General features: G+C 33.3%; 47 protein-coding genes, 2 tRNA genes and 1 riboswitch (1 of these 50 running past the window's edge). Of the genes, 38 read left to right on the top strand and 11 right to left on the bottom strand.

Annotation, left to right across the window (positions count from 1 at the left end; genetic code table 11):
• The 18 genes from DW114_RS15935 to DW114_RS15850 form a co-directional block, all read left to right on the top strand.
• A protein-coding gene (locus DW114_RS15935; protein WP_117454730.1) for a VirB4-like conjugal transfer ATPase, CD1110 family crosses the window boundary here: on the top strand, nucleotides 1-204 show its 3' end. The gene continues 2,139 nt to the left of window position 1, outside the view; only the last 204 of its 2,343 coding nucleotides appear in the window; its start codon lies off the left edge, out of view; it ends in the stop codon at nucleotides 202-204.
• Between the two features lie 3 nt (nucleotides 205-207).
• A complete protein-coding gene (locus DW114_RS15930; protein WP_054322365.1) occupies nucleotides 208-975 on the top strand; it encodes a DUF6674 family protein in 768 nt (255 codons plus the stop codon).
• A 38-nt stretch (nucleotides 976-1,013) separates the two neighbouring features.
• Nucleotides 1,014-1,403, top strand: coding sequence for a DUF6075 family protein (locus DW114_RS15925; protein ID WP_207732764.1), 390 nt, complete (start codon nucleotides 1,014-1,016; stop codon nucleotides 1,401-1,403).
• Between the two features lie 2 nt (nucleotides 1,404-1,405).
• On the top strand, nucleotides 1,406-3,076 hold the full coding sequence (locus tag DW114_RS15920) for a lysozyme family protein (RefSeq protein WP_117454729.1): 1,671 nt from the start codon (nucleotides 1,406-1,408) through the stop codon (nucleotides 3,074-3,076).
• A gap of 256 nt (nucleotides 3,077-3,332) precedes the next feature.
• On the top strand, nucleotides 3,333-3,944 hold the full coding sequence (locus DW114_RS15915; RefSeq protein WP_117454728.1) for a recombinase family protein: 612 nt from the start codon (nucleotides 3,333-3,335) through the stop codon (nucleotides 3,942-3,944).
• 221 nt (nucleotides 3,945-4,165) lie between these two features.
• Complete coding sequence (locus DW114_RS15910) at nucleotides 4,166-4,567, top strand: RrF2 family transcriptional regulator (RefSeq protein WP_054322364.1); 402 nt, start codon at nucleotides 4,166-4,168, stop codon at nucleotides 4,565-4,567.
• Between the two features lie 23 nt (nucleotides 4,568-4,590).
• Entirely contained in the window at nucleotides 4,591-12,342 is a 7,752-nt protein-coding gene (locus DW114_RS15905) for a Cna B-type domain-containing protein (RefSeq protein ID WP_117454727.1), read from the top strand.
• Nucleotides 12,335-13,786 (top strand): SpaH/EbpB family LPXTG-anchored major pilin, encoded by a 1,452-nt coding sequence (locus tag DW114_RS15900; RefSeq protein WP_207732765.1) that lies wholly within the window; start codon nucleotides 12,335-12,337, stop codon nucleotides 13,784-13,786. Before DW114_RS15905 ends, DW114_RS15900 begins: the two co-directional genes overlap by 8 nt.
• A 9-nt stretch (nucleotides 13,787-13,795) precedes the next feature.
• Complete coding sequence (locus tag DW114_RS15895) at nucleotides 13,796-14,644, top strand: class C sortase (protein ID WP_117454726.1); 849 nt, start codon at nucleotides 13,796-13,798, stop codon at nucleotides 14,642-14,644.
• Nucleotides 14,625-15,284 carry a pilin N-terminal domain-containing protein gene (locus DW114_RS15890; protein WP_117454725.1) on the top strand — a complete coding sequence of 220 codons (660 nt, stop codon included), beginning with the start codon at nucleotides 14,625-14,627 and terminating at the stop codon, nucleotides 15,282-15,284. Before DW114_RS15895 ends, DW114_RS15890 begins: the two co-directional genes overlap by 20 nt.
• A 311-nt stretch (nucleotides 15,285-15,595) precedes the next feature.
• Nucleotides 15,596-16,069, top strand: coding sequence for a hypothetical protein (locus DW114_RS15885; protein WP_117454724.1), 474 nt, complete (start codon nucleotides 15,596-15,598; stop codon nucleotides 16,067-16,069).
• Between the two features lie 45 nt (nucleotides 16,070-16,114).
• A complete protein-coding gene (locus DW114_RS15880) occupies nucleotides 16,115-16,438 on the top strand; it encodes a hypothetical protein (RefSeq protein ID WP_117454723.1) in 324 nt (107 codons plus the stop codon).
• A gap of 73 nt (nucleotides 16,439-16,511) precedes the next feature.
• Nucleotides 16,512-16,931 carry a helix-turn-helix domain-containing protein gene (locus tag DW114_RS15875; protein WP_158550359.1) on the top strand — a complete coding sequence of 140 codons (420 nt, stop codon included), beginning with the start codon at nucleotides 16,512-16,514 and terminating at the stop codon, nucleotides 16,929-16,931.
• 396 nt (nucleotides 16,932-17,327) lie between these two features.
• On the top strand, nucleotides 17,328-17,693 hold the full coding sequence (locus tag DW114_RS15870) for a type II toxin-antitoxin system PemK/MazF family toxin (protein ID WP_178695074.1): 366 nt from the start codon (nucleotides 17,328-17,330) through the stop codon (nucleotides 17,691-17,693).
• A gap of 89 nt (nucleotides 17,694-17,782) precedes the next feature.
• Nucleotides 17,783-17,965, top strand: coding sequence for a helix-turn-helix domain-containing protein (locus DW114_RS15865; protein ID WP_054322354.1), 183 nt, complete (start codon nucleotides 17,783-17,785; stop codon nucleotides 17,963-17,965).
• 18 nt (nucleotides 17,966-17,983) lie between these two features.
• A complete protein-coding gene (locus DW114_RS15860; protein WP_054322353.1) occupies nucleotides 17,984-19,306 on the top strand; it encodes a hypothetical protein in 1,323 nt (440 codons plus the stop codon).
• A gap of 95 nt (nucleotides 19,307-19,401) precedes the next feature.
• Nucleotides 19,402-20,766, top strand: coding sequence for a site-specific integrase (locus DW114_RS15855; protein ID WP_117454721.1), 1,365 nt, complete (start codon nucleotides 19,402-19,404; stop codon nucleotides 20,764-20,766).
• 69 nt (nucleotides 20,767-20,835) lie between these two features.
• A tRNA-Arg gene (locus tag DW114_RS15850) sits at nucleotides 20,836-20,912 on the top strand.
• Between the two features lie 277 nt (nucleotides 20,913-21,189).
• On the opposite strand, the gene DW114_RS15845 is transcribed toward DW114_RS15850, so the two are convergent.
• Nucleotides 21,190-21,265: transfer RNA gene (locus tag DW114_RS15845), tRNA-Arg, on the bottom strand.
• Between the two features lie 289 nt (nucleotides 21,266-21,554).
• Between DW114_RS15845 and DW114_RS15840 the strand changes: the two genes are divergently transcribed.
• The 5 genes from DW114_RS15840 to DW114_RS15820 all read left to right on the top strand — a co-directional run bounded on the left by DW114_RS15840 (nucleotide 21,555) and on the right by DW114_RS15820 (nucleotide 28,161).
• Complete coding sequence (locus DW114_RS15840; RefSeq protein ID WP_117454720.1) at nucleotides 21,555-21,980, top strand: PaaI family thioesterase; 426 nt, start codon at nucleotides 21,555-21,557, stop codon at nucleotides 21,978-21,980.
• 70 nt (nucleotides 21,981-22,050) lie between these two features.
• Nucleotides 22,051-24,042, top strand: coding sequence for a sensor domain-containing diguanylate cyclase (locus DW114_RS15835; protein ID WP_158552308.1), 1,992 nt, complete (start codon nucleotides 22,051-22,053; stop codon nucleotides 24,040-24,042).
• Between the two features lie 39 nt (nucleotides 24,043-24,081).
• Nucleotides 24,082-24,160: riboswitch (ZMP/ZTP riboswitch) on the top strand.
• Nucleotides 24,161-24,275: 115 nt separating this feature from the next.
• Nucleotides 24,276-26,531, top strand: a complete 2,256-nt coding sequence (gene pflB, locus DW114_RS15830; RefSeq protein WP_117454718.1) for a formate C-acetyltransferase — start codon at nucleotides 24,276-24,278, stop codon at nucleotides 26,529-26,531.
• A gap of 52 nt (nucleotides 26,532-26,583) precedes the next feature.
• A complete protein-coding gene (pflA, locus tag DW114_RS15825; protein ID WP_117454717.1) occupies nucleotides 26,584-27,330 on the top strand; it encodes a pyruvate formate-lyase-activating protein in 747 nt (248 codons plus the stop codon).
• Nucleotides 27,331-27,501: 171 nt separating this feature from the next.
• The gene (locus DW114_RS15820) at nucleotides 27,502-28,161 is read left to right on the top strand and encodes a hypothetical protein (protein WP_117454716.1); all 660 of its coding nucleotides are present in this window, start codon (nucleotides 27,502-27,504) and stop codon (nucleotides 28,159-28,161) included.
• A 110-nt stretch (nucleotides 28,162-28,271) separates the two neighbouring features.
• Here DW114_RS15820 and DW114_RS15815 read toward each other — a convergent pair whose 3' ends face one another.
• The 3 genes from DW114_RS15815 to DW114_RS15805 all read right to left on the bottom strand — a co-directional run bounded on the left by DW114_RS15815 (nucleotide 28,272) and on the right by DW114_RS15805 (nucleotide 31,469).
• Nucleotides 28,272-30,257 (bottom strand): alpha/beta hydrolase family protein, encoded by a 1,986-nt coding sequence (locus tag DW114_RS15815; protein ID WP_117454715.1) that lies wholly within the window; start codon nucleotides 30,255-30,257, stop codon nucleotides 28,272-28,274.
• A 75-nt stretch (nucleotides 30,258-30,332) separates the two neighbouring features.
• Nucleotides 30,333-30,767, bottom strand: a complete 435-nt coding sequence (locus DW114_RS15810) for a gamma-glutamylcyclotransferase family protein (protein WP_117454714.1) — start codon at nucleotides 30,765-30,767, stop codon at nucleotides 30,333-30,335.
• A 78-nt stretch (nucleotides 30,768-30,845) separates the two neighbouring features.
• The gene (locus DW114_RS15805; RefSeq protein WP_117454713.1) at nucleotides 30,846-31,469 is read right to left on the bottom strand and encodes a DUF4230 domain-containing protein; all 624 of its coding nucleotides are present in this window, start codon (nucleotides 31,467-31,469) and stop codon (nucleotides 30,846-30,848) included.
• 155 nt (nucleotides 31,470-31,624) lie between these two features.
• Here DW114_RS15805 and DW114_RS15800 point away from each other — a divergent pair, with 155 nt between their 5' ends.
• The 6 genes from DW114_RS15800 (at nucleotide 31,625) to DW114_RS15775 (ending at nucleotide 38,917) form a co-directional block, all read left to right on the top strand.
• On the top strand, nucleotides 31,625-32,758 hold the full coding sequence (locus tag DW114_RS15800; protein ID WP_117454712.1) for a GGDEF domain-containing protein: 1,134 nt from the start codon (nucleotides 31,625-31,627) through the stop codon (nucleotides 32,756-32,758).
• 98 nt (nucleotides 32,759-32,856) lie between these two features.
• Nucleotides 32,857-33,393: a DUF308 domain-containing protein gene (locus DW114_RS15795; protein WP_117454711.1), complete on the top strand. Its 537-nt coding sequence runs from the start codon at nucleotides 32,857-32,859 to the stop codon at nucleotides 33,391-33,393.
• Between the two features lie 137 nt (nucleotides 33,394-33,530).
• On the top strand, nucleotides 33,531-33,836 hold the full coding sequence (locus DW114_RS15790) for a PTS sugar transporter subunit IIB (RefSeq protein ID WP_158552307.1): 306 nt from the start codon (nucleotides 33,531-33,533) through the stop codon (nucleotides 33,834-33,836).
• Complete coding sequence (locus DW114_RS15785) at nucleotides 33,836-34,819, top strand: AraC family transcriptional regulator (protein WP_117454734.1); 984 nt, start codon at nucleotides 33,836-33,838, stop codon at nucleotides 34,817-34,819. Before DW114_RS15790 ends, DW114_RS15785 begins: the two co-directional genes overlap by 1 nt.
• Before the next feature lie 165 nt (nucleotides 34,820-34,984).
• Nucleotides 34,985-36,352 carry a PTS transporter subunit EIIC gene (locus DW114_RS15780; protein WP_117454709.1) on the top strand — a complete coding sequence of 456 codons (1,368 nt, stop codon included), beginning with the start codon at nucleotides 34,985-34,987 and terminating at the stop codon, nucleotides 36,350-36,352.
• 60 nt (nucleotides 36,353-36,412) lie between these two features.
• A complete protein-coding gene (locus tag DW114_RS15775; protein WP_117454708.1) occupies nucleotides 36,413-38,917 on the top strand; it encodes a glycoside hydrolase family 2 in 2,505 nt (834 codons plus the stop codon).
• 47 nt (nucleotides 38,918-38,964) lie between these two features.
• Here the strand turns inward: DW114_RS15775 and DW114_RS15770 are convergent, their stop codons facing one another.
• Nucleotides 38,965-39,948: an ankyrin repeat domain-containing protein gene (locus DW114_RS15770; RefSeq protein ID WP_117454707.1), complete on the bottom strand. Its 984-nt coding sequence runs from the start codon at nucleotides 39,946-39,948 to the stop codon at nucleotides 38,965-38,967.
• Between the two features lie 325 nt (nucleotides 39,949-40,273).
• Here DW114_RS15770 and rhaB point away from each other — a divergent pair, with 325 nt between their 5' ends.
• From rhaB to DW114_RS15745, 5 genes are all read left to right on the top strand, one after another.
• Nucleotides 40,274-41,596, top strand: coding sequence for a rhamnulokinase (gene rhaB / locus DW114_RS15765; protein ID WP_117454706.1), 1,323 nt, complete (start codon nucleotides 40,274-40,276; stop codon nucleotides 41,594-41,596).
• Nucleotide 41,597: 1 nt separating this feature from the next.
• A complete protein-coding gene (locus DW114_RS15760) occupies nucleotides 41,598-42,842 on the top strand; it encodes an L-rhamnose isomerase (protein ID WP_117454705.1) in 1,245 nt (414 codons plus the stop codon).
• Nucleotide 42,843: 1 nt separating this feature from the next.
• The gene (gene rhaD, locus DW114_RS15755; RefSeq protein WP_117454704.1) at nucleotides 42,844-43,671 is read left to right on the top strand and encodes a rhamnulose-1-phosphate aldolase; all 828 of its coding nucleotides are present in this window, start codon (nucleotides 42,844-42,846) and stop codon (nucleotides 43,669-43,671) included.
• 85 nt (nucleotides 43,672-43,756) lie between these two features.
• Nucleotides 43,757-45,181: a 6-phospho-beta-glucosidase gene (locus tag DW114_RS15750; protein WP_117454703.1), complete on the top strand. Its 1,425-nt coding sequence runs from the start codon at nucleotides 43,757-43,759 to the stop codon at nucleotides 45,179-45,181.
• A 208-nt stretch (nucleotides 45,182-45,389) separates the two neighbouring features.
• Nucleotides 45,390-45,992, top strand: coding sequence for a hypothetical protein (locus DW114_RS15745; protein ID WP_117454702.1), 603 nt, complete (start codon nucleotides 45,390-45,392; stop codon nucleotides 45,990-45,992).
• Between the two features lie 46 nt (nucleotides 45,993-46,038).
• Here DW114_RS15745 and DW114_RS15740 read toward each other — a convergent pair whose 3' ends face one another.
• Nucleotides 46,039-46,734: a TVP38/TMEM64 family protein gene (locus DW114_RS15740; RefSeq protein WP_117454701.1), complete on the bottom strand. Its 696-nt coding sequence runs from the start codon at nucleotides 46,732-46,734 to the stop codon at nucleotides 46,039-46,041.
• A 169-nt stretch (nucleotides 46,735-46,903) separates the two neighbouring features.
• Here DW114_RS15740 and DW114_RS15735 point away from each other — a divergent pair, with 169 nt between their 5' ends.
• The 4 genes from DW114_RS15735 to DW114_RS15720 are packed head-to-tail and all read left to right on the top strand — an operon-like array spanning nucleotide 46,904 to nucleotide 52,540.
• Complete coding sequence (locus DW114_RS15735) at nucleotides 46,904-47,485, top strand: histidine phosphatase family protein (RefSeq protein ID WP_117454700.1); 582 nt, start codon at nucleotides 46,904-46,906, stop codon at nucleotides 47,483-47,485.
• A 5-nt stretch (nucleotides 47,486-47,490) separates the two neighbouring features.
• Complete coding sequence (locus DW114_RS15730) at nucleotides 47,491-49,869, top strand: DUF2207 family protein (protein ID WP_147322646.1); 2,379 nt, start codon at nucleotides 47,491-47,493, stop codon at nucleotides 49,867-49,869.
• Nucleotides 49,859-52,225 carry a DUF2207 family protein gene (locus DW114_RS15725; protein ID WP_158552306.1) on the top strand — a complete coding sequence of 789 codons (2,367 nt, stop codon included), beginning with the start codon at nucleotides 49,859-49,861 and terminating at the stop codon, nucleotides 52,223-52,225. Before DW114_RS15730 ends, DW114_RS15725 begins: the two co-directional genes overlap by 11 nt.
• Before the next feature lie 18 nt (nucleotides 52,226-52,243).
• Nucleotides 52,244-52,540, top strand: a complete 297-nt coding sequence (locus DW114_RS15720; protein WP_117454697.1) for a hypothetical protein — start codon at nucleotides 52,244-52,246, stop codon at nucleotides 52,538-52,540.
• Nucleotides 52,541-52,580: 40 nt separating this feature from the next.
• Here DW114_RS15720 and DW114_RS15715 read toward each other — a convergent pair whose 3' ends face one another.
• The 5 genes from DW114_RS15715 to DW114_RS15695 form a co-directional block, all read right to left on the bottom strand.
• Entirely contained in the window at nucleotides 52,581-53,078 is a 498-nt protein-coding gene (locus DW114_RS15715; RefSeq protein WP_117454696.1) for a CarD family transcriptional regulator, read from the bottom strand.
• A gap of 112 nt (nucleotides 53,079-53,190) precedes the next feature.
• Nucleotides 53,191-53,910 carry a collagen-like triple helix repeat-containing protein gene (locus tag DW114_RS22110; protein WP_147322645.1) on the bottom strand — a complete coding sequence of 240 codons (720 nt, stop codon included), beginning with the start codon at nucleotides 53,908-53,910 and terminating at the stop codon, nucleotides 53,191-53,193.
• 57 nt (nucleotides 53,911-53,967) lie between these two features.
• Nucleotides 53,968-55,251 (bottom strand): O-acetylhomoserine aminocarboxypropyltransferase/cysteine synthase family protein, encoded by a 1,284-nt coding sequence (locus DW114_RS15705; RefSeq protein WP_117454695.1) that lies wholly within the window; start codon nucleotides 55,249-55,251, stop codon nucleotides 53,968-53,970.
• A 128-nt stretch (nucleotides 55,252-55,379) separates the two neighbouring features.
• Nucleotides 55,380-55,841, bottom strand: coding sequence for an RrF2 family transcriptional regulator (locus tag DW114_RS15700; protein ID WP_117454694.1), 462 nt, complete (start codon nucleotides 55,839-55,841; stop codon nucleotides 55,380-55,382).
• A gap of 35 nt (nucleotides 55,842-55,876) precedes the next feature.
• Nucleotides 55,877-57,484, bottom strand: a complete 1,608-nt coding sequence (locus DW114_RS15695) for a diguanylate cyclase domain-containing protein (protein ID WP_117454693.1) — start codon at nucleotides 57,482-57,484, stop codon at nucleotides 55,877-55,879.
• Between the last annotated feature and the right edge of the window lie 187 nt (nucleotides 57,485-57,671).

The following is a 57,671-nucleotide window of genomic DNA, read 5'->3' as shown; positions in this document are numbered from 1 at the left end:
GACCGTCAAAAACTTGCGAAACTGTTAAATATATCTGATGAGCAGATGTCGTATATTACCAATGCCGATGCAGGTTGTGGACTGATTAAGTACGGAAGCTCATTAGTCCCATTTATCAATCGTTTCCCTAAAGATACGCTACTCTATCAGTTAATGACAACCAAGCCAACAGATACCCATCATCAAAACAAAGGAGTGAAATAATCTATGGAAAATAAATCATTAGCCGAATATGAAAATATCAAGGAGTTCTTAGAACTTCTTGATTATCATGGCATGAACAATGAAAAGAAGCAGTTAGAATTTATTATTGAATATGTGGACAGTGCTGAAAGACAATTCAATGAAGTTTTACAAGAATTAAAAGATGTTAGAAATGAACTCAATACGATTCAAAGTAAAACGATCAAGGCAACTGCAATACGAGCAGTGGACAATATAACCGATAAAGTTAAGTCGGCTAAAAATACATTGCTTGATATGAAACACCAAATTAAAAATACCATTGATAAAGGACTAAAAGAATTTAAAGAAAAAGGCAAAGACGCTCTCACTTCAACAATGAAAAAGTTAAATATCAAAGGTATGCTGCAAACGATGAAAAACAGTTTTGATCATATCAATCAACAGGCAGATAAAGAAATCGATCATCTTACAAAGTTGGGTGATGAAATTCATGCGGTCAATCATCATTTTAAAAATATTGGTCATGTGATTATGGGAAAACAAGTTCCTAGTGTAAATCCTAGAGATAGCAACAAAGGTATGATCAGTCATGTTCAAAATGCTTTGTTTCATGTCATGGATAAAATGACAACCCTATCTCAAAAAACACAACATGGAATTGAAAAGATAGAAAAACGAGAAACAGAGTTCAAAGAAAAATATTCAGTGAAACAATCCTTGCATGAAATCAAGAAAAATATGACATCTGCCAAATCATCATACAAAGAAATCAATCATGAACGAGGGTAGAGCTTATGCTCTCCCCTATTTTTTAGGAGGAATACAACATGAAAATACAGTTTAAATCAAAAGAACATAAAATGTTTTATGAAAACATGATGAAGCAATGTTCAAAAAACGATTCTTATCATCGTTCTTTATTCTATACACTGGGTATTAGTCAAGATTGTCGAAAACATATACAAGATTTATATGATGTTCATAATGATAAGATTGTACTTGATGGACTTCATCAAGATTGGCAAACATCAGGTTCTATGCGTACCACACTGCTTGCTTTTAATCTTTGGAATGGTTTTACATTAGAAAATACGGTAGAAAGTACACCTTATGATTTGTTTCAATCAGAGGATTGTACTTTTTATTTTGAGGCAGTCAAAGTAAGGTATCCTGAGTATTGTCGTGAACATCAAAATCAATTAAGAGAAGAACGATAATTATGTCAAAAGATATCAAGACAAGAACAGTTTTTAAAGATGTCAAAACGATCGATAAAGCAAAAATAGCATCTGAACATATTCATCATGCAACAATAAAATCAAAAGAACAGTATGAAGAACATACTTCGCAAAAAGAACATACACCGCACGATTATGCAGTGAATAAAACGAGTGAAAAAGTGCCACGATATACAAAAAATATCGTTATCAATGCGAGGGTTAATGAAAAATGCTATCGAAATCACAAAAAAGAAAAGAATACGATAAAAGCACTACAAAAAGAATATCAAAACAGTGTTTCACCTGTTATGCAACAAGATAAGCAAATCAAAAACAAAGCACATAAAACACAATCTGTTTTTACAAAGAATCGTATTATCAAAACTAGACGAATAAATAAAAAAGATATTAAGACAACAGATAGCAAAGGAATTAAGCAATTTATCAAAGCACCAAAAAAAGATAGAAAAGTATCGGTAAAGATACCCTCTCAAAATAAAAATGTAGCCAAACAATATGCAATACAGTCTATGAAGAAATCAAAAGAATCTGCTTCTGCTATGAAACAGGTTGCCATGAAATCATCAAATTATGCAAAGAAGATAAGCAAAGCAACAACTTCAGCATTAAAGAAGATGATAGAAAGTGCTAAAGAAGTATATCTATTTTTATCGGCTATTGGCAGCGTTGCCTGTTTGTTTATCTTAGTGATTGCACTTATCGGTGGGATTTTTATGAGTAGAGGAAATTCATCTTCTGGTAATGCTCAATTATCACAAGAAGTCATTGCCTATACACCTCTTATTCAAAAGTATGCAGATGAATTTGAAATTCCTTTATATGTCAATGCCATTCAAGCTATCATGATGCAAGAATCTGGTGGTAAAGGAAATGATCCTATGCAGTCATCGGAATGTGCATTTAATAAAAAATATCCAAATACACCAAACGGAATTACTGATCCGGAATATTCAATCAAGGTTGGAATCGAAAATTTTGCGGACTGTATAAAACGAGCAAAGTGTAAAGATCCATTTGATATAGAAAATCTTTCTTTAGCATGGCAGGGATATAATTATGGCAATGGCTATATCGAATGGGCAGTTAAAAACTTTGGTGGGTATTCGCAAGCCAACGCACAAGTATTCTCTGAAGAACAAGCCGCAAAACATGGTTGGAGCAGTTATGGTGATCCTGAATATGTTCCTCATGTCATGCGTTATTATCAGTTCGCACAACTTGGAACGGGAAATAGTCAGTTAGTCAATATTGCTTTAACACAGTTAGGTAATAAAGGTGGTATTCCTTATTGGTCTTGGTGGGGTTATTCATCACGAGTAGAATGGTGTGCGATCTTTGTGAGTTGGTGTTCTGAACAATGTGGAATGCTTCAAGATGGTTCGATGCCTAAGTTTGAAAATGTTACTGTTGGTATGAACTGGTTTAAAGAAAGAAATCAATGGTTACCACGAGGAACTGTACCAAATGAAGGAATGATTATTTTCTTTGATTGGAACAATGATAATCATTGTGATCATGTAGGTATGGTCGAAAAAGCAGAAAATGGTATTGTTTATACTGTGGAAGGCAACTCTAATGATGAAGTAAGAAGAAACACTTATTCAGTTAATAGCAATGTCATTATGGGCTATGGAACCATAAAAAAATAGTTCTAGGAATGTGCCTAGAATTATTACATAGTATCAGGTTTGGTATTATAAAGTTTGAAAGAACAAAACAGTAAATAGTAAAGCCTGTCGAAAGTTTTCTTTAAAATAGTATGTATAAAAAGAGGATTTAACATCAAATTGTAAAGTGTCTACTCTATTGTGTAGAAATATTTTCGTTTTATGATATTTGTAGTCTTATATAGTACAAGTGAATTTATAATTTCTCCTATAAAATTAACATTTAGGAGGAATTGTTATGACAAATAAATATGCATATATTCGAGTTTCAAGTAAGGATCAAAATATTGATAGACAAGTAGAAGCAATGCGTAATATAGGGATTTTAGAGAAAAACATGTATATTGATAGACAATCAGGTAAAAATTTTAATCGCAAGAAATATCAATCGTTATTAAAAAAATTAAATTCAAATGATGAACTGTATATTAAATCGATAGACCGATTAGGAAGAGATTATGATGAGATACAGGAACAATGGCGATACCTTACAAAAGTAAAAAATATCGATATCATTGTTTTAGATTTACCATTGTTAGATACGAGAAATCAAGTGAATGGAATAACGGGTAAATTTATTGCGGATTTAGTGTTGCAAATTCTCTCTTATGTAGCACAAGTAGAGCGTGAAAATATAAAACAACGACAAGCAGAAGGAATACGAATAGCAAAAGAAAAAGGCGTTCAGCTTGGTCGACCACCGCTTCCTATTCCAAAAGAATTTGATGAAATTTATCAGTTATGGAAAAATAATAAAATCAGTAAACGTGAAGGTGCAAGACTGTTACATACAAATCATAATACTTTAACTAAGTGGATAAAAAAACATGAAAAAAATTATAAATTATAACATTTTTTGTAAATAAAAGTACACAATTTTTACCAAATTATTGTTTTTTGGAAAATTATGTATTATCATATTAAATGACTTAATAAGCCATATATTTAAGCTTAGAAGATACTGGTAAAAAATGTGTACATTATGAACCATTAAATAAAAGGTTGAGAAATCTTTTTATTTTTAAATTTAAACACACCTTACCTTATCAGGTTATATAAAGGGGGAAGTCAATGCAATTAAACATTACAACAGACTATGCAATTAGAATTATTTTATATCTATCTACAAAACAAAAAAAGATTACATCAAAAGAATTATCAGAAAATCTATGTATCCCTCAACACTATATATTAAAAATAACAAAGAAATTAGAAAATGCTCAATTAATTCATACATATAATGGAAAAAATGGAGGTTTTTCTATTGCTAAGGATAAATCTGAAATTAGTTTATTGGATATTATAGGTACGATGGAACCTACTACTAAAATTAATCGGTGTTTAGAGCCGGATAAATATTGTAGTCAACGCGCAACAGATTATTGTCCTGTTAGAAAGACTTATTGTTTTCTACAAAGAATGATGGAAGAAAGATTATCTTCAATTACTGTTAAAGAAATATTGGATCAATAGTGCATTATAAGGAGTATTAAAAAATGAAAAAGACAAGAGCGACGAGATTATTATTGGTGGTGCTAAGTTTAGTAGTAACTTTCTCTTCATTTACTGTATATGGAATTTCAGATAAAAAAATATATGCTGAAGTAAATGAAAATGAAAACTATGTAATTCCGGTTGAAATATCAGAGAACTATTCCCATATATATAAGGAAGAAACAATTCACATTTATAATCTTGAACAATTAAAAGCAATTGGTACTAATCAAAAAGTTAAAGATTTAGACGAAACAAAAGAAAGTTTTGGTTTAGGAAAAGATGTTGTAGTAGATGATGAAACTATTACTTATTCTTTAGATGCTAATTATGTTTTAGAAAACGATATTGCATTAAATGGAGAAAAATGGAATTTACCAGAAAGATTTACAGGTTCGTTTATTAACAAGCAAGAAAGTGAGTCTTCTCCATTGTATGATAAAGATACAGATACGATTTATGTTTATAATTCATATCAGTTAGATTTAATGCAAAGTGATAAATCTTCACTAGAGCCTGTATTAACACTAGATTATGATGTCACTCAATTTGGACAAGGACAACTTATCTACCCAAATGAATCACAAGACTATTTAACTTATAGTAATGAACATCATTATGTACTATCTAAAAGTTTTACAGCAGAGCGTCCAGTGACAGAAGCAATAAAAGTACAAAAAGTACAAGAAGCAAAGAAACAAGAAATAGAAGCTTTAGCAGATTCTAAATGGGAAAATGCAGAGTTATCTGGTAGAGACTACATAGGACAAGTTTATAAAGAATTAGATGGTGTTAAATATATTTTAATAGGGAACAAACAACAGTTGGCTGCTATTGGTCGTAAAGATAAAGATGGTAATCTAATGCAGGTGACACCAACATTAGTTCTCCACAAAAAACCAGGGCTTTTAAATCCTACGAACAAATATACACCTCTTTATCCAGGAGATGCAGATTTCAAAACGGATATAGCATTAACTTTAGATAAATCTGACAGTAAAAATTTTAAATATTTCGAACAAAGTACAACTGAATTGATGAATGTAAATTTTTCAAAAGGTTTACTAGGAAGTGTTAATGATATTTTAGGAAATATATTAGGTAGCTTATTAACAGGAAATTATGAGATTTTAGGATATGATAGTCAAAGTGGAACTTATATTTCAGAATCTGATTTAAAAACCGAATATTCAAATTTAAAATATTCAAGTGATGCGAATTATATTATTTTTAGAGATATTGATTTAAGTAATGTTGATTGGAAACCACTGATGTTTAGTGGAACAATGTTGGGAGCTGTTTCTAATGAAGGAAATAGTTTATGGAATGATAATGGAATTGATAATAACACTACTCGACCTGTTATTTCTAATGTTACAGTTAATCAAACCGCTCCAATCGATACCAAAGAACAATCCGGAGTAGGATTCTTTGGAAGTATTATGTCAAAATCTACTAAGAATTTAGGAACTGTAGACCAACAAGTTGCTGTAAAGAACATAAAACTTCAAAATGTTTCAGTAACGAATTCAACTAGTGAAATTAAAGATAATACTGGATTGATTCAAGGTCTATTAGATCTTTTAAAACCAATTTTAGGGGGCTTATTAGGAAATCTTGGAGAGGTATTGGGAGATTTATTGAATCCTAATGGTGAAGGAGATCCAAGTGTCTTCGCGACAGGAGCATTTGCTGGAAGAATTAGTGGAGATGTTACTGTTGAGGATTGTGTTGTTGAAAATGTAACAAAAATTAGTAATGTAAATGATTTAACTGGTGGTTTTGTTGGTCATGTAGAAGGTGTAACTGAATATGGTGGTCTACAAGATGCGTTAGGTAATCTTACAACCATCTTGGAAAATGTTTTAAATATTATTCCTTTTGTAGATTTAGGAACATTAATAGAAGTGCTTTTAGACGGGAATATTATCGATTTAAATAAACTTATTCCAACCGGCTATAAAAGTCCAACAATTTCTAATAGTCTTGTAGACAATACAGGATCTGATTTATCTATTGAAAATGAAACACATAATTTTCAAGGTGGATTTGCTGGAAAAGCAGTGGGAACACTGATAAAAAACAGTACAGTAAAAGCAAATAACTTGAATGTAACTGCTAAAAATATGGCAGGTGGATTTACAGGATATAGTGCGAATGCTGAGTTAGTTGGTGTGTTAAGTGGTTTAGGTATTGAATTGTTTAATGCATTTCAACTTAATACATTTTTATTGAATTGTGAAGTAGAAACAACAAGTTTAAACGTTCAAGCAATAGAAAAATATAGTGGTGGAATGAGCGGTGCACTTGCAAACAGTTTTATCGTTGATTCTAGTATATCTGGTACAACAAATATTACAGCTGATTCTTATGCTGGTGGAATGAGTGGAATTGCAGCCTTAGGGCAATCTATCTCTTTAAAAGATTTTTATGATGGTAGAAAAGACTTAACAGGATTATTAGGAAGTTTATTAAGTGGAGTTTTATCGCAAGACCAAGAAAATGTCTTACTATCTTTAACTGGTATTAGTCCAAGTGTCCTTGCCGGAAATGAAATAACAGGTTCCTTAACTGTTACAGTTAAGGATAAGTATGCCGGAGGTATGATAGGTCAAGGAGATGGAGTCAAAATAATTTCTTCATCTGATTTAGAATCAAAATCTTATGTTTGGAAAAATGTAATTGGAAAACTAAATTATGCAATATTAGGAAGAAAAAATACAATCTCTAATTTAAAAGAAATTTCCGGTCAATCTCACATTGGAGGTGTGATTGGAGAAGTTAAAACAGCAAGTGCTGCTGGAATATTGAATAAAACTTTAGGAATTGGAAATTTCTTAGGGTTTGAAATTGCAAATACATCAGTATCAAGTATTGATACACCGGGAATTATTCACGCAACCCAAGATTATGCCGGAGGTTTTGCTGGTAAGGCAATGGGTGGTACTGTTTCAAATGTACATATTAGTGAACTTCAAAAAGTAGACGCAAACAATTATGCAGGTGGTTTCGTAGGTTATGGTGGAACTGGAAGTTTAGCTGAAACCGAAGCACTAGATATACTTGGATTAAATTTAGTTAAAATATCAAACTTGCTTAACCTAGCACAAGGACTTGTCTTGGATATGAGTGAATGTGATGTACAAGGAACAACAAGTGGATTTACAGTAAAAGCATTCGGAACACAATCGACTGATGTTGATGTAACAAAATATTATGCTGGTGGGTTTATTGGAAAATCAACAAGCGTACACATTCGTAATTCTCAAGTAAAAAGAATAAAAGATGTTACAGCCGATGAAACAAGTGGCTATGCAGGTGGATTTGCAGGTGCAACTGAAACTGGTGGTTTAGCCGATGCAGCGAATGGAGATACAGATGCATTAGAACTTTTAGGAATTAATGGATTGTTGAATGCTGTTCCGTATTTAGTTTCTGACTTTAAAAATACGACAGTTGATTATCAACCAGAATCTGCCGATGTTTCTCAAGTTAGTGCAGCATATGCAGGTGGTTTCATTGGAGAAATGCAAAGTGGATATATTAATAATAAGGAATTAGATAATCCATATGCAGTATCTAATATATTAAATGTAAAAGGATCGTATTATGCCGGTGGTTTTGCAGGTAAGATTTATTCTGGTGGTTTAGCAACTGCTGGTGATTTATCCATTTTAAATGGACTATTAAATATTAGTGCAAGTGATTTATTAAGTGTTTTAAATGTCTATATCCCAGTTATTAATTCAGCAGGGGTTTCTTCAAAAGGACTTATTGTTGAAGTTACTTCAACAAATAAGGATGATAGTAATTCTGGTAGTGCTGGAGGATATGTCGGATATGGTAGTGGATTAAAAATCAGCAATTCACATGTTGATAAATTAAGGCATACAACAGTCAAAGCACCAAGTGATTTAAGCAGTAATGATGGTTCTTCTTATTTTGGAAATGAATCTAATTATGCTGTAAAAGGATTACGATATGCTGGGGGATATGTTGGTAAGTTGGATATTGGAAGTTCTGCTTCATTAGGTTCAGGTTTAGGTGTTTTAGGAGATATTATTGGATTAAATGATGTAACACAAGCATTAGATGTCGTTGCTTCAGAAATTGAAAATTCAGATGTTACTGGTGCAGTAGGTGGATATTCTGTACTTGCTAATTACAAAGATGGTAGTGATTTACAAGGTCATGCAGGTGGATATGCAGGAACGATTGATGGTTCAGCACTTCAAAACTGTAATGCTTACAATTTTGAGTACATTATTGGACAAGAAAGTGCTGGTGGATATGTTGGTAGAATGCAACCTGGTAATGTTGCAAGTGTTGTAGGAAATGCTGATGTATTAGGCGGATTATTGAATGTTGAAGGAAACTTGTTATCTGTTCTTCAATCATTTATCCCAATGATATATAATTCAGAAACGACATCTGTTCCTTGTGGTGGTGCAGTTCGTGCTGATGCAGCAAGTGATGCAACAAGAGAAAGAGGATTAGCTGGTGGTTATGTAGGTCATAACATTGGTGGAAGAATAGAAGGAAAATCAGAAAGAGAATGGAATAACGAGCCCCCTACAGTTTTAAAAGAAAATGCAGCAGTGCGTATTCGAAATGTTTATGGATATGAATTTGCAGGTGGATTTAGTGGTAGAACAGAAAATGCAAATGTTGCAGATACAGGAAACTTAAATATCTTATTTGATGTCATTACGATAAGTAATCCATTATCTGCTCTTGGAGCTGTTTATTCAACAGAAACGAATACAGCAGTATATGGACCATTAAGAAAATTAACAGTTGATGTATGGAATTCTTGGGTTGGCGCAGTTGGTATCAATGGTGCTTATGGTCAACAACTACAAGAATTAGGAAAAGTAGAAACACAAGAACAACTGAATGAAATTATTGAGAAATATGCTTATGGATATGATGTTAAAGCTGCTAGAGAAGAAGTTGGTACATTAGCAACACAAGGTAGTGCAGCTGGTGGTTATGTTGGTAGAATGGATGGAGGAGTTGTTACTTCTGCTCATGCTTATGACATAAAGTTAGTAACAGCATATCGAAGTAGCGGCGGATTTGTCGGAGAAATGACAAGTGCTGGTGTTGCCAATGTTGGAGGTATTACAATAGGAGATCTTGATGTTGTAGGATCTTTACCAGTATTACAAACATTTGTACCAGTCATTAAAACATCATCTGCTCGTGGTTATCAATCAGGAGCGAGTGTTATCGCAAGTGGTACTGATTTGAAAAATCAACAAGGAAATGCCGGAGGATTTGCTGGTATTATTATTGGTGGACAAATCGAAGGAAATGAAAATGAATTCTGTTCGATTGAGAAGTTAAAAACGATTAAAGGAACGAATACCGTTGGTGGCTTTGCAGGAAGTATTATTTCAGGAAGTGCCGCTGAAGTGAATGTTGGTTCCAATAGTGGATTACTTCCAATATTGTTAAAACCTATTTTAGGTAATCCAGATAAGTTAGCTTCTTTATTAAATGCTACTGTATCTACTGTTAAATACGCCAAAGTAGATGCATGGAATAATTGGGGTATTACAATTGATGGAAGATATCAAATTGATAACAGTCCCAATATTCAATATGCTTATGCAACGGGTGGATTTGTAGGAAGTATGAGTGGTGCAGTTCTAGGAGATAAAGATAGCAATAGCGATTCGTTAATTGTCAACAACATAAGAAAAGTCATTGGTGGAGAACACGTTGGTGGATTCTTTGGACTAGCTGATGTGGCTGCGGTTGCTGAAGTTGGTGATAATGAGTCCAATGGAATATTAGGTCTTATAAAAATAGGAGAATTAGATGTACTAGATGCATTTAGATCATATATTTATCATGGATTAGTGAATGGTTCAAATGATCAAGGACTAATCGTTAGTGCTAATACACAAAATGAATCAGGTGCATTTGAAAACAAAGTTCAGACAGGAAATGCAGGTGGATTTGGTGGAAGCTTATTAAATGGTTCTGTAAAGAATTCAAAAGTAACGAAATTAAATCAAGTCAATGCCTTAAATTATGCAGGTGGATTTATTGGTCATCTTGGAAAAAGTGGTGTTGTTGATTTAGATAAAGCAGAAACTGGAGGAGCACTTGATGGTTTATTAAATGCCACTGCAGGTGTTTTAGATAACTTTGGTTCACATTGTGATAACTGTAACGTTGATGGTATCAAAGAAGGCTTTATTGTAAATTCACAAAATGGAAAAGAACCGATTTCAGGTGGATTTGCAGGATTTGCTGACCTTGCGAAAATAGATAATAGTCATGTTACTAATATTAAAAAAGTAAACAGTGATCAAATTGCTGGTGGATTTGTTGGAAGAACAACATTCTCCTACTTAGCAGATATTGATGCAGGATCAACTACATTATTAGATCCTATTTTGGGAATTGTAAATGCATTACTAGATATTTTATATATCGGTGATTTACAAGATCTGGGTGCCATTGACATTGGTCTAGGAAAACTTTTAGAGGTTAAATTGTTAAGTGATGGAAAAACACTTTCTGTAACACTTCTAGGATTACCGATTTCTGTTGCATTAGAAAAAAACAATGGAAATGGAACAAGCGATGTAGCTCAAATCCATATTGGAGATAGTTATATTGAAGTGCCTTGTACAGATACAACAGGAGATCATATTAATAAAGATGATGTTAAAAACATCAATATCGGATTGATTAAATCCAATCGTACAAGTATTAAAAATTCTTCAATTACCGGAATTTCTATTGGTTATGATGTATTTGGTGGCGGTGCTAATGATGACAAAGATGGCACTGATAAAAATGGTTATGCCGGTGGATTTGTAGGATTTAACGATGAAGGATTGTTTGAGAATAATCAAATGTATTATGCGGATACCATTCGAGGTACGAAAGATAAAGTTGGTCCTTTTGCAGGAGTTACCTCTTTAGATTCGGTATATGATTTTAATACAGTTGAAAATATTGAAGGAAACAAAAATATATATCGTGTTTATCGTGATCATGATGAGTTAACTTCTCTTATTGTTCAAGATAAAACAATTCAAGCAGAATTATCTAATAGTGATTGGAATGAGTTTGTGATCTCACATATCAAAGATGTTGAGACATTTGATAAGTTCAAAAAAGCTAAACTTTCTAGCGTTGATATAAATAAAGATGCAGATGTGTATATTTCATCAGCAAAAGCAGTATTGATGAAAAATACCAAAACATCAGATAATGAGGAAAATTTAACCCCACCTCCATCTGATATGCAAGACCCTTGTGATGAGTTAATAAATTTAACGATCAACAAGGTATGGAAAGATTTTGGCAATTTTGAAGGTATTCGTCCAGATGAAATTGAACTTTATTTAACAAGAACATATACAAATAGTAATGGTGATATTGTTAAAGATGATCAATTTGCACAGACGATTAAAGTGAAACCATCAGATGATATGAAAAATGTATGGCAAACAATTGTCAAGGGATTGGATGCATATATAGTATTAGATGATGGTACACATGCTTATTATACATATCATGTAGCCGAAAAAGAGGTTGATGGTTATTCGACAACAATAGAAAGTTCAGAAGATGGATTTACTATTACGATAACCAATTCACATATTCCATTCTTACCTGATGTAGGAGGAATAGGAACCTATGTATTTACCTTTATTGGAATGATAGGTATATTAGCAACGATTTACAGTATGAAGAAAGGAAAAAAGAGAAATGAGAAACATGTTTAAAAAATTAGGAACATTTGCACTTACACTTATGGTAATGTTTTCTATGGTAACAAGTGTATTTGCAGCAAGCACAGGAAAAATTACGATTCACACAGGGAAACACGATGTTACTAGCGTAACATTTGATATTTATAAGATGATGAATGCGACTGTAACAGCAGATGAAAAATCAGCAGCTTATACAATTGCAGATGATTTTAAAGATTTCTTTAATGCAAATGCTACTCAAAGTACACCTGCTACTGATGATGAAGCATATAACTACATTAAAAATAATGTAAAAAGTGAAGAATTTCAAAACAAAGTAAAAGAATATGTTAAAACTAAAAGTTTAACACCAGCTGAAACTTTAACTGGTGAAGCTAGTAAGAAAGAATATACTACAAAAGATTTAGATGCAGGATATTATGTTATTATCCCAAGTAATGAAGCATTTACGCCAATGTTCACTACAGTTTCAAAAGCAAGCCAAGATGTATATTTAAAAGGAAAAGAACCTGGTGTAGATAAAACTATTGATGGAAATAATTGGACTTCTGCACAAGTCGGAGATACTATTCGATTCAAAGTTGAGTCTATGGTTCCAAACATGACAGGATTTGATAAATATACTTTTAAATTAACAGATACTATGAGTTCAGGATTAACAGTAACAAAAGAAACATTAAATGAAAAAGTTACAATCGGTAATAAACAACTTACAGACACTGAGTATACAGTAACAGTTAAAGGACAAGAAATTACTATCGAAATTAATGACTTTATTAAATATAAAGATCAAGCAAATGAAGCTATCGTATTTGAATATGATGCAGTGTTAAATGAAAACGCAGTTACTGCCGGTAAAGAAACCAATACAGCAAATGTTGAATATGGGAATGATCCTGATCATTTAACTCAGGGAACTCCAGATAAAGTAATTGTAAGAACACATAATTTGACTATTACAAAGAAAAATGGAGATGGAACTGAAACATTAGCAGGAGCAGAATTCAAATTATATAGAGGAACTGATACAAATGGTGATCCAATTGAATTTGTTGATTTAGGAAATGGTGAATATAGAGTTGCTACTGATACAGATAAAGCAGATAATCAATTAACTAAAACATCTACATTAGTATCACCAACTAACGGTAAAATTATTGTTAAGGGATTAGATGATGGAAAATATACATTAGTGGAAACAAAAGCACCAGATGGATATAACATCTTAAAAGATCCTACAACTATCACAATTGGAGCATCTTCTAATAATGATGGAACTGATGTTACAGTAACTGGTAACGATGTAACAGTAAAAAACAACAAAGGTTCTTTATTACCTGAAACTGGTGGTATGGGTACAGTGTTATTTACAGTAGTAGGTACTGCTGGAATCTTAGCAGTGTTATATTCATTTATGAAATCAAATAAAAAGAATAAATTAAATGAAAATAAATAGTTAATCTCTATGAACATAAAAAAAAGAATTTTTGATGGAATAAGAATTGTAGTATTATTGTTTTTCATTGGGGTTTTACTTTATCCAACAATTAGTGATTATTTATCAAGAATTCATAGTTCTCAAGTGATTCAGTCATATGAAAAATCAGTGATTGGTTTAGACCAAGAAACAAAAGATACAATGCTTAAAGATGCACAAACATACAATTCCTCTTTGATAGGAAAAGAGGAATTGTATGATCCATTTATGAGTATTGAAAAAGTAGATAAATATTACATGAGTTTATTAAATTCTAATGGTGATGGAGTTATGGGATATATTCAAATTCCTAGAATTGACGTTAAATTACCAATCTACCACACTACTTCAGAGAAAGTTTTACAAAAGGGTGTAGGGCATCTTCAAGGAACATCATTACCAATAGGTGGAAAGAGCACGCATGCTGCTTTGTCAGGGCATAGGGGTTTGCCTAGTTCCAATCTATTTACTGATTTAGATTTGTTAGAAATTGGAGATATTTTCTATATGGAAGTGTTAGGAAATACGAGTGCTTATAAAATTGATCAAATCAAGATAGTCTTACCAACTGAAACAAAAGATCTTGAAATTGTAGATGGTAAAGATTATGTCACATTGATTACTTGTACACCTTATTCAGTAAACACGCATCGATTGCTTGTAAGAGGAATAAGGATTGATTATCAAAAAGCAATTGAAGAACAAGCCAATGAAGTTGATAATGGAATTCATGTACCTTTTGAAATTCAAATTCTTTTAATTGGATTTACAGTTTTAATGTTAATATTTTTGTTATTGAAGGTAAGGAGGAAAAATCATGAAGTGGTTAGCAAATAAGAATCATTTAAAAATCATAATCATTTGTATGCTATTTATCTTTTTGCCTACCAAAACAGTTTTAGCGAAAGAAAATACAGGATCAATTTCTCTGTATGCTCATTATCTTGACGATGGTAAAATCGTCGAATTTGTTGATATGCCATTTCAAATTGTTAAAGTCGCAGATATTGTTAATGGACAATTTGTAAATGTGGGAGATTTTAAAGACTTCAAGAATATTTCTACAAATATGAATGCATCACAAATGAAAGAAATGAGTTATGCATTACAAGCGTATATGAAAGGTAAAAATATTTCATTTACTGATGAAAAAAATACTAACAAAAATGGAATTGTTCAATTTTTTGATCTAGATTTAGGTTTATATTTAGTATCTCAAAAAGAAAGAGATGATATTAAATATTACTCGGAACCTTTTTTAATCTCTATACCTATGATTGAAGATAGTAATGAAATATTTAATGTCTATTCTAAGCCAAAATTTATTGAAAAAGATGAAAATGAAATCCCTACCTCCCCTACTATTCCTGATAGTTCAGTAGAAACAGGGGATAACACAAATGTAATACTATGGATAGTATTGTTATTAGTTTCAGGATTAGCTTTATTAAGTGTTACAAGAAAACAAAGAAAATAACTCAATAGTTTTAATTAAGGGTAGTTGCTTTAAATAATAGCATTACCCTTTTTATATATGAAAAACTGAAATATATGGAGATATTTTATAAAGAAATTTTTTGATAATAGATGAAGTATAGAAAAATGTTTAAAGATATACCATGATTAGACATAGTATATCCCATAAATCTATTTCTAATTATTTAAGAGCTAAAATATTTTAGCCTTAAATAACGAATTCATAACTATAAGGGAGAGAAAAGTTATGAAACATAATCGTGATCCTCCTATTTCTTATTTTTATTTTTTAAATATGAGGAGGAAATAGCGATGAAAAATTATAAATATGATTACAATAAAAATAGTTTTAAAACTTATGGCAATAAGGAACATAGACAGTATTACATAAAAGTGAATAAAGAGTATGTTGAAGTAAGTGAGGAGGTGTTTAAAACTATTAGAAGTAGTTATGATCAAATTCGACATATGCATCATATGGAAGTAGCTAAATCAGTCTTGTATTTTGAAGATATTGATTTAGCTACTTTTTTTGTATATAAGAAGGAAATCGAACTCCTAGACAAAATTATTATACACGACTTGTATGTGAAAATATTACATGAAATATCAATGTTAAATGAACCAAATAAAACAATAGCAAATCTTATTTTTATTGAAAATATGTCAATAAGAAATGTTGCAAAGGTACTAGGAGTAAAAAACTCAACTATTATTTATCATAAAAAGCAAATTCAACAAATAATTCAAAAAAAGATAAAAAAGTTTCTACCACTTGATAAGTAACTTTCACATATATGGGTGAAAAGAACTTTTCGGGAGGCAATGATTATGCAAAAGAAAATTAAAATCTTGATTTATTGTAGAATAGGAGAACAATTATCGAGAAACTTATTAGATTATTTAGTAGATCAACTAAAAGTTTCTGTAATTCAAAATCATATGGATATTATTGGTGTAATAAAAAAAATCTCTACTGAAAAATGGTTAAATTCATTTGAAATGAGAAGATTGATAATTTCTCTAGTAAAAAAAGAAATCACTGTTATTTTTGTAAATTATTCTAGTAGAATTTCAATGTTTCCAGCTACTTATGATGAATTTGAAATGTATTGTCATGTTCATGATGTACTTGTTTCATTATTTATGATATGAAACCGGAAATTAGGTGTCGTAGCCCTCCCTACTCCAAATTGTTTTACCTTTTTAGTAAATGGAGGATTATCATATGGGTTATGATTATAAAAAAGAATATATACGATGGAAAGAATGGAAAGATAGAGAAGAAAAAATTTTAAGACAACATCATTTCAATGAACAAAAAATAGAAGAATTACATGAATTTGACTTAGAACAGTTTAATGCCGAGCGAAGATTTAGACGAAATCAAAATGTTACAAAAGATATTTTCTTTTATATGCAACCAGTGCATGACAAAAAAGAATCTTATTCGATAGAAGATTTATTGGATCAAATTGAAAATGAAACATTATTTGAGTATTTAAAATACACAGATTCAATTGTATTAGATATTATTATCTTAAAGCAGCATGGATATAATGTTCGGGAAATTTCTCAAATTTTAGGTCTTTCTATGAGTTCTATCTATCGAAAAATAAAAAAAATAAAAGAACTTTTAAAAATGTGAGAAAAAAAGACGTTTTCGTGGCATATATAGTGAACCCACTTAAAAAGTAGGATTCACTGATCCTTGAAAACAAAATAACAGCTATTAGATACGTTCCTAGTAAATGAGCCTTTCAGTCAATACGCCATGACCAGTGATATGCGAGCGAATAAAATTGAACTGTAAAAACATCTAGCAAATGTTCGGCAATGAAATTTATTAGGTATAATGATACTCCTGTACTGCAGTTGTGTGAGATACCACACGATGGTGAAATTCCAGTGAAAGCAATGCTACTGCTTGTCTAATAGTATCCTTAATGTTTTCAGGTATTCAGGGAAAAATGGAAAACAACGATTCATATGATAAATAACCAGATTCTATTTTGAGTCTGGTTTTACATAGGAGGTAATTTGAATGAAGATCAAAAGAGGACAAATCTATCTAGTTGATTTAAGTAATGGCTTTGGCTCTGAACAAGGTGGTGTAAGACCGGTTCTTGTTGTACAAAACAATAAAGGAAATAAATATAGTCCTACGATTATTGTTGCTTGTTTGACAAGCAAAGTGTATGAAAAGCATCACTTACCTACTCATTATAGTATTCCTACGACGGTTGGATTAAAGTATCCGTCTATTGTAATGATGGAACAGATCAAAGTCATTGATAAAAGCAGAATTATCAAATATATAGGAAGTGTAACGCCCAGATTTATGAAATTATTAGATAACCGAATTTTAATTAGTTTAGGTATGAAGCATAACTATCATAAAAACAACTAATGTCAAGTATGTAAAATCGCTATTGAATTGAAAATCGCACATTTGTTTTACTCATTTATTAAAGATAAGATGGAGAGGAGATAATAAAGATGAAACCTATTTTATATGAAAAGAAAACCTACACCGTTCAAGAAATTATGAAAATCTTAGGTGTTGGAAAAAATGCCGCTTATCAATTAGTAGCAGAAAACAAATTCAAATCCGTAAGAATTGGCTCATCTATTAGAATCTCAAAAGAGTCATTTGATAAGTGGCTCAATGAAAATCTTTAATATTAGGAGGATAATTCAATGGCGATTATTACAAAACGAAGAAAAGCATATTCTGTGGTTTATCAAAAAGTTGATGAGAATGGCGTAACAAAGCAAATATGGGAAACTTATTATGACTATTCATCAGCACTTGTTAGAAAAAGAGAAATTGAAAACGAAGGTATTCATATAAAGATGAATATCAAACCTAACACGACAATACTTAACTTTTTAGTTCAATATGCGACTAAGATTGGACGCAATCAATGGAGCAGTTCAAGGTATGAAAGCAATATGGGAGTGATCAACAATTATATATCTCAAGTTGTTGGAAGTAAGAAAATCAAAGATATAAAACCTAATTTTGCTATCAAAACAATGAATCAATTAGAGAAAACTCCTGCAATCGGAAAAAGGAATCAAATAAAAACGGAATATATCCCTAACAGTATGTTACGTTCCTGCTATATGCTATTAAAAACATCATTTGATTATCTAGTATCAGAACAGTTGATTGAAAACAATCCATTTCATGAGCAAGTTGCACCTAAATATCATAAAAATAAACCATATAAAGAATGGAATTTAGAATTTGTTCAACATTTATTTGAATCGGTTGATGATATGCGATTATTTATTTTCTTGCATATTATGTTTTCTACCGGTTTAGATATAAGAGAAATCGGTGGATTATCGTGGCATGATATTCATATTAGCGATGAGTTGATTGCTCAAGATCAATGTTACCTTTGTTCCAATAAAATATTAGACCGTTTAAATAAAAACACAGTTCAAATGATGAATCCTCAAAGAATTATCAAACAATTTGAATGTGCTGGATTTACACAAACCAATACAAGTTTAATCTTGTTTTATAAAGATGTTCCTCAAAAGACCGTACATATTCATAAACAAGTTGCGTTATTGTTAAGAATATGGAAAGAAAGACAAAAAGAATTCATGGTTGAAGAAAATCCTTATGCATTGTTAATTACACTGATTAACGGAAAACCTTGTGATGATCGTAATATGACAAAGCTGTATCACAAGACTTGTGCAGAGGCAAACCTTAAAGAACTTACACTCACAAAGTTTAAGTCTTTTTCTAAAAAGGAAAGTCAAAATCAAGGCATGAGTAATGCAGATTATTTCTATGCAACATTAAAACATGAATTATCACTTCCAAAACCAAAAATATCAACAACTCATGTCATTCAATTAAATCAAAAAAGTATCAATAGTAAGATTCAAGCAGTCTTGCCACAACAAAAAAATGAAGATATGAATTTGCTAATACAACAAATCAAGGATAATCCTGAATTAAAAATGAAATTGATTGCTAAACTCAAAGCGGAACTTTAGTGTTTCGCTTTTTGCGTTTTTAGAAAATCGCACATTCGCTTTTATTTTTAATTTTGCTTAGAATTGTCCTGTAAACAAGGAAAGGAGAGAAAATTATGGCATCAATACAAAAGAGAAATAAAAAATATGCAGTTGTTTACACTTATGAAGATAGTCAAGGTAATAGAAAACAGAAATGGGAAGCATTTGATTCTTATAATGAAGCAAGAATGAGAAAATCAGAAGTAGAAAGCCAAAAAGATAAAAACATCTTTATACCACCTAGTTCTCAGACAATGAATGAATTTTTAGATTTATTTATTGATTTATATGGTGTAAAGAAATGGTCAATGAGTACCTATGAAAAAACAGTGAGAGATTTTGACAATTATGTTCGTCCAATTTTAGGAAACATGGCACTACAAGACATCACACCTTTAGTGATTGAAAAGTATTATCGTGATTTACAAAACATGGATAGTGCAGTAAATAAAATTCATAAGACAAAACGAAAAGTTACAACAGGCACAATCAAAACTATCAATAAGCATTTAAAATGTGCTTTTGGAATGGCAGTAAAATGGGATCTAATCGCAAAAAATCCATTCTTATCCGTAGAACCGCCTAAGCATGTTTATAAGAAACGAGAAATATGGACTTCAGATATGATTATTCAAGCATTAGAGCATTGTACAGATCCTAAGCTAGCGATTGCAATTCATTTATCGTTTGCCTGTTCTTTGCGTTTAGGAGAAGTATTAGGATTAAGATGGAAAGATGTAGCCATCAGTGATAATGATATTGCCAATGACGATGCACATATCTTTGTTACTTGTGAATTAGAACAAGTATCTACAAACGCATTAAAAGTTTTAAATGATAAAGATGTTATCTTTACATTTCCACCACATTCACCTCATAGATCATATCAAACAGCCACTGTTTTAAAGAAACCAAAGACAGAAAGCAGCATTCGTAAAATATGGCTACCAAAAACATTAGCACTTATGCTTCGTGATTGGAAAGAAGAACAAGAAAAATACAAAGAATACTTTGGTTGTGAATATACCGATTATGATCTTGTAGTTTGTTTTGAGGACGGTAGACAATGTTCACATAGTGTAATACGAAGTCAACTAAAAGAAGTTACAAAAGCAGCAGGACTTCCTAGCGTTGTATTTCACTCTTTTCGACATTCTAGTACCACTTATAAGTTAAAACTCAATCATGGTGATATAAAAGCCACACAAGGTGATACAGGTCATTCTCAAGCAGATATGATAACAGAAGTATATAGTCATATCCTAGATGAAGATCGTAAGGTAAATGCTCAAAAATTCGATGAAACATTTTATAAAAATTCAGGAGTTGGAGTTGATCAACAAACAGTAAAACCTCAAGAAGTTGATGTTGATTCGCTTGTCAATGCATTGAAGTCAAATCCAGACCTTATGTCGCAACTGATTGATGCATTGAAATAGTTTACAATTATAACAGTTTCGTCATTTAATATTTTCAATTATGTTATATACTATTTACTGAATATGTAAGTGCCCGTAGCTCAATTGGATAGAGTATTTGATTCCGATTCAAAAGGTTGCAGGTTCAAGTCCTGTCGGGTACGCCAGTAAATAAAAAAAACACTTATTTTAAAGAGATCGTTTTCTCAAATAAAATGAGTGTTTTCTTTTATGAAAAATGAGCACTTAAAATCAAATTAGCAAAACACCTATTTTCATTAGCAAAAATAAGGGCGAAAAAGTTCGACTCACATTAAAAAAGCAATCAGCGATAAAACTGATTGACTATAAAATAGATAGAGCAAAGCCTTAAAAGGTATGAGTTTATCACTTCAAAATCTATTTTTTGAAAACTCAAGAAAACGCCCTATTTATCGACAAAATTGGCGTCCTCGAATGGACTCGAACCATCACTCTACTGCTTAGGAGGCAGTTGCATTATCCTTTGTGCTACGAGGACATATATTCAATTTTAAAAGAGATTTGCTAATCAATTGGGCTTAGCTGAGCTTCCCCTTAGGAGGATTCCGTGATATCCATTTCACCAAGAGGGCAAGTTAATTGCGACTTCGCACACGCATTAAACATTATACCATAATGATTTCAATTTTAAAGGCTTTCATTCAAAAAAATCCAAGAAATTAAAGTACTTTCATAGTATTGCCAGGATAAAGAAAATTAATCATATAACGGTATAATTTCAACATTTTCCTGAATTAAGGTATAATAAGAGAAAACGGAGGGTGTATATGAAAAATGAAACGATGGAACAATTGAAAGCAAGATTAAATTCCTCATCTATGTATCTACAAAGCAACGATATGCACGTTGTAGAAGTAAAAGAAAGATATGCAAAGGTAGAAATGATTATTGATGAACAAATTTTAAATGTACATGGCTTTGTACATGGCGGTGCATTATATTCTTTAGCTGATACAGCAGCTGGCGCCGCAAGTTTTGCGACTGGAAGAGATAGCGTTACCTTGTCAGGAACGATAAATTATATCAAGCCTGGAAAAGGTGGAAAACTTATTGGAATTGCTCAGGAGATTAGTGCAGGAAGAACTACAGGAGTTTATGAAGTGTTTATTTTCAACGATGCAGAAGTACTTTTATCAAGAGCAACATTTACCATGTTTTTCTTAGATAATGATCGATATCAAAAGAATAAATAAATTCGCATATTTTTTCTAAATATAAAAATTATAAGATATAATGAAAGCAATATGTGAAAGAGGCGAAGTTATGAGCATGAAACAATATCATCTAATGGATCTTAAAACGTTAGAAGACTTTTCTCCAGATGGATTTCTATGTATTTATATCGGAAAACAATGGGATATTGCTTGGATTAGTACCATATTGCAGGATATTATGCAACATGGAAATGTCAAAGAAATTGATATTTTTGCGATGGCAACATTGAGAAAAGCTTGTGAAACACAGATGAAAGAAGTGTATCTATTCGATACATGGTTTCATATATCCCATAAAAAGATTCAACTTGAAAACAAAGAAGTTATGCTGATATACTTACGCAATATCAATGATCTGATGGAAACAAAACTTGCTTCTCAGGTGAATAAACTCCGCACAGAAGGAATCCCTTGTGGACTGTTTTGTATCAGAATGCAAAATGGTGCATTTGAATTATTATATACGAACAGTTATATATACCAGTTTTTAGGGTATAAAAAAGAAGAGTTACAACTACAGGATATTATTGAAGAAAAAATAGTCGATCGTGAGGATCTCATTAGAATAAAAAAAGAAATCACAAATTATATCCAGCAGGAAAGCATCTTGTTTGAAGTAGAATATCGTGTGAAACGAAAAGATGGAAAAGTACGCTGGATGTCAGCACGTATTGTGCCAGATACAATAGAACACCAATATGTTGCTGTTGCATTTGACAGTACAAAAATGAAACAGATGATGCATGATCTTCGTATTAGTGAAGAAGAAAAGAAAATTGCATTAGAACAAGGAAATATAGTCATACTTCGATATGATGTGAAAAATAAAGTTTTATATTATACAAATGATGGAAAGAAAACCACAGAACCAAAGAAGATGATGGAAAATATCCCACAATCCGCAATTGAACAACATTTGATAAAAGAAGAAACACAAAAAGAATATTTAGGTTTTTTCTCAAGTATGCTGGAAGGGAAACCAAAAGGTGAGGCTGTATTTTTAAGAAGAAATTCCACCTCTCAGAAATATATCTGGATCAAAGGCAAATTTACCATGATTTACAATGAAAAATCAGAGCCAACCACCGCAATCATCTCTTATCAGGATTATTCGGAGGCCTATGAGCGAGAACTTGCTTATGAACGATGGAAACAAGATTTTGAGCGAAGAAAAAAGGATAGTATTGCATATTATGAATATGATCTGACACACGATGTTTTTGAAAAGCTGGAAGGTGCATTAAATGATGAACTGCCAAAAAATGCAAGAAATTCGTTCACTTACATTGCGCATTATGCAGCAGAACATTTTGTATCACCAAAAGATCGTAAAAAATATTTGAAGGTATTCTCCCGGGAATATCTGCTTGATCAATATCAAAAAGGCAGACATCACTTCACTTTACAGCATCGTCGTATAGACAGTCAGGGCAATGAATTTTGGGCTTATGGAGAAATACAGCTTGTATGGGATCCTTATGCTTCCCTTGTTCGTGCAAGTGTCTTATTGCATGATATCGATAATGAGAAAAAAGATAAGATACGTATGAAACGTTTATCAGAAACAGATGCATTAACTGGGTTATATAATCGCTCAACCTTATTTCATCGCATAGAATCCACATTACAACATAGTGGAAAACACGTGCTGCATGTTCTGGTATTGATAGATTTAGATAATTTTAAATTATTAAATGATACCTATGGACATCAATACGGAGATGATGTTTTAATCAATGTCGCAAAAAGTATGCGTAGCGCTTGTCGAAGTGAAGATTATTGTGGCAGAATCGGTGGAGATGAATTTGTGATATTCTTACGTAATTTATCTTGTGACTATGATATACTGCCAAGAATTGAAGCAATCCGTTTAGCCATTTTAAATTGTATGGATGATCGTGAAATCGTCGCAAGTTTTGGTGTGGCATGTTATCCAAATGACAGCCATAATGTAGATGAATTATACCGTCATAGTGATGAAGCGATGTATCGTGCAAAGCGAAGTCAGAAACATAAGATTCAGTTTTATAAAAAAATTTAAAACACTTATTGACGAGTAAAATAAAAAATGATAAAGTGTAAGCAGTTATACGACTGACGGAAGTGGAATTGACCACATGAAGTATAATGTAAAAGAGCCGACCGTCTGGGCATAGAGTCTGGATTGGTATAGGCTCTTTTCTTGTGCTTATCCGTACATGGATTATAAATGGTTTTAATTGCACAGGACGATAACATTCGCTATACTTAACATGTGAACAGGAGGTAAGGATTATGAGCAATGAACGCAAAGAATGGGAAGGATTCAGCGGAAGAATCTGGAAAGAAGAAGTAAATGTCCGCGATTTTATTCAAAACAACTACAAGCCTTATGATGGGGATGAAAGCTTTTTAGCGCAACCTACAGAAGCTACAAACAAATTATGGGATGCATTACAGAAGCTTCAAAAAGAAGAACGTGCAAAAGGCGGCGTTCTGGATATGGAAACAGAAGTTGTTTCTTCATTAACTTCATATGGTCCTGGATATATTGATGAAGCATTGAAGGATTTAGAAAAGGTTGTTGGTATTCAGACAGATAAACCTTTAAAACGTGCCTTCATGCCTTATGGTGGTATCAAAATGAGTGAAGAAGCTTGTACTACATATGGTTATGAACCAAGCGAAAAACTACATGAAATCTTCCACGATTACCACAAAACTCACAATGATGCAGTATTTGACTGTTATACACCAGAAATGCGTTTAGCACGTCGTAATAAAATCGTAACAGGTTTGCCTGATACATATGGCCGTGGACGTATTGTTGGTGATTATCGCCGTGTTGCTTTATATGGTATCGATTATTTAATTGAAATGAAAGAAGCTGATAAAGCAAACTGTGGCTGTGGTACTATGACAGATGATATCATTCGCCAGCGTGAAGAATTAGCTGAACAGATCAAAGCATTAAAAGGAATGAAAAAAATGGCGGAAAGTTATGGCTATGATATTTCAGGTCCTGCGAAAAATGCAAAAGAAGCTGTACAATGGTTATACTTCGGATATTTGGCGGCTATTAAAACACAGAATGGTGCGGCAATGTCTGTTGGACGTGTTTCCACATTCCTTGATATCTATATTGAAAGAGATTTAGAAAACGGTACATTGACAGAAGTAGAAGCACAGGAATTAATTGACCACATGACAATGAAATTCCGTATGGTAAAATTTGCACGTATCCCTTCTTATAACCAGTTATTCTCAGGTGATCCTGTATGGGCAACACTTGATTTGGCAGGATTAGGAATGGATGGACGTCACATGGTCACAAAATCTGATTATCGTTTCTTACACACATTAGAAAATATGGGACCTGCGCCAGAACCAAACTTAACAGTATTATATTCTAGTCACTTACCAGAAAACTTTAAGAAATATTCTGCACGTATCTCTATTGATACAAGTTCTGTACAGTACGAAAACGATGATGTTATGCGCCCTGTATGGGGTGATGATTATGCAGTTTGCTGTTGTGTAAGTGCAACACAGACGGGTAAAGAAATGCAGTTCTTTGGTGCTCGTGCAAACTTAGCAAAATGTTTATTATATGCTATCAATGGTGGTATCGATGAAAAAACCAAAACACAGGTTGGTCCTGAAATGAGAGGTATCACTTCTGAGTACCTAGATTATGATGAAGTTATGCATAAATATGATATCATGATGGAATGGTTAGCAGATCTTTATGTAAATATATTAAATCTGATTCAGTACATGCATGATAAATATTACTATGAAGCAAGCCAGATGGCATTGATCGATACAAATGTACGTAGAACATTCGCAACTGGTATTGCTGGTTTCTCTCATGTAGTAGATTCATTGAGTGCTATCAAATATGCTAAAGTAAAAACTATCCGTGATGAAGATGGATTGGTTGTCGATTATGAAATCGAAGGAGATTTCCCTCGTTATGGAAACGATGATGATCGTGCGGATGATATCGCAGTATGGTTGTTGAAAACATTCATGGGCAAGATTGAAAAACGTCACACATATCGTAATTCTGAACCAACAACATCTATCTTAACAATCACAAGTAATGTTGTTTATGGTAAAGCTACTGGAGCACTTCCTGATGGACGTAAAGCTGGAGAACCATTGTCACCAGGTGCAAATCCTGCATATGGTGCAGAAACAAACGGTTTATTAGCTTCATTGAACTCTGTGGCAAAATTACCTTATGAATATGCATTAGATGGTATTTCTAATACACAGACGATCAATCCAGGTGCACTTGGACATGACGAAGCAGAACGAGTAAATAATTTAGTACATGTATTAGATGGCTACTTTGATCAGGGCGCTCACCACTTGAACGTTAATGTTTTCGGTATCGAAAAATTAAAAGATGCAATGGAACACCCTGAAAAAGAAGAATATGCGAACTTCACAATTCGTGTTTCTGGATATGCTGTAAAATTCATTGACTTAACTCGTGAACAACAGTTAGATGTTATTTCTAGAACTTGCCACGAAAGTCTATAGAAATAAAGAAAGGTCTGTTTACGCAGGCCTTTTCATTTAAGGAGGTTATACTATGTCACCAGTAAAAGGAAGTATTCATTCAGTTGAAACCTTTGGTTCTGTGGATGGACCAGGTGTACGTTTTGTGATATTTTTAAAAGGCTGTGCAATGCGTTGTAAATATTGCCATAATCCAGATACATGGGAGATGACAACGGCTGATACAAGCAGTGAAGAATTGTTGAAAAAAGCATTGCGATATCGTAGTTACTGGGGTGAAAAAGGTGGCATCACAGTGAGTGGTGGAGAACCTTTGCTTCAGATAGATTTTGTGATTGATTTATTTACCAGAGCGAAAAAACTAGGTATTCATACAGCCATTGATACTAGTGGAAATCCATTTACCAGAGAAGAACCTTTCTTTTCTAAATTCCAGCAGTTGATGGAAGTCACAGATTTATTGCTGGTGGATATCAAACATATAGATGATGCATGCCATCTTGCTTTGACGAAACAGCATAATACAAATATTCTGGATATGTTGAAATATCTGGATGAAATACAGAAGCCAGTGTGGATTCGTCATGTATTGGTGCCAGGAATCAATGATCAGGAAATTTACCTGATGAATTTATCTAAATTTATTCAACAGCTGCATAATGTAAAACGTGTAGAAATCCTGCCATATCATACTTTAGGAGTTTATAAATGGAAAGAGTTAGGAATTCCATATGAGTTAGAAGGTGTGGAATCTCCAGATCAGGCTTCCATTGAGAAGGCACGCAAGATATTACAATGTGATCAATATCAGGATTATTAGTATAGGCAAACAGGGATTTTATCATCGCTTTTAAGATAAAGTCCCTGTTTTATGTAAAAATCAAAGAAAATCCTTTGAATTTTTGTAAATATTTTAAAATAAAACAGGAAAAATGCCCATTATAAACAGATTTGTGATATGATAATCATAAGATAAAAGGGGTGTTTTTTAATGTCTGCAAGAGTAAGTGATTATGTAAAGGCGATACAGAAAATGAAACTGGAAGCTGGCAATCAGAATAAAACTGAACTGATTATTCGTGCCGGGGACCTGCACAGCCAGGTCAATAAGGGAACTCCTACACTGGTTACATGCTGTATGGCAATGAAGAAAATGATGCTGGAAGATGACGAATTTCTGAAAAATCCAGAAAACAAGAGTGGCGCAAGTGCAAATTTAACCATCAAATATCAGCTTCATGATCTGGAACATCGTCTACCTTTATTAAGACCAAAACAACGTGGTCGTAAAAAGGGCGTACAAATGAAAAAGAAAGAAGAAGCAAAAAGCAGTGTTCAGATAACATTGGAAGAATGGCTGGCTAAGATACCATTGAGCTTCACAGAAAATAAGGGAACCTTTGATGTACAAGGAACTTATGGAATCTGGAAAATCAAAGTCGCAGTGCCAAGAGGCAGAAGGCCATTTGATTTAGATGATGTTGTCTATTCTTTATTGAAATATGCAGATGAGAAAACGGATAAGTATTCTGTCTGTATGAATGACAGTAAAGAAAATCGTAGACAGTGGGAACATATTTCTCCTGTTTTACGTAAAAAAATGAATATTACCGCAATCTTTGTGAAAAACGGAAACGTAGAAGAGTACTAAAATTTACAGACGTAACGGTTTTTACTCAAATGTGGGTAAATAAAAAGATGGAATAATGATTGTATTAATCAATCAAAATATTCCATTTTTTTTCATCAATTTATCATTTTCTATAAATGCTGATTCATCCAGTTTGTGATTTCTTCCAAGCGTTTGATACGATGTTTTGGTTTACCTCCACGACTTAATTCGTGATTTTCTCCTTTAAACATACATAAACGGGTATCAATGCCATGCATACATAAAGCACTATACATCTGTAATCCTTCACTATATGGGCAACGATAATCCTCATTGCTGTGGATAAACAGGGTTGGTGTCTTACAACTGTCCACATAACGCAAAGGAGAATGCCACCAAAGTTTTTCATGATTTTGCCAGATATCGCCAGATTGCTGATCCTTCGTAAATTCCTCACCAATATCGGAGGTTGTCATAAAACTGATCCAGTTGGCAATAGAACGTTGAGAAGCTGCAGCCGCAAATCGATTGGTATGAGTAATGATCCAATTGGTCATAAATCCACCATAACTTCCTCCGGTTACTCCTAATCTGGCAATATCAATACAAGGATACTTTTCTAAAACAGTATCTGTAAACTTCATCAGATCATCATAATCGATGGTGCCATACTTTCCACGGATATCCGCAAATGCATTGCCTCTACCATCTCCACCTCTTGGGTTTGCGAAGAAAACAACATATCCCATATTTGCCCATACCTGCATTTCATGATAATAGACCTGCCCATAAACCGTTTTCGGTCCACCATGTATATCCAGAATTGCCGGATAATAGGAATGTGGATTAAAATCATGAGGTGTTAATACCCAGCCATAAATGGTTTCTTCTCCCTGTGTGATTGTGACAGGCTCTGGCATGCGAATATCTTTAGATTGATAGAAATCATCATGAAAGCCAGTTAATCTTGTGGAAGAATGATCTTTGAAACAATAAGCATATAATTCCTGTAAACGCATATCATGCATTGCAATATAATAAATAGTACCATTGACTATAGTAAAATCATCAATGCTGCCTTCTTTTTCAATCACTGTAGAAAGGTTGCCTGATTTATCTAAGCGATACAGAATAGAAGAATTTAAGATCGTTGCGATAAAGTAACAAGCATCCTCATAAACCATCACAGAGCGTGTCTTTCCAAAGCGACAATCACTTCCCACAGTATTGCCAATAGCTTCATCAAAATCATATAATTTAGAAACTTCCCATGTTTCCTGATGCATTAAGTAAAACTTAGGATTTTCATTGATTCCATATCTTTCCTGTTTACTAGCGGCAAACAATATATCATTGCCCCAGTTCTCCAAATGCATGATACTATAAGTTTCTGTGTTGATACATGTGGATAAACTATCTTTTTTGATATCATACATAAACAGACCATTTTTCATTGGCTGAACCTGCGCATAGGATACACCAGTAAAATAGATCTTTGTTTTATCATCATTGATGATAAAGGTATCCATTTGGAAAAGGGGAAGACTGATTCGTTTTAATTTACCGCTTGTTTCTTCAAACAAAAACAAGGAACGACGTGTTTTATTCGTATAACCAGCACCATTAAAATAAAATGGTAATTCATCCAGTACTTCATAATCCAGCATTTCCATTTTTTCTCTTACGCGTTTTTTCTTTATCTCTTCCGTTTCAAATGGCATACTAGAATAACGCAGATCAAAATTTACACAAAGAGCAAACACATGTGTACTTACCATTTTGATATCCAAAACTGTTAAAGGAATTTCAAATGCTTTGACTGCTTCACCACCACGTGTATCTAAACGATAGAATACAGTTTTTTCTTCACCATTTTCTACTGCTTTTTGATCTTGTGGATCTCGCATATTCGCAAATAACAGGGTATGCTCATCTTCCCATAGATATAAGCTTTCCTTTCCACTTTGTGTCAGTGTTACGTCTTGGTCGTTTTTCCACATGTGCAGTTTTTGATCATAAGAATTATCTTTTTCATTACATCTGGACACAACATAAGCGATATCTTTTCCATTATCTTGAAGGTTTGACAGATAGGAAAAATCTAAAAAATCTTTTAATTGAATTGTTTCTTTCATAAGGTCACCTCAGTTTCTTAATTTCATGATACCGCAGCAGAAAGAAAAAAGCCAGTCATATCTCTAACAACTGGCTTATAATCGTATACGGCAATTACCTTTTTTACACATAAAGGCGACATAATCACGCTCCATAATACGGCTGGATAAACGGTTTTTCTGTTTTTCATTACGGATATTGTACATATAAACAGGTAAACGATCAATTTCATTACCCTGATCATCATAAATCGGACAAATGATTTTATCATATTCATTGTCCATATGTAACTCCCCAAGATATCCTTCCAATTCATCCAGTTCATCAAATATCTGATCATCATCCACTTCCATGATCTCCCCGGCAATCATATCATCACCTTCAATCAAAGCAGGATAAATCACACCTTTGATTTCATGCAGACTACCTTTCACATAGGCAAGCTCGCTTTGTATAATCTTGTCTTTTAAATATTTTTCATAATTGTACATATCTGTTCTAAGCGTCCCATACACAAATATTCTTTTCACGATGACTCACTCCTTATATCGTCAATATCATAGCATGGTTTATGAAATAAGCACAGGAAGTTGCCTGAAAACAAATGATTATTTGTCTAGAAAAGATACTTCTATCGTATAATTATCCTTTAATTCCGGAATCATTTCCAGAAATTTCCTAATCGCAGACTGTGCTTTTGTTGCAGCTTCACTTAAGAAACCATTTTCAATCGCTTCCTCTTCTACCTTATCTTTTTGTTGTGTGGCAAATGTTGTGTAGTCTTTGATACTGATTGGATTAAAGATATTTTTGGTTTCATCATATACTTCAATACTTTTTTCATCTATCACATTAGAGAAGATGGCAACTTCAGGAATCTTTACAGAAATAGTATGATCCTTTACATTGACTTCGGCTTTACTCATATCTACACCAGCAGATAATTTACCGGAATATGTCAATAAAAAGCTTTTTGTTGTTAAAGGGATATCCCAGCCATTCAGCTGTAAAGAATTTTCAAATTTACCTACTTTTGTATAATTGTATTCCATTGTCACAAGATCATTTACTTCCTGTAACTGTTGTGTTAATGCTGTTGATGTAATAGTTGGCTCACCACTTTTTCCACCAAAATGCATGCCGGCAAAAAAGATCAGGGCACAGACAATCAAAATGGCTACAATTCCACCAATGGCTTTTTTTGTTTTTCCCAATGTATCTAATATTTTCATGAGCTACCTCCAGAATTTGTTTTTATTATAGCATAAAAAAGCCTGTAAACAGCCTGATTTTAGAATATTGTAAGATTTCTTCATGTTTTATTTGCGGATAATCTTTCTTAACAAAAAAATCCTTTTTACCTCTTACAAAGGAAGTGATATACTTAATGTATAAGAAAGGAGTTATGAAAATGGAGAGCCAGCGATTGTATCAACAATTTCGTCGAACAGTGGAAAAATCTGCGTGGATTCTAATATTGTTAATCTTCATCATAGAAGTAATTGTGGCTGTTTTGATGATAAATGAACAACTTCTGGATGTAAATCAAACGCCATTAGAATATAGTCTTTCCTATGTTGTTTTACCAACACTTATCAATATGGAATGTGCAGCAGTTTATCATTATATTGAATTTAAAACAACATTCTCAGAAAGTAAAAAAAATTATTTTTTGATTCTTGTGTTTAATACATTTTGTTTAAGTACATCACTTGTACATAATGCGTTGCCATTAATCAGTTTAAGCTTTATTTTACCAATATTTTTAAGTGCTATATTTGGAAACAAAAGGATGACAGATCGTTCTTTCTGGTTATCTTTTATATCTTATATCATTACATCTTCTGTGGGAATCTATTATACTAAACAGCTAACCACAATGGTCTATTTAAACTATACCGCAGGCGCTATATTGGTGTGTGCAGGTTATTTAATCGCAAAAAATACGATTATTTATCAAAAGAAAAATCATGATGTGTTGATTTCCTTCAATGAACGTCAAAAAATTATGATTGAAGAATTGAAAAAGGATTCCTTAACACAGCTGTATAATCATCAAACATTTTATAATGAATTAAATGAACAGATTCAAAAAACACGATTAAATCATCAGCCACTGGTGCTTGCGATTATTGATATTGACGATTTCAAACGTGTAAATGATACGTTTGGACATGTGAAAGGCGATAAAGTTTTACTTGAGTTAAGCAATCTGATGAAAGCATATAAACAAGATAATATGATGCTAGCAAGATATGGCGGAGAAGAGTTTTGTATATTATTTGAAAATACACAATTACATGATGCGTATAGTTTTATGGAAAAAATGCGTTTAGATTTTTCACATATTGAATTTGCGGAAATGCCATCCACACGTATTACTTTTAGCGTAGGTCTTGTGGAATTGACATCCAATGCAGATAATGCGGTATCACTTGTGGAAAAGGCTGATTTGGCAATGTATCAGTCAAAGAAAGAGGGCAAAAATAAAATAACAGTATATCAGAAGAACAGTGCTTAAGGATAACATAAAGTGAAAAATTAGATAGACTTTCATTAAACAATGGCGTATCATAGTATCAGACTATTGGGAATAGGAATGAAAAAGAGGTAAAAGATATGGATGTTTTTCGTAAGAATCGTATCAATACGATCGTTCAAATGACCTTATGGCTGATTATGGGACTGGTATTGTTTATCACAAATCATGCGACAGGCAGAGTATACTGTACGGTTTTAGGGATTGTATTGATTGTGCAGGGATTTCCCCAGCTGATATTTTTTATACTTGAAAGAAAAAGATATTTATATAGCTTCATGATGCTTGTTTTTGGTTTCTTTACATGTATTTTTGGTGTGTTGGAAATCAAAACAATCGAAGAAGCAGAACTATGGCTTCCTTTGATTGTATCCTGTATGACATTAATTCATGGCTTTAAAGAAATATTGATGGTTTTTTATATCCATCGGCAGAACAACCCTTTCTGGCGATATTTTCTGAATTTAGCTATTGTGACCATTGCATTTGCAATCATTATGATTATTTACACCATGATGAGCCGTGGAAATGATTTACGACTCATTGGAAGTGTGATGATCATAGATTCCATGATAGAAGGATGTATCTGGTACATTGGAGAAAAGAAAGCTGATTAGATTACTAAGCATTGTCGAATAGACAATGCTTTTTTTTGTGCAAAATAGGATAATGCTTTTGATGAAACAGGTTAATGCAAAAAAGGATAATCTTACTTATAATTAGGATAGAAAAGATGAAAAAGAGGTGTTACCATATGAATGTATTATTAGTATGCAGTGGTGGTGTCAGTGCATCAATTTTTATGAAAAAGTTAAAACAGATGGCTGAAGAAAAAAAGATAAAGTTTCAATTGAAGGCATGCAGTTTATCAAGTGTAACCAATACAGATATTCTCTTGTTGAGTCCACAGGTTGCCTATGCGAAAAGACAATTACAAGTATATGTAGAAGATGAGGCACATTTGATTCAAATCAATAATTTTGATTACGCATCACTTAATACAAACAATGTCTTAAATGAAATCATGAATATCTACACAAAAGATATGGGGTGTAAATGATGAAAAAAGAAATACTAAAGAAATTATACGCACACACAGAAGAAGAAACTGATATTTTGAATGGAAGGAATACTGTAGATCAAAATATTTATACGGATGATAAAAACTTTGTAATCGATCGAGATAAATTTCTATTACCAGAACAAATGATCAGTGTTAGAAAACATACACGTTTTATTGATTTTCCTCTACATAAACATAATTATATTGAATTGCAATATGTCTATAAAGGTAATTTAACACAGGTGATTGATGGAAAAGAAATCACAATGAAAGAGGGGGAATTGATGATGCTAAATCAAGTCATCTCTCATGAAATAAAAGCAGCAGGGGAAGATGATATCATTATCAATTTTATTGTGAAACCAGAATTCTTTCAGTATATCTTTTCTTTGGCAGATATTGACAATGTTATTTTTAATTTTATTATGAGTACCATCTATTCCAATTCTACTAAAGGCGAGTACTTGTATTATAAAGTATCAGATAAGGGTTCTATCAAAGCAAATATGGAAAAAATCATCATGGAATTATATGAACCAAATATTACAAGCAGTATTTCCATAAAACTATTAGTTGGATTGTTGTTGGTTAACCTCATTAAACATAGTGATGATATCGAAGTATATTCTGCAGATAATTATGAAAAGAAATTAAGCCTGGATATCTTAAAGTATATTGATGAACATTATGAAGAGGGTAGTCTTGCGGCAATCAGTGAACAATTGAACCAGCCAGATTACAAGATCTGTAGAATAGTAAAAAAATATACTGGTGTTACGTTTAAACAACTGGTACAGGAAACAAGATTAAATAAAGCTGCTGATTTATTAATGCGAACAAGTTTGGCGGTTACGGATATTATGCAGGCGGTTGGATATGAAAATATCACGTATTTCTATAAGATTTTCAAAGAGAAATATACAATGACACCACATGAGTATCGTAAAATGATTGAACAAGAGCATTATCAAACAAACTAGGTTAATCTACTTTGCAAGAAACGATAAAATAAAATAAGAATATGCAAAATAAGATAAAACTTATGTCAAATAGCGATATTATGAAAGTCCTTACAGCTTGTTATACTATAAATGTCAACAAGGTACCGCTGACATAAACATATGAAAGAAAAGAGGAGAAATTTTATGGCAAAGAAACAGGATTATACACAGCTTGCAAAAGAAGTGGTGGAAGCAGTTGGTGGAAAAGAAAATATCATAAGTGTTACTAATTGTATGACACGTTTACGTTTTGTGTTAAAGGATGACAACATTCCTTCAGAAGAACAAGTCAAAGCAATTAAAGGTGTCAAAGGTGTGATGAATAAAGGTGGTCAATATCAGGTGATCATTGGAACACATGTTTGTGAAGTAATTAAAGATGTAAAAATGGTTGCTGGTTTAGGTGATGAAGCACCGGTAAAAACTGATGATGGTAAAAAAGATACCTTGTTTAATAGATTCTTTAAGACAATTAGTGGATGCATTATGCCAATGATTGGGCCAATGATTGCAGGAGGTATTTTAAAGGGTATTTTGACGATTTTTGTGACAGTTGGGATGTTAACAAAAGACAGTGGTACATATCAATTACTCTATGCGGCAGCAGATGCATTATTATATTTCATGCCGATCGTTGTAGGATTCAGTGCTGGTAAAGTGTTTGGCTGTAATCCATATGTAACAGCAACAATCGGAGCTGCTTTGGTATATCCAAGCTTAGTTACAGCAGTATCAGGTGAAACAGCTTTAACGTTTCTAGGTCTACCTATTACAGCAGCAACATATTCTAATACATTATTCCCAATACTGTTGGCTTCTTATGTTGCCAGTCTGATTGAAAAAGGCGCAAAAAGGATTATACCACAAATGATTCAGTTGATGATCGTTCCTTTAATTGTATTAGCAATCACTGTACCATTGAGTTGGTTGGCTATTGGTCCTGTAATGAATATGGTATCTGAAGTATTAAGTTCAACTGTATTAGGTATCTTCAATTTCAGTCCATTGCTAGGTGGTATTTTGTTTGGGGCATTCTGGCAGTTGATGGTATTACTAGGATTACATGCAGCATTTGTTCCTGTATTAATCAATAATATTGTTACATTAGGCGCTGATCCAATCAACGCAGTATTAGGACTTACTGTTTGGGCACTTGCAGGTGTATCTTTAGGATATGCTTTAAAAGTAAAGGATGCAGAAAAGCGTGCTGTTGGTTTCAGTGGTATGGCATCATGTCTGTGTGGTGTAACTGAACCAACTATTTATACCATTGCATTACCTCAAATCAAATGTTTTGCGGCAGCATGGATCGGTGGAGGAATCTCTGGTGGTATACTTGCGGCATTAGGCGCTAAAATGTATTCCATGGGTGGAGATGGTTTATTCCGTATACCATCTATGATCAATCCAGCTGGTATGGATATTAGTTTCTATGGATTTATTGCTTGTGCACTTGTAGCATTTGGTGTTGCGGCAGCTCTATCATACATCTTAGCTGATCCAAATAAATAAAATAACAAGCAGCCATCTGAATAAGATGGCTTCCATGCGATATATAAGGAGGTCTGATTTATGGAAAATTATTATCAAAAAGTTATGAATGGTACTTATCAAAATCACGTATTGCCTTTTCTTTGGCAAAAAGGAGAATCAAAAGAAATTATAGAAGAGTATTTAATCAAAATGAAAGAAAGTGACATACATGAAGTCTGTTTAGAATCACGCCCACATCCTGAATTCTGTGAAGAAGGTTGGTGGAATGATTTAGCTTTCATCATTGAAAAATGCAAAGAATTGGATATGAAAATCTGGTTATTGGACGATAGTCACTTTCCAACAGGTTATGCCAATGGATGGATTAAAGAAAAGTATCCCCAATATCGAAAGACAGTATTAACACATCGTATATTTGATATAATCGGACCCCAGAAGCAGGCCTCTATATATCTAAAAAATATGTTTGATCCTACAGAAATATTTTATGATGCTGTATGGATACAAGATAATGAAGTAAAACATCTCTCCTATACAAAAGATGAAGATACGATTTACTTTGATGCTCCAAAAGGACATTCACAAATCTGTGTGATCTTCACAAGCAGACAAAGCGGTTTTCGTGATGAATATATCAATATGGTAGATAAAAATTCTTGTAATGTGTTAATTCAAGCTGTATATGAACCACATTATGAGCATTTTAAAGAAGAATTCGGTAAAACGATATTAGGCTTTTTCAGTGATGAACCAGGCTTTATGAATGAAAAGGGAATTAATGCAGATAGTATCATAGGAAAAGAAAATATGGTACTGCCATGGTCTAAAGAATTAGAAAGAAGATTGAAAGATGCTTTTAAAGAAGATTATATAACATTGCTTCCTCTTTTATGGATGGAACATAAAGATGCAGCGTGTGTACGTCATACCTATATGGATATCGCCACAACCCTGTACAAAGAATGCTTTGATGAAAATTTAGGAACATGGTGCAGAGAACATGGTGTGATGCACATTGGCCATGTTATTGAAGATAAAGATTCTCATGCTCGTTTGGGTGTAGGTGCTGGACATTATTTTCGTGCTTTAGCTGGACAGGATATGGCTGGTGTAGATATTGTGATTAATCAGCTTGTACCAGGAATGGATGAAGGCTATCATAGCTATGGAAGAGGAAAATGGGATATTGAATTTTTCAATTATGTACTTGCCAAACTTGGAAGTTCTTTAGCTCATATTGATCCTGTCAAAAAAGGAAGATGCATGGCTGAAGTATTTGGTGCTTTTGGATGGCATGAAGGCTTAAAAGAAATGAAATGGATTGCAGATCATTTTCTAGTACGAGGTGTAAATTACTTTGTGCCACATGCTTTTTCACAAGCAGAATTTCCAGATATAGATTGTCCACCACACTTCTATGCACATGGATATAATCCACAATTTCGCTTTTTTGGTTCTCTTATGCGTTATCTAAATCAAATGGGAAGCTTATTAAGCGAGGGAACCACACATCCTACTGCTGCTATCTTATATCACGCAGATGGAGAATGGTGTGGAAATTATATGCCAATCCAAAAGGTTGCGAAAGAATTAAGCAGACATCAGATAGATTTTGATTTTGTGCCTGTGGATATCTTTACAGACAAAACACGCTATCATACAGTGTTAGATGAAGTTGGACTGCATGTAAATGGGATAACCTATGCGTGTTTCATTATGCCTTATCAAGAATACATAGGAAAGGCTTTAAATGAGTTCCTTAACCAAACAAAAAATTATCAATATCCTGTATATGTCATTGCTCAGTTGCCGGCATATATGTATGATTGTAAAGAGCCGGTAATGGAATTGAACCATATACATGTTGTAAAACTGGATGAGTTATGTGAAAAACTTCATAAAGAAAATCTGTATGATATAAAAACTGAAACATATGAACCATGGCTTCGCTTTTATCATTATACAAAAAACGGAGAAGAATATTATATGTTTGTGAACGAGCATCCAAAACTTAATATTCAGACAAAAATACCAGGATTAAAAGGACGTCAGATTGATTTTTATACCAATGAAAGCAAGGCATTCGATGAAACCTTATCTTTACCTTCCTATGGATCTATCATCATTGTGGAAGGACAATCAGATAAAACATATATGGATAAACATTCCTACAAGGTATTGGATGGTACATGGAAAATCAGTTATGCTTCCAGTAAACAGTATCCAATATTCACAGATGAAAAAGAAATTACTGAATTTAGGGATGTATCAAAAACATTGTATCCATATAAATGTGGAACATTCCGATATGAGAAGGATTTTATCTGTGAGGAAGAATTAGATGATGCCTTGTTGTATATTGAAGATGCTTATGAAACTGTACAGGTATTCTTAGATCAAAAGGATTTAGGATATCGCATTACGCCACCTTATCAATTTCCAATTGAGGCACTTTCAGAAGGTATACATCATTTAGCAATCGAAGTCACAAATACATTAGATAAGGAAATTCATGATATGTTTTCACTAACAGAAACACAAGAGCCAAGTGGTATTATAGGTACTGTAGAGATAAGAAAATAAAGATGATTATTTTATCATCTTTATTTTCATTATCTGCCTTAAGTTAATTATTTGCTTGTATTTAATAACTTTTCTAATAATGCTACAGACTTTTTTCTATCTAATTGTTTTGCCCTATCCAAGGCAGTTTGATTCTTTTTGTTTTTTAAATTAAGATTGATTCCTTCATCAGCAAGATATTGAATACCTATTGTGTTATCACATTCTACAAATAGATGTAATGGTGGATATTCAGAATTTTCACATACCATATCACAACCAAGATTTTTTATGTAATTAAATATACTGATATCTTTATTCCTTCTTGCTATAGGAAAACCTTTTCTTTTAACTTCGCTAACAAATTGATGATAATGATGCTCATAGATATGATGTACTATATCTGGCGAAGTATCGAATGCTATTTCTAAAGGAGTCGATATTAAAGATTTTTTATTAAGATCTGCTCCTTTTTCACATATTGCTTTAAAAGCAATCAGATTATCGTTTTCTGCACATAAGCCAAGGGGTGTTCCATGACATTCATATTTCATATTTAGTTGCTTGTTAGAGGCTTTGTCTAATAATTTTAAAATTTTACTGGTGTCATTTAAATAACAAGCATATACCAATGATTGCTTTAAAATATCTCTTTTCTTTTTTTCAATTTCTTTATCATAATACATTAAATTGTATTCCTTTGATATAATAAGCTTACAAGTTTGATGATAATGTAGTGGCAATTTATCCATCTCGATATATTTTGAATCCACCAATATTTGGGTGTGATATTTATAAATATGTAGCCCAGATCTTTTTAATGATGAAAAATAAGGCATAAATGATTCACATAAATCATTAGATAAAGCTTTAGATAAATGAAACGTTTTATAATTTATTTCAAATAAAACAGGGATAGTACTATCAAAAGCCAAGATTATTAAGATATATTCTTTTATATTTTCAGGCAATGCTAGAACAAAATCATCTTCCCAATGATTTTTTGAAATTGTTTCCTTTTTCTGATTTTTTAACATTGTGAATAAACGCATGAATATCATCTCTTTCTTTTATTAAATTTACTATATGATAATTTTCTGACTATTGTCAATATACTAAACCTTTATTACTTATCTGAATTTTGTGTAAACAATGTATTTTTTTTAAAATGCATTTTAAACTTTTACTATTTTAGAGTACTTTTTAAATTACACTTTAAACTTTTACTATTTTAGAGCACTTTTTAAATTACATTTTAAACTTTTGTAATTTTTATAGATATTATAAACGCAAATTAGGATAAACAAATTAACAAGTACCGTTATTCATTTGATGGTACTTTTCTTTTATACTGAATGTAGGATTGAGGTGAAGAATATGCAATATTATTTGGGCATTGATATAGGCGCAAGTAGTGGCAGACATATGCTTGGACATATGGAAAACAACAAGATTGTGTTAGAAGAAATCTATCGGTTTGAAAATAAAATATGTAGGATACATGAAAAGGATTGCTGGGACATTGATTATTTATTCAATGAAGTAGTAAAAGGAATCAAAGAATGTGTGAGAATAGGAAAGGTACCAGTTTCTTTGTCTATTGATACCTGGGCATGTGATTTTGTATTGGTAGATGATAAAGGCAATCGTTTGTGTGATTGTGTCAGTTATCGTGATGATTGGGTAGAAGGTATGATGGAAGAAGCTTTCACAAAAATGGATAAAAGAACTCTTTATGAAAAAACAGGCATCCAATTTCAGAAATTCAATACATTATATCAATTAATGGCATTACAGAAAGAAAATCCAAATATCTTAAAAAAAGCGAAACACTTTTTGATGGTACCTGATTATTTGGTTTATCGTTTAACAAGCGTATTTACCAATGAATATACCAATGCATCGACAACACAAATGGTTAATGTACATACACAGACATGGGATAAGGAAATATTACATACATTTCATTTACCAAGTGATATCTTCCATGAGTTTATGAAACCTGGACAGGTTATTGGTGGATTATGTGAAGATATACAAAAAGAAGTTGGTTGTAATATGAATGTGATTGCCTGTGCAACACATGATACTGCAAGTGCATATAGTGTGGTAAAAAGGCGTAATGAGGCGATTTTATCAAGTGGAACATGGAGCCTTCTTGGAACTATTTTAGATAAACCAATGACTTGTGTACAAGCAATGGAACTTAATTTCACCAATGAAGGTGCATATGATGGATGCTATCGTTTTTTGAAAAATATTATGGGATTATGGATGATTCAGGAAGTACGCCATTGTCTAAATGATGAATATACATTTCAGGAATTGGTTGATTTGGCAAAAGCCAGTGATTGTGAACCATCTATTATTAACGTGAATGATACTTGTTTTCTGCATCCTGAAAATATGATAAAGGCAATACAAAACTATTGTGAGAAGCATCATGAGAATATTCCAAAAACGCCTGGTGAAATCGCGAAGTGTGTGTATCATTCTTTAGCTGTTTCCTATCGTGAGGCATTAGAAGAACTATCTTCTTTATGTGGAAAAAAGTTTGATACAATTCATATTGTTGGTGGCGGATGTAAGAATACCTTGTTAAATGAATTGATTGAAGAATATACAAAAACAACCGTAATCACAGGCCCGGATGAGGCAAGTGTATTAGGAAATATCATGATACAAATGGGAGGAAAATAAAATGAATGAAGCTTATGAAAGAGCAAAACAAACATATGCATCTTATGGTGTAGATGTAGAAAAAGCATTAAAAATATTAGAAAATATAAAAATTAGTATGCATTGTTGGCAAGGAGATGATGTACATGGATTCGATCAGAGTGGACCACTTAGTGGAGGGATTGCGACAACTGGTAATTATCCTGGAAGAGCAACTACTTCTGAAGAATTAATGCAGGATATGGAGATGGCATTATCTTTGATACCAGGCAAACACAAAATTAATTTACACGCCAGTTATGCGATTTTTGAAGATGGAGAGATAGTGGATCGGGATGCAATCAAACCAAAACATTTCCAAAAGTGGGTGGATTTTGCGAAGAAACATCAATTAGGTATTGATTTTAATCCAACCTTGTTTTCTCATCCAAAAGCAGAAAAAGCCACATTGTCATCTATAGATGAAGATATTAGAAAATTCTGGATACAGCACTGTCAGGTATGTATTCGTATATCTGAGTATTTTGCACAAGAAACAGGACAGCCATGTGTGATGAATATCTGGATTCCGGATGGTTTAAAAGATATACCTGCAGATCGTTTAGGACCAAGAAAACGTTTTAAAGATTCCCTAGATGAAATACTTTCCATCCCTTATGATCATGAACTTGTGTATGTAACACTTGAATCAAAAGTATTTGGCATAGGCATGGAATCCTATACAGTGGGATCATCAGAATTCTGTATCAATTATGTAAATGAAAAACATTTAACACCACTCATGGATAATGGACATTATCATCCTATGGAATATGTTTCTGATAAAATAAGTGCAATGCTGCTTTTCCATGAACATCTTGCTTTGCATGTGACACGCCCTGTGCGCTGGGATAGTGATCATGTTGTTTTATTAGATGATGAAACAAAAGAAATTGCTAAAGAAATTATAAGAAATGGAGCACTAGATCGTGTATTTATTGCTTTAGATTATTTTGACGCTAGCATTAATCGTATAGCAGCGTGGGTAATTGGTATGCAAAATATGCAGAAAGCATTGCTTCAGGCTTTACTGATGCCACATGATTTGATGAAGAAAATGCAGGATAAAGAAGATTTTACTGGATTGATGGTATTACAGGAACAAATGAAGAGCATGCCATTCTATGATATTTGGCAGCAGTTTTTAAATACATATGATATGGATGAATGCTGGTATGAAGAAGTACAGGCTTATGAAAAAAACGTATTAAGAAAGCGAGGAGTATAACATGAATGTAATGGATACAGATTTTTTTAAGAAATATATAGATATGGCAGATGATGGAGATCGAATGGGATGGCATGAAAGAAATGGTGGGAATTTTACTTATTGGATCAAGCAAGAAGAAATAGAAAGTATCAGGGATGAATTATCAAAAGAAGGAAAATGGATGCCAATTGGTACTTGTGTAAAAGATTTAGCAAAGGAATATTTTTTGATTTCGGGTACAGGCAAATATTTTCACAATATGAAAAAAGATCCCATGCATACGGTAGGAATTATTGAGATTGATGAAACAGGAGAACAGTATCGTATTTGTTGGGGATTATTAGATGGTGGAAAACCAACCAGTGAGATGCCAACGCATTTAATGAATCTGGAAGTAAGAAAAAACATGACAAACAGTGAAGAACGTGTAATCTATCATGCACATTGCCCGAATTTGATTGCGCTAACGTTTTTATTGCCTTTAAAGGATGAGGTATTCACAAGAGAATTATGGGAAATGATGACAGAATGCCCTGTGATTTTTCCAGAAGGTGTTGGCGTTGTGAAATGGATGGTACCAGGTGGAAAAGATATTGCAGTTGCGACAAGTAAAAAAATGGAAAACTATCGTGCAGTGATCTGGGCACATCATGGGTTGTTTTGTAGTGGAATAGATTTTGACAGTACCTTTGGATTAATGCATACAATTGAAAAAAGCGCAGAGATTTATATCAAAGTACATAGCGTACAAACAAAAAAAGCACAAAGCATTACACCAGATGATTTTCGTCAATTGGCAAAAGAATTTCATGTGACATTAAATGAACGTTTCCTTTATGAAAAATAGCTTGTATGAAAGTTTCATCCTTTTGTAAAAACAAAAATGATTTGTTATGTTACAATAAAAAGGTAGAGGAAAAAGGAGGTATTTTATGCCATTTAGAAAAGATTTTTTATGGGGTGGGGCAACTGCAGCCAACCAATGTGAAGGTGCATATCAAGAAGGAGGTAGAGGCCTTGCAAATGTGGATGTTGTGCCACATGGAAAGGATCGTTTTCCAGTAAGTATGGGAAAACTAAAAATGACAGAATTAGACAATGAACACTACTATCCTGCATTAGAAGCTATTGATTTTTATCATCATTATAAAGAAGATATCGCATTGTTTGGAGAAATGGGATTTAAGACATATCGTATGTCTATCGCATGGAGTAGAATCTTCCCTAATGGAGATGAAGAAGAACCAAATGAAGAAGGCTTAAAATTCTATGAAGATGTATTTAAAGAATGTCATAAATATGGTATTGAACCACTTGTAACGATTACACATTTTGATTGTCCAATGCATTTGATTACAGAATATGGTGGATGGAAAAATCGTAAACTAATTGATTTTTATAAACGTTTAGTAACGGTATTATTCACAAGATATAAAGGTCTGGTAAAATACTGGCTGACATTTAATGAAATCAATATGATTCTGCATTTGCCATTTATGGGTGCCGGCTTGATTATTGAAGAAGGCGAAAATGAAGAAGCTGTAAAATATACAGCAGCACATCATGAATTAGTCGCAAGTGCCTGGGCTACAAAAATTGCACATGAAATTGATCCAGAAAACATGGTAGGATGCATGCTTGCGGCAGGTAATACATATGCAAACACCTGTGCACCAGAAGATGTATGGAAATCTATGGAAAAAGATCGTGAAAACTATTTCTTTATTGATGTACAATCACGTGGTGCTTATCCAGCATATGCAATAAAAGAATTAGAGCGTAAAGGCATTGAAATTCCTTTTGCGGAAGATGACAAAGAAATGTTGAAAAACTACACTGTAGACTTTATCTCATTCTCTTATTATTCATCAAGACTTACCAGTGCTGATCCAGAAGTAAATAAAGAAACTGCCGGCAATGTATTTGCAACATTAAAAAACCCATACTTGAAAGCTAGTGAATGGGGATGGCAGATTGATCCATTAGGACTTCGTATTACAATGAATGCTTTATATGATCGTTACCAAAAACCATTGTTTATCGTTGAAAACGGCCTTGGCGCAAAAGATGAATTAGTAAATGGTTTTGTAGAAGATGATTATCGTATAGATTATCTTCGTGAACATATTAAAGCAATGAAAGATGCTGTAGAAATCGATGGTGTAGATTTATTAGGTTATACTTCATGGGGATGCATTGATTTAGTAAGTGCTTCTACTGGGGAAATGAGTAAACGTTATGGCTTTATCTATGTGGATAAAGACGATGCTGGACACGGTAATTTAAAACGTTATAAGAAAAAATCTTTTGACTGGTATAAGAAAGTTATCGCCAGCAATGGTGAAGATTTAGATTAGTATAAAAATGACTGGTAACTAGGGAATTGCCCTAAATATACCAGTCTTTTTTCAATTATTATGATGTTATTCATATGAAAATCCTAAAAATGTGTAAATAATAAAAAACGCTATATGTAGTTTTAAAATACCTGTGAATATATTTTTTAATATCTTTATTGTATTTTCACGATGCGATGTTATACTTTGTTTGAAGAGGTATCAGAAAATGAAACATAAAGGCAGAATTATCAAAATCATAATAAGTGTTTTCACAGGTATCTGTGTTTTATTGATTGTCGCGATTGCAGGTATAGCCATTTACATCTCCTCCTCAATAAATCATTATTATCACGATGCAGGACAAGTTGCTTGTTCGATGGTATCCGATACATATGGTATACATGTAAAGGATCATATGACATGTACACGTGAAGATGACAATGATGGAAATTTATATGCAATTAGAGTTATGGATGAAAATATGAATTATTTATATTTCACAAAAAACACGTCATATGAAAATATTCTGACCAGTAAACATCATAAGAAAGATTGTATCAAAACGGAAACCATTCCATATCATCAACATGATCTGAAGATTCAATATTTTGCTTATGATGGTACGAAATCAGCGGATAATGGGGAAACCTTAGCACTTTTATCTATTTATGCTGTATTTGATTATCTTATCGATGATGTTCATGTTTACTCAAGCTACATAGGGGTTTCCACAGATTTTCCTGGTAAAGTGGAAGATATGAAAGAAGGCTCCTACGAGCATACATTACAAAAACAAATTACTGATATTTTAGATAATGTCATGGATTAGCTATGATATACAAAAGACGAGATTTGATTTTCTCGTCTTTTTATCATTATGCGGTCTTTGTTGCGTTTGTTTTCTTTTTAGATATCATTGCATAACACCATAAACCAATGACACTAATGACAAGAGTGAAGATGAATGAAGCAATGGCAACCCAATAATTTTCTTCACCTAAGGCATGTCCACTAAATGTAGATGTAATCACACTGGGAATACGTGCAATAGTAGAAATCAGTATAAATGTGGTTAGCTTCATATTCGTTAAGCCTATCGCATATGTCATAACATCTTTTGGACTACCGGGAATAAAGAACGCAATGAAGGTCCAGAAGTTAAGTTTTTTTTCATCTTTTAATAACCATAATTCATCCAGTTTATCTTTTGAAAAGAACACATAGATTAACTTGGTACCCCATTTTTTCACAAGCACCATGACCAGGGCAGACGCTAATGCAGAACCAATTAAACATAATAGGGTTCCCTGCCAGAAACCAAAAGCATAGCCAGCTGCGATTTCAAATGGTTCTCCAGGTATAAAAGCCACAACGATTTGAAGAAAGATAATGGCAATCATATATAGAAAGGAAAAGATGCCCTGATCATTTAGCCATGCACGGAATTGTTGAGGATTGTTACAGAATTTCACAAGTGGCATTCCAATCTTTAATGTCAATAAGGCAAATACCAGTAATACCCCACCTAAAATCAGTATCGTTTTCCATTGTTGTTTATTTAATTTTTTCATGTTTATCACTTCCTGTCTATATCATATCCAAAAAATCAAAAAGAATCCTTGTGATTTCCTAACGATTGCGTGACAGTTTTGTAAGAAGCACTTTATAAAATATTTAGAAAATTATAAGTATTTTGAAAAATTGTGATACAATATAGCTTAACAAAAGGGGAGATAATATATGATTACGTTTTATATCGTTCGTCATGGCGAAACTTTATTTAACCAAAAACATTTGATGCAAGGGTGGTGTGATTCTCCATTAACCAATCAAGCAATAGAAAACGCAAGAGCATTAGGGAAAAGACTTCAGAATATTAAATTTGAAGGTGTATATACTTCCAGCAGTGAACGTGCATGGCGCAGTGCAAAATATATAATGGAGGATCGTCATCCTAATGATGTGCAGCTGTGTGATGAATTAAAAGAAATCAATTTTGGTATAATGGAAGGCGAAAATGAATTCGTTGGAAGAATTGCCAAACAACAACATCATCGAGAGTATGGCTGGGTAGATGAAGGCGGTGAAAATATGGATATGATAAGAGCAAGAGTTTATCGTATCTTGAAGGAAATCGCAGAAAAACATCAAAATGGCAATGTCTTAATTGTGACACATGGTGTGGTCATGATGTCGTTATTAGATGATTTAAAGTCTGGCTATATGGAAGCACAGGGACCAGGTTTTCATATCAATAATTTAGCTATAATGAAAATCAGTTATGAAGCAGAACAATTTAAAATCATAAAGGTGAATGGGTGATCAATATGAAAAAGTTTATACAAATATGTAGTTGTATCTGTCTGGTTGCGATGATGTTATGTTCTTTTGTCATGCCTGTCAAAGCATCAGCGGGATATGAATATGAATCTTTAGATGTACATGTAGAAGTAAATGATCGTCGAGAATATAAAGTGAGTGAGAAGATGGTCATTCATTTTATGAGCCCAATGCATGGAATTATTCGTGATATTCCTATGAACAATGGATATGAAGCATGGAATGTAAAAGATATATCCGTTACAGGGATGCCATTTACGAAGGAAATCACTGCGGATGGTTTTGCGATAAAAATTGGGGATCCAGATAATGAAATTCAGGGAACAAAAGAAATTACACTTACCTATACACTTGCACATTATCAGGATGATGATCCCAAGGAAGATTTCATACATATCAATTTGTTGGGAACCGATTATGATGCAGATGTTAAAGCATTTCATGGAGATATTGAATTCCCAAATAAAGAAAAGCTGAAAGATATTCAGGTAACATCAGGGGAAAATGGCAGTACGGATAATGAATATACCACATTTACTCAGCAGGGAAATCACCTGATTGTGGATAGTCAGCGATATGTTGGAAGTGGCATCGGCATTAGCGCAAAACTTCATTTTGAAAATGGAATCTTTCCAAATGCTCCACAATATGAGTATTCTTATGTGATACGTGATCAATCAAAACATATTACCATAGATGAAAAACAGAATATACAGGTGGAGGAACAATTAACATATGACACATCAAAATCCCTTGCAAATATACAGATACCGTTTATTTGTGATGACTGGGAGGTGGCAGACTATGATGTCACAGATGTAAAAATAGAAACAGATGGGGATTATGATTATACAGATAGTGGTGCATGGATCAGAACACAGAAAAGTAGTGGCACGGTGAAGCTATCTTATCGTATTCATCCACATCGTGTATATAAAAATGAGCTATATCTGAAGCTGAACAATGAGGAACAGGATACATATATTGAGCATTCTAAAATTGCGATTACAACACCGGATACACCGAATGCAACCATCCTATTAAAACGAGATGGTTCTGATTTGGATACTTCATTTATCAAAACAAGTGTAAACGATCATACAATGGATGTAGAAACAACAGATGTAATCAAACATGGGGCAAGTTATGGTATTATGTTGAAAATAAACGATGGCGTATATCAGCGTACATCTTCTATGATGCGTATTCTCATGCTTGGATTATCCGCAGGTTTATTGATTTTATATTTATTCCTCCGTTTTGTGAAATATCGTAAAGAAACACCAATCGCTCCTGTAAATTTCTATCCACCAAAGGGTATGAACAGTGCGGAAGCTGGTTATGTCATTGATGAGAAATTAACCTATAATGATGTCGCATCGTTAATATTTTATTGGGCAGATAAAGGGTATTTAAGCATCCATTATAGTGAACATGGCTATTTGTTTGAAAGAAACGCTGCCCCATCCACAAGTGCGCCATTTTATGAAGCAAAATTATTTGAGAAAATGTTCTCTTATGGAAAAGGCGGACTTGTAGGAAAGAGTGATCTGAAATATCGTTTTTATCGTGATGTGGAACAAGCAAGCAGGGAACTTATGGATATCTATGATGGAAAGAAAGGATTGGATGATCCAAAAGCATATGCTGTTCGTTCTTTATGTATTACCACAAGCATTTTTCCATTAAGTTTATATCTTTATGATTGTGTTAAGCAGATAAGTGAAAATCATACATTGGCAATGGGTATTCTTGCGATCAGTGTGATTCCATGGATTTTGTCGTTATTGATGGTGTTGATTAGTAAAAAACCGCATAAGCCATATAAAATAGATGTTCCTGTAATGACATATTGGCTAGAATTGTTTATTTATGTGATTGGTGGTATTTTCTTTGTGATCGTTTATGATTTTGACATGATGATGCTGGCAGCGCCTATTTTATCTATTGTTTTATTCATGATTGCGAAAGGTATTCGTAAAAACAGCGATTATCGTTCAGAAATGTTATCTTCACTTCTTGGTTTCCAGGAATTCTTAAAGACCACAGAAAAAGACCGATTGGAAATGTTATTGGAAGAAGATTCAGAATATTACTATCATATTCTTCCATACGCACAGGTATTGCATGTCAGTGATATGTGGATTCATAAGTTTGAAAATATCGTTGTGCCATCACCAACATGGTATGATGGGGATGAACGATATGAGCATCGTATGATGTATGATATCATGAAAGATATACAATCCGATATGAAAGATGCATGTGCAAGCCCTGAAAATAATCATACTTCTTCTACATCTTCTTCATCAGGTGGTTCTGGTACCGGAAGTGGAAGCGGTGGTGGAGGAAGCCATGGCTGGTAAGAAATTATATCGTATTATCATTTGTTTTCTATTATGTCTTTTCTCTATTGAATTTCCAATCATAGAAGCAAACGAAGAAGCTGGATATGTATATGATGAATTAAATGTTATCGTTACGATTAATGAAGAAAAAGAATATCATGTAGAAGAACATATGGTGATTGATTTTCAAAAAGAAATGCATGGAATCATTCGTGATATACCGAAAGAAAGTCAAGTAGAAGATGTTAGAATCAAAGATGTAAAAGTGGAAGGAATGCCTTATCATATACAGCAAAGCTCAGATCTTATGCAGGTAACGATTGGGGATCGTGAACAACTGGTAAAGGGGAAAAAAGAAATTGTATTAAGTTATACATTAACACATTATCAGGATGATGATCCTCTATATGATGATGCATATATAAATGTATTGGGAGATAATTATGATACAGAAGTGAAGAAATTTCATGCCCAGATCAGTTTCCCTAAAAAAGAACAGCTAGAGGAGTTCCACGTTACATCTGGAAAGCGTGGCTCTACAAGTAATCCTTACACCACAGCAACGACATCAGGTAATCAATTAATCATTGATGCATCACAAAAGCTGGATGATCATATGGGTATTACTGCCCATTTAAGATTTCAGGAAGCTACATTTTCTAAAGCCCCTGTTTATCCATATCCTTTCACCATTCAACAAATGAAAACAGAAGTGAAAGTAGATGAAGCACAGGATTTTAATGTAACACAGACATTTACTTATGAAAGCATTATTGATCATCAAACATATCGTATGCCACTTATTCATCAGAAATGGAAAAACAATACGTATAGTATAAAAGATTTAAGTGTCGAGGGTGGAAAGTATAGTGACTTTATAAATCAGATAGACCTTTATTTAGAAAAGGGAACACATACCATTACGATACGTTATCAAGTACATCCTTACCATTTGATGAAAAATGCGCAAACACTCACCATGAACGATCAGGATATGCATACTCGTATTGATGAATATATATGTATATTGGATATGCCATATATTCCAGATATTTCTATGCGCATCCAGCATAATGGGTCAGGAAATAAGGCTGATATGATTCAAAAAGAAGAAAAAGATGGTACCTTAATTCTAACAACAACCCAACCACTCAAAAACAACGATTTATATACAGTGCTGGTACCTATGAATACAACATATTTTCACAGAGATACCTTTACTTCTAATATGGGATTATATCTTACAATTCCATTATTGATAGGTATGATTATCTTACGTTTTATATGTAAAACAAGAAACCTGATTACCCCGATAAACTTTCATCCCCCTGTTGGTTTAAACAGTGCCCAGGCAGGATATGTAATTGATATGAAGCTCTCAGAAAAAGATATTACCTCTCTTATATTTTATTGGGCAGATCGAGGATATATAAAAATCTATCAAACGAAGAATTCCTATGCATTTGAAAAAGTAAAAGATATAGATGCACGGGCCTTGCCTTATGAACAGAAACTGTTTCAGCGTATGTTCTCACATGGACATGATGGATATGTGAAAAAAGAAGATCTGACTTATCATTTCTATGATGATATCATGAACGCAAATGATGAAATTATAAAGTATTATCAGGGGAAATATGCCTTGCGTGATCCTAAAATAGAGGTAGTAAGAAAACTGTGTATTTGTTTATCCTTTGTGCCGCTTATCATCTATTTGTTTTTTAAGATCTATGATGTATATGGAGATATTTCAAAGGTTATACAGACATTAATACCATTTATGGTAATACTTCCTTTATTATTGAGCTTTTATCTATTAAGTCGAAGGGCAAAGAAAAATCATAAACCATTACATAGAAGATTCTTTTTCGCATTATTTATCTTTATGATTGTATTATTGATATGGAGTCTTGCTGTGGAAATAAATATGATGCTTTTGATTATGTGTCTTGCGACCCTGATCTTATGGTTTATCGCAAATGGTATCCATAAGGATAGTACGTATCGTAAACAGCTGTTATCTTCTTTGCTGGGATTTAAAGAGTTCATAGAAACAGCGCAAAAAGATCAATTGGAAATGATGCTGCAGGAAGATCCTGCATATTATTACCACGTATTGCCTTATGCACAGGTATTACACGTGAGTGATATCTGGATGGATAAGTTTAAAGATCTTACCTTGCCAAAGCCTGATTGGTATGAAGGTACACAGGCATTCCATTATATGGCGATAGCACATATTGTACAAAATATGGAGTATGATATGAAAAAGACAATGCATTCCTCATCCACAGGAGTTACTTCTGGTTCATCTGGATTTCATGGTGGTTCTGTTGGTGGAGGAAGCGGCGGTGGTGGAAGCCATGGCTGGTAATTTTAAAAGGAGAATATTATGAATTTTGATCAACAAATATATAAAGCGATGATCCTTATGGATAAAGGAAGAGAAAATGATGCAATCACCTGTTTAAAAAACTGTATCGAGCAGGCTGGTGAAAATATGCTTGCCTGTGCAAGAGCACATGGTATTTTAGGGGAAGTATATTGTGAACTAGAAGATTATGCATCAGCAAAAGAACATTTTGAATATTTGGTAGAACATCAAAACACATTGGAAACATTGTATGATGATGCTTTATCTGAAGAAATAGAAAACGCAAAAAAGAATTTACAAAATATGAATTCCTAAGAAAAAAATACTGTATACGTTGATATGTATACAGTATTTTTTATGATACAGGGTGTTTAGAATATATAAAATCATGAACGTCATCACGTTTAATATGAAGACATAAAGATATTTCATCAAATAATAAATTTTCTCCTCGATCAAAGAAGAACTTATCACGTTCGGAAATGTTTTTCTTATTTATTTCTTTCTGTTTTTTCATTTCGTATATCGTTTTGGACATTGTGGCCCATTGTCTGATATCTCCACTATTTAACATCTTTTCAAAACGATCTTCACGAACATGTCGATCATCACTCCAGACCGTTTCTAATGTGGGCATATCTTCGATTAACTGCAGAATGTCTTCTTTACTCATCATCAATCGAAGGTTTGGATTTGTGACAGGGGTTGTAATACTTGTTTCTACATCGTTATTGATACTGTGCAATACATACCAGCTTTCTACTTCTCTTTTTCGATTGCGTTTGTTTATAATCTCTTTTACTTGGAAAATGCCTTTGTTTGTATAAGATATTTCATCGCCAATTTGAAACATACATCCACCTCCTGCTTTATTTTTTAAATGAAGCCCTGTCTTCATTGTAACATTTTTATATGTTTTTTGTAAGAGGAAGTTTTTTTGATTGGATATATGCGCATTGTATTTACTAACGTGCAAGCTTTAATAATGAAATCGTCAAGGTACCTTCCGTACTATTCACATTACTGTTGTAAGTGAGCGTAAAATTTGATGGTTGTGAAACAAAAGCAATTAATGAAGCAGAGCCGATTGCAGTTTGTGCGTTGTCTGTTGTCTTAAAATAAAACCCAGTTTCAATATGGGATTGACCGTTATAAGAAGGTGTGATCTGCATAAATCCCGGGGTCGCAAGAATCGCAGACACATGATAATTGATCAGATAATATCCAGGCTGTAATACAAGTGTTGTATCGGAAGTCTGTGTGATATTGTCTGTGATATCAGTTACTAATGGTCGCATGGGAATCAAAGCACCATCGGTATATAAATCCTGAATATCAAAATATGAAGCAAAGCTTTGTTGGGGAAGGGCACCTGTCGCACCCGTTACACCTGTATTTCCAGTAGGACCTGTATTTCCTGTTGGCCCTGTATTTCCCATTGGACCAGTAGGGCCAGTATTTCCATCTCTTCCAGTAGCACCAGTGACTCCGGTTGCACCAGTGATTCCATCTCTTCCAGTAGCACCTGTCGCACCAGTATTACCTGTAGCACCTCGTTGCCCATCAGCACCAGTAGCCCCTGTATTTCCAGTAGGACCAGTATTGCCCATTGGACCAGTTGGCCCGGTTGGACCTGTGATACAACATGGGGTACAGCACCAGCAGTCACGATAACATGTTGTCATTCTATCATCTCCATTGTAAGATATGAAAGAAAAACAACCAGCGTATAGTGTGAAAAACTATATTTGTTCAAAGGCCTGATGCAGATCTTCGATAATATCATCAATGTGTTCTGTACCAATGGATAAACGAATGGTTGTTGGCGTTATTCCTGCTTTCTTTAAGTCTTCTTTACTCATCTGGGAATGCGTGGTAGAGGCAGGATGAACCACAAGCGATTTCACATCTGCGACATTGGCTAACAGGGAAAACAGCTTCAATGATTCACTGAATTTTTTTGCCTGTTCCTCAGTACCGTTAATTTCAAAAGTAAAAATAGATGCGCCACCCTGTGGATAATACCGCTCATATAATGCTTTTTGATATCCTGTAGATTGGGAAGGATGATGTATTTTTTTAACCATTGGATGTTGAGAAAGATAGTTTACCACCTTGCATGCATTTTCCACATGACGTTCCACTCTTAATGACAATGTTTCTAATCCTTGCAACAATAAAAAGGAATGAAAAGGTGATATACAAGCACCCTGATCACGCATTAAGGTTGTACGGATTTTCATAATATAAGCAATATCTCCACAAGCTTCATGAAAGATCACACCATGATAAGATGGATTTGGTTGTGTAATACCAGGAAATTTATCATTTTGACTCCAGTCAAAGTGACCACCATCAATGATGACACCACCCATGACTGTGCCATGACCGCCAATAAATTTAGTGGCAGAATGTACAACAATGTCTGCGCCATGTTTTAATGGCTGAAAAAGATATGGAGTCGCAAAAGTGTTGTCCACAATTACGGGAATACCATGTGTATGTGCAATCTCACTTACGGCTTCTAAATCAATGATATCAGAATTTGGATTTCCAAGGGATTCCAAAAAGATTGCTTTTGTGTTTTCTTGAATTGCCTTTTCAAAGTTATCCGGCTGTTGACCATCCACAAAAGTTGTGGTGATACCACCTTCGGTTAAGGTGTTGGCAAACAGGTTGAAGGTACCACCATATACCGTATTACTGGAAACGATATGATCACCTGCTTTTGCGATGTTTCTTATCGCAAGATCAATTGCCGCAGAACCAGAAGCCGTTGCCAAGGCTGCTTTTCCACCTTCTAACGCTGCCATTCTTTCCTCAAAGACACTGGAAGTTGGATTCATTAAACGGGTATAAATATTTCCCTCCTCCTTCAGATTAAATCTTGCGGCTGCCTGATGAGAATCTTTAAAAACATAAGAGGTTGTGGCGTAGATAGGTACCGCTCTGGCATCGGTATAAGGATCAGGATGTTCTTGTCCTGCGTGAATCTGTATAGTTTCAAATCGATAGGTATTTTTCATATATAAGCCCCTCACTTTCTATTTATCCTACTATTTCTATAGGTTATTGGAATTATATTCCTATCAACCCACCAAGTCAATAGGCAATTAAAGAAAAAATAAAGATTCCTATATATTTCATAGGAATCTCATAGCTTTTCACAAGGATAATCATCCATGGTATCTGACAATGCATCAATATCATTTCGCTGATCTAACAGACTTTGTAGTGTAATACCATCAAAGTAGGAATTTATCATTTGATAAAGCTCTTCCCACATGGGAAGGGTTTCACAAGACTTTGCACGGGGACAGGTGTTTTCTTTACTTTCCAGACAGGATACAGGAGCAAGACTGCCTTCCACAAGTCTTAAAATCATCCCTGCTGTGTAATGATCCGGTGTCATTGTTAGACGATAACCGCCGCCTTTTCCACGTATTCCCTGTACATATCCCGCATCCACAAGTTTCTTGATAATGCTTTCTAAATACTTCTCAGATAAACATTGATTTTTAGATATTTGTTTCAACGGAACATATACATCAGGGTCTTTCTTTGCCAGCTCCAGCATGATACGTAAAGCATAACGTCCTTTTGTAGAAATTTTCATAACATCACCTAATCTTCATTATACAGGAGAGAATCCTACTTGCAAAGACCATCTTCTTTGAATTCACTTAATGCCCCGCGTTTTCGATGCTTAGAATCATATAAAGCAATATCTGCCTGTTTTAACCATACATCTATCGTATCGTTTTGATTACACCAGGACAGTCCTGCGGAAATACTGATTGCTTTTTTTGTGCCATCAGGAAAGGTAATCAGTTTCATAGATAAATCATGATAGAATTGATGCATAATTTCTCGAATCATTGCCTGATTCTCAAAATGATAAAAGAAGATACAGAATTCATCTCCCGAACGACGTGCAGTTATGCAGTGATCATTCTCTAATGCATTCAATGCCATAGCAATTTTTTGTAAATAAATATCGCCCCAATCATGTCCAAAGGTATCATTGATATTTTTGAAATGATCCAAATCCAGCATAATAAGTGCTTGTTGATGGTGCTTTTGATACGTAATACGTGAAATCATTTCTTTAAAATGATGCATATTATTTAATCCTGTTAGATTATCATGATCACGCTGATATTCGATATTTTTCTTTTCTTTGATTTCTTTTGTCACATCCGTAATAATCCCATAGAAGCTGTCATCATCACTGCTGAAATACAATCTGACCCAAAGCTCTGGAGATTTATGTATACGATAAGCATCATCCAGTTGTTCATGGTTTGTGATTTCTTTCAGCTTTGATAAAAAGAGTGCCTTATCTTTAAAGTATGCTTCAGCTTCTTCATCACTCCACAACATAATATGCTTCAAACGATCGTTCACAAGCACGATGTCGCCTTCTTTTCGCATTTCAAAAACACCGATAGGCATATCAATGATATCAATGATTTTTGATACTTTGACGGTGGTATTCAAAATACTTTGTACCATTTTATTGATATCACTGCTGATCTGTTGAAATTCTGGTGTGGTATCAACGCTGACTACGGTATCCAGTTCACCATTACTGATACGGTGAAGGTTTGAGGATAATTCTTTAATTCCATTAGTAATATTCTTTTTTATCAATAAATTTAATACAAGGATGGTAATGATAGAAACAACAACCATACAAATAACAATGATCCCCATTTGAGAGTTTCTGTCCGCAAATACTTCATGTTGGGGCATCATCGCAAAAATTGCCATATCATCATAAGTGGTACTCATAACATAATGTTTTTCATTATTCCATGTATAGGTACCTCCATCATTGAATTGTTCATGTGCGTCATAAGTAAGCTTCCATGTGGAGGCTTCTTTTTCATCCATTCCAGTATAAGCAATTTTTTCATTATCTTTATTTACGCAAACGATATTCAAATCATGTCCTAATTGTAGATTGTCAAGAACATAAGAGATTTCATTACGCTTTTGTGCTTCCAGCAATGTGGTAGGAGATATCCCAATCTGTATGATTCCTTCTTCATCCTGTCGTCTAACACCGATATATTGAAAGACTTTCTTTTCAGCGCCATTGGGCTGTATCTTTTGGATTAACTCATCTGTTTTATGATCTAATATCTGAAGAAATTCACTTGTTTGCTTGGTACTGCGAAAATCCATCCCGATATATTTTGGAATGCTTCCTGCTATCAGAATTCCGTTTTTATCTATGACATGTAATTCATCCACCTGAAGTAAATCTTTGATTTTTTCTAATTCCGATAAACTGTTAATGACCTCAGGATTTTTTTGAACGATATAGGCAAAAGCATACGCACGGGTAAGATAATCTTTATGTAGATTATTTGTTAAAGTTTCCAGTTCTGATCAGCTTGTGTCAAGTAGACACACAAAATAATTAAAACATTTTTGTCCA

The organism is Absiella sp. AM09-50 (assembly GCF_003433845.1).
GTDB lineage: Bacteria > Bacillota_I > Bacilli_A > Erysipelotrichales > Erysipelotrichaceae > Hoskinsella > Hoskinsella hominis.
This window is presented reverse-complemented; position numbering and strand designations above follow the sequence as displayed.

Excerpts from the sequence above, each read along its gene's own strand:
- DW114_RS15885 (WP_117454724.1), top strand. The coding sequence starts at position 15,596 with ATGAAAAATTATAAATATGATTACAATAAAAATAGTTTTAAAACTTAT.
- DW114_RS15760 (WP_117454705.1), top strand. The coding sequence starts at position 41,598 with ATGAATGAAGCTTATGAAAGAGCAAAACAAACATATGCATCTTATGGT.
- DW114_RS15865 (WP_054322354.1), top strand. The coding sequence starts at position 17,783 with ATGAAACCTATTTTATATGAAAAGAAAACCTACACCGTTCAAGAAATT.
- DW114_RS15750 (WP_117454703.1), top strand. The coding sequence starts at position 43,757 with ATGCCATTTAGAAAAGATTTTTTATGGGGTGGGGCAACTGCAGCCAAC.
- DW114_RS15860 (WP_054322353.1), top strand. The coding sequence starts at position 17,984 with ATGGCGATTATTACAAAACGAAGAAAAGCATATTCTGTGGTTTATCAA.
- DW114_RS15720 (WP_117454697.1), top strand. The coding sequence starts at position 52,244 with ATGAATTTTGATCAACAAATATATAAAGCGATGATCCTTATGGATAAA.
- DW114_RS15905 (WP_117454727.1), top strand. The coding sequence starts at position 4,591 with ATGAAAAAGACAAGAGCGACGAGATTATTATTGGTGGTGCTAAGTTTA.
- DW114_RS15930 (WP_054322365.1), top strand. The coding sequence starts at position 208 with ATGGAAAATAAATCATTAGCCGAATATGAAAATATCAAGGAGTTCTTA.
- DW114_RS22110 (WP_147322645.1), bottom strand. The coding sequence starts at position 53,910 with ATGACAACATGTTATCGTGACTGCTGGTGCTGTACCCCATGTTGTATC.
- pflA (WP_117454717.1), top strand. The coding sequence starts at position 26,584 with ATGTCACCAGTAAAAGGAAGTATTCATTCAGTTGAAACCTTTGGTTCT.
- DW114_RS15785 (WP_117454734.1), top strand. The coding sequence starts at position 33,836 with ATGAAAAAAGAAATACTAAAGAAATTATACGCACACACAGAAGAAGAA.
- DW114_RS15740 (WP_117454701.1), bottom strand. The coding sequence starts at position 46,734 with ATGAAAAAATTAAATAAACAACAATGGAAAACGATACTGATTTTAGGT.
- DW114_RS15920 (WP_117454729.1), top strand. The coding sequence starts at position 1,406 with ATGTCAAAAGATATCAAGACAAGAACAGTTTTTAAAGATGTCAAAACG.
- DW114_RS15900 (WP_207732765.1), top strand. The coding sequence starts at position 12,335 with ATGTTTAAAAAATTAGGAACATTTGCACTTACACTTATGGTAATGTTT.
- DW114_RS15895 (WP_117454726.1), top strand. The coding sequence starts at position 13,796 with ATGAACATAAAAAAAAGAATTTTTGATGGAATAAGAATTGTAGTATTA.
- DW114_RS15855 (WP_117454721.1), top strand. The coding sequence starts at position 19,402 with ATGGCATCAATACAAAAGAGAAATAAAAAATATGCAGTTGTTTACACT.
- DW114_RS15790 (WP_158552307.1), top strand. The coding sequence starts at position 33,531 with ATGAATGTATTATTAGTATGCAGTGGTGGTGTCAGTGCATCAATTTTT.
- DW114_RS15840 (WP_117454720.1), top strand. The coding sequence starts at position 21,555 with ATGAAAAATGAAACGATGGAACAATTGAAAGCAAGATTAAATTCCTCA.
- DW114_RS15870 (WP_178695074.1), top strand. The coding sequence starts at position 17,328 with ATGAAGATCAAAAGAGGACAAATCTATCTAGTTGATTTAAGTAATGGC.
- DW114_RS15770 (WP_117454707.1), bottom strand. The coding sequence starts at position 39,948 with ATGCGTTTATTCACAATGTTAAAAAATCAGAAAAAGGAAACAATTTCA.
- rhaB (WP_117454706.1), top strand. The coding sequence starts at position 40,274 with ATGCAATATTATTTGGGCATTGATATAGGCGCAAGTAGTGGCAGACAT.
- DW114_RS15910 (WP_054322364.1), top strand. The coding sequence starts at position 4,166 with ATGCAATTAAACATTACAACAGACTATGCAATTAGAATTATTTTATAT.
- DW114_RS15835 (WP_158552308.1), top strand. The coding sequence starts at position 22,051 with ATGAGCATGAAACAATATCATCTAATGGATCTTAAAACGTTAGAAGAC.
- DW114_RS15730 (WP_147322646.1), top strand. The coding sequence starts at position 47,491 with ATGAAAAAGTTTATACAAATATGTAGTTGTATCTGTCTGGTTGCGATG.
- DW114_RS15880 (WP_117454723.1), top strand. The coding sequence starts at position 16,115 with ATGCAAAAGAAAATTAAAATCTTGATTTATTGTAGAATAGGAGAACAA.
- DW114_RS15890 (WP_117454725.1), top strand. The coding sequence starts at position 14,625 with ATGAAGTGGTTAGCAAATAAGAATCATTTAAAAATCATAATCATTTGT.
- DW114_RS15800 (WP_117454712.1), top strand. The coding sequence starts at position 31,625 with ATGTATAAGAAAGGAGTTATGAAAATGGAGAGCCAGCGATTGTATCAA.
- DW114_RS15915 (WP_117454728.1), top strand. The coding sequence starts at position 3,333 with ATGACAAATAAATATGCATATATTCGAGTTTCAAGTAAGGATCAAAAT.
- DW114_RS15745 (WP_117454702.1), top strand. The coding sequence starts at position 45,390 with ATGAAACATAAAGGCAGAATTATCAAAATCATAATAAGTGTTTTCACA.
- DW114_RS15925 (WP_207732764.1), top strand. The coding sequence starts at position 1,014 with ATGAAAATACAGTTTAAATCAAAAGAACATAAAATGTTTTATGAAAAC.
- DW114_RS15705 (WP_117454695.1), bottom strand. The coding sequence starts at position 55,251 with ATGAAAAATACCTATCGATTTGAAACTATACAGATTCACGCAGGACAA.
- DW114_RS15795 (WP_117454711.1), top strand. The coding sequence starts at position 32,857 with ATGGATGTTTTTCGTAAGAATCGTATCAATACGATCGTTCAAATGACC.
- DW114_RS15700 (WP_117454694.1), bottom strand. The coding sequence starts at position 55,841 with ATGAAAATTTCTACAAAAGGACGTTATGCTTTACGTATCATGCTGGAG.
- DW114_RS15735 (WP_117454700.1), top strand. The coding sequence starts at position 46,904 with ATGATTACGTTTTATATCGTTCGTCATGGCGAAACTTTATTTAACCAA.
- DW114_RS15725 (WP_158552306.1), top strand. The coding sequence starts at position 49,859 with ATGGCTGGTAAGAAATTATATCGTATTATCATTTGTTTTCTATTATGT.
- DW114_RS15805 (WP_117454713.1), bottom strand. The coding sequence starts at position 31,469 with ATGAAAATATTAGATACATTGGGAAAAACAAAAAAAGCCATTGGTGGA.
- rhaD (WP_117454704.1), top strand. The coding sequence starts at position 42,844 with ATGAATGTAATGGATACAGATTTTTTTAAGAAATATATAGATATGGCA.
- DW114_RS15780 (WP_117454709.1), top strand. The coding sequence starts at position 34,985 with ATGGCAAAGAAACAGGATTATACACAGCTTGCAAAAGAAGTGGTGGAA.
- DW114_RS15815 (WP_117454715.1), bottom strand. The coding sequence starts at position 30,257 with ATGAAAGAAACAATTCAATTAAAAGATTTTTTAGATTTTTCCTATCTG.
- pflB (WP_117454718.1), top strand. The coding sequence starts at position 24,276 with ATGAGCAATGAACGCAAAGAATGGGAAGGATTCAGCGGAAGAATCTGG.
- DW114_RS15775 (WP_117454708.1), top strand. The coding sequence starts at position 36,413 with ATGGAAAATTATTATCAAAAAGTTATGAATGGTACTTATCAAAATCAC.
- DW114_RS15820 (WP_117454716.1), top strand. The coding sequence starts at position 27,502 with ATGTCTGCAAGAGTAAGTGATTATGTAAAGGCGATACAGAAAATGAAA.
- DW114_RS15715 (WP_117454696.1), bottom strand. The coding sequence starts at position 53,078 with ATGTTTCAAATTGGCGATGAAATATCTTATACAAACAAAGGCATTTTC.
- DW114_RS15875 (WP_158550359.1), top strand. The coding sequence starts at position 16,512 with ATGGGTTATGATTATAAAAAAGAATATATACGATGGAAAGAATGGAAA.